Origin of the sequence: Vibrio sp. 1S139, assembly GCF_041439475.1 — a bacterium.
Classification (GTDB): domain Bacteria; phylum Pseudomonadota; class Gammaproteobacteria; order Enterobacterales; family Vibrionaceae; genus Vibrio; species Vibrio crassostreae_C.
Genome location: NZ_JBGOOD010000036.1, coordinates 1 through 49,843, shown reverse-complemented (window position 1 = coordinate 49,843; position 49,843 = coordinate 1). Strand labels below are relative to the sequence as shown.

Sequence of the window (49,843 nt, the reverse complement as noted above, 5' to 3'; positions counted from 1 at the left end):
CGGTATCTGTGTTGAGGCTTGAAAGTCAATGAGTCGATTTAAAGACGCTTACGATATAACTATACTTTATCATTGTTATTCCGTGATGGTGCTCAAGAGATAGTCTCTGTTTACGTTTTTTTACTTGAAAGCTATGCTAATAAGGACATAATGAACGTAAAGTTTACGTAGGTGGTGAAGGTGTTAATGTGAGCGAATCTAAAACAGAGACTGACTTAAAGAAAACAACTATACATGAAGCCGCAAAAATCGCGGGTGTATCAATAGCTTCGGTTAGTCGAGCTTTGAATAATAAACCTGGTATCAGCGAGAAAACACGTAAACGAATTTTAGATATCTGTAAGGATTTGGGTTACGTGCCGAGTACATCTGCGCGAGAGTTAATGGGAAATCATAAAAATACCATTGCTATATCTCTTGGGCCGATAGACTTCTACGCTTCTCGTTATTTGGGAATGCTTTGGCCTTCACTATCAGCTGCAATTCGTAACTCTGGTCGTAACTTGTTACCTGTGAGCTTTGGGGAAGTTGACTTACAGCAAGTTGGTGGTGCGATTTTACTTGGTATGACTACCAATGACCCACGTGTTGAAACCTGTAAAGAACTGGGTTTGCCATTCGTATGTATTGGTATGAGCGAAGGGTCCTTCTGGGTTGCTCCTGATGATTTCAACGGTGGTCGGGAAGCGACGCAACACCTAGTTGATAAAGGGTTAAGCGACATTTGTTTCGTAACACCAACAACTTATGGTGATGGTTATCAGTTTCGTCATCAAGGTTATATGTCGGTCATGGCGAGTAATGCGCTACCTATACGTGAATTGCGCACTGGGCATGATCCACTGGGAGAGATTGCCGCATATCGTTACTTTGTTTCTATGGATAAGCAACAACTCGAGCGCCACCAAGGGTTTGTTTGTGAGAGTGATGAGACGGCTTTGGGGGTCATTGCTGCGTTAAAGGATCGAGGCTACAAGATACCGGAAGACTTTTCTGTCGTTGGTTATGATGGTTTACCGGGAATTTCAAAAATGCTGACTACAATTGTTCAAGATACGGACAAAATAGCAGCCAAGGCAGCTTCTATGCTTGAGCTTGCTATGTTAGGAGAGCAGCCAGTAGGAGCTGTAGTTCCTATAACTCTGAAGCTCGGGCAATCGACGTAAACCAACAATATTAATTTTATTAACATGGGTATATCGAAAGGTATACCCATTTTTTATTCAATAAAGAAAACTTTACGTTATTGCGATGTGTTAAGTTATGAGATTAAGAAAATAGAGGCTTTTTTATAGTTTTTTCTGTTGGAGAAGCCCAATACCTGGCCAAAATAAGAGCAAGATCACTAAAGTGGATTACTGTAACTTAACAAAAACGAAAATGTGACCGGAATAACGTAAGCGTTTACGTTAGGTGTGCATAATACCCTCAGATTTTGAAATTAATGAACTGAGGGCAACATGAAAAAAACAATATTGGCAGCATCCCTACTTGCTGCAAGCCTGTCTGCAACCGCAACTGAAAAAACAGAAATTACTATTGCTGGCTGGGGTGGTAATGATGTCGTTGTATTGAATAACTTGGTCAAAGAAGTATTAGCTGACGATTTTGCAAAATCGGGGCTAAGCGTTAAATACCAAGCGGTAGAAGGTGACTTCTCTCAGTTTATAACCAACTCTTTATCGGCTGGTACTGCACCAGACGCATTCTACGTTGACGTGGTTTTTGCTAATACCCTCGTTAATTCTGGCAAGGTAGCAGCAAACAGTGATTCACTCGCTAATGTGAGCTCTGCAGTCATTCCAAGCCTAAATAGCGCGTTTACGTCAAATGGTAAACAGTATGGAATTGCTAAGGATTTCAATACGATCGCGCTGCAATATAACAAAGATATTTTCGATGATGCAGGCGTTGATTACCCAACAAATAGCGATTCTTGGGAAGATTTACGTAAAAAACTGATCGCGGTGAAAGATGAGCTAGGTGATGAAGTATCAGGTATCTGTGTTATGCCTGATTACGCGCGTTTTGCTCCATTCGCACTTGCGACAGGCTGGAAACCTTTCAATGAAGAAGGCAAAACCGTACTGGATGAGAACTTCGAGCGTGCATTCAATTTTTACACGGGCCTTGTATCAGAAGATGAAGTTGGCATTTTGGCAACAGACTTAGGTCAGGGCTGGGGTGGTGGTTGTTTTGGTACAGAAGAAACGGCTGTAGCGCTTGAAGGTAACTGGATCAGTGGTTACTTACGCGACAAAGCGCCAAACCTTCCTTACGGCACAACACTAATGCCAACAGATCCGAAAACCGGTAAGCGCGGCAATCTTCTATTTACTGTTGCATGGGGCGTAAATGCAGACGGCAAAAACGTAGAAGCAACTCAAAAAGCCGTTCAGATCCTTACTAGTCAAAAAGCGCAAGAGTGGGTATTGGACTCTGGCCTTGCACTACCTAGCCGCAAATCTCTAAGTGACGCTAAATTCTTTGAAGTTGAAGATTCAGAAAGTGAGTTGGCGAAACAAGTATTTAAAGGTGCTCTAGAAGGTAACGTTGAACCATTTGCGTTTGGTGATTACGGCACGGCTTGGATGACTCCGATCAATGAAGCCTTGAACTCTGTACTGCTTGGTCAAATGACGCAAAAAGAAGCGCTCAAAATGGCACAAGCAAAATACGATGTATTGACGGCTAAGTAGTAGGGCGAACGATGAACTCTTTACGTTTACGCCAACAAGTTTACGGATGGCTCTTGGCAGGGCCATTTGTACTGACTTTAGTGGTGTTCTTTCTGTATGCATTGGTTCGTACAGTTTACTTTAGTTTTACTGAGTACGATCTGTTCAGTGACGCTGTTTGGGTTGGCTTAGCTAACTTCAAGGCGTTGCTTTCCGACGACTTGTTCTTACTGTCATTGGCAAATACGATTTGGTTCTCTCTCATCGTAACCTGTGTTCAAACGGTATTAGCACTAGGCTTAGCGATTCTAGTTAACTCAAAGATTCGTGCGAAAAGCTTCTTTAGAACGGCTTTTTACTTACCAAGCATTCTTTCTAGTGCTGCGGTAACGTTAATCTTCATTTGGTTCTACCAAAAAAACGGTTACCTAAACGGCTTTGTTACGGACGTAGTGAATCACTATCCGCACATCAGTTGTTTCGTGCTGATAGCGGTGGCATCTCAATTTGTTTTGGTTACCAAAGACCGTATTAAAGGACTGCCTGTTGGCTGGTTCGACCCGGCATGGGCAATTCTCTCTGTGATTGTGGCGGGCATCGCAACCTTTATTGCAAGTGCAATGGGGTGGATTGAAGTCACGAAAGATGTGGTTGAGGTTAACTGGCTGAACACGCGTGACCATGTTGGTCCAATGCCATTAACACTCTGGGCTATCGTGATTCAGAATATCTATACCACGATTCCAACCTTCATGTTGCTCTTTTTGGCGGGCTTGCAAGGCATATCTGGTGAGCTATATGAAGCCGCGCACATTGATGGGGCTAACAAGTGGCAACAACACTGGAATATTACGATTCCTCAATTGGCTCCTGTGACATTCGTTGTCGTGACCTTCTCGATCATCGGTACGCTACAGATGTTTGACCAAGTTGCTCTGCTGGGTTCAGCTGCACCTCTCGAGTCACGTATTACTATGGCGTACTACGTTTACCACAACGCATTTCCACCGGGTGGCACGCCACAAATCGGTATGGCGAGCGCAGCGGCATTGATATTGGCATTCATTACATTGGCAGTAGTTTATCTGCAGAAAATCTTTGGAATAAAGGAGAAGGCAGATGGCTAGTCACACTATGACTTCAAAAGATGATGCGGTTCCTGTGGCATCTATGGAACAGGTAGCGAAATTTCAAGAACGACGCCGCTGGGCGAAAGTGGCGTGGGTATACAGTGCACTGATTCTGGTCGCAACAGTAATGTTAGGTACTTTCGTTGTCGCCTTTTTAGCGAGTTTAAAAGACGACCCACTTGAGCAACCATTCAAATTTAACTTTGCACAGGTTCAACCTAGTAACTGGGGGGCAGCATACCAACTGGGTCAAGAAGGTAACAACGCACCTATGTTTGGTGGTTTTGCTCCGGGAGCGACGGTCAACTTTACAGTCACTTACGCTGTTGAACAGGGCAAAGAGTTTCAGGTACCGACCATTGAAGTTCCACGTCGCCGTCCAGGTACTGGCATGGCAGCAGCAACGGTGACAGATTTTGCTTCTGATTATGCAGTGGTTAGCGAACCTCGTCTGGTTGCTTCAAGTGATGATGTCACCTATGTCGAAAGGCGTGGTCGTAACGAGATCACAAAGCAAGGCCAAAGCCAAACTTGGGAATTTAACATTCTTTACCAAGGAAACGGTCCTGAAATTGCGACGCTTCCACTAACCGTAGAATCACCTCGTGGACAAGTGTTGATTGATAGCACCCTGGCACCAAGCAAGATGGAGCGTCGTGGTCGAGTCGCTGCATGGGATAACGCAACACCGGGTGTGATCGGCTATGTATTCAAGTCTTACGTTCGTGTTTACACAGAGTCTGTGAGTTTGGATACAGGTAAGAGCTTGTTCATGAGCTGGACCATCAACTCGTTCTTTATCGCGATTGGTAAGGTGATTTTGACTCTGTTCCTCGCGTGCACCGCAGGCTATGCATTAGCACGATTGAAGTTCACTGGTGCACGTGCTGTATTCGCTTTCATGTTGTTCAGTATGATGATTCCAGCACAGGTGACGTTTATTTCTAACTACTTGATTTACAAAGATATTGGGTTGTTAAACACACCTTGGGCGGTCATCACTGCGGTGGTGGCATCCGGTCAAGTACTCATCATGAAGCAGTTCTTTGAAAACATTCCCAAAGAACTGGAAGAAGCGGCAATCGTCGACGGTGCTAGCCCGTTAGTGATTCTTTGGAAAGTATTTATGCCATTGGCTAAACCAGCCATTTTGTCTGTAACCATCCTTGGCTTTCAAGGGGCCTGGAATGACTTCTTCTGGCCACTGGTGGTGATAAACAGCCCTGCGGATGCATTCACGCTTCCTGTTGGTCTATTAAGTTTACGTAACGCCTATGGCGTAGCAGGTGACTGGAACCTGATTCTTGCAGGCGCGTTCCTGTCGACAATTCCAGTACTTATTGTATTTATGGTTTTTCAACGTTACTTCGTTGGTAACGATATTTCTTCCGCTGTTAAAGGTTAATCCTCGGGGATATTTAAGATGTTTATGAACTACACCGCTGGTCAAGGCGAACTAAAAAATTGGATCGTTGAAGAGACGGCATTTGATTCAGCACTTCAAGGTAAATGTGAAGTGGTAATGAGCCAAGGTAACGGCTACATGGGTGCCCGTAGTGCCACGGAAGAAAAGTATGTAGGCCAAGTGCGTAACCTATTCATCGCAGGTACTTATAACAAGTTCGATGAAGAGGAAGTAACCGAGCTTCCAAATGCTGCAGACATGAGTTCAATTGAGATGTTCATTGATGGCCGTCGTTTCCATCTGGAGTCTGGCGAAGTAAGCAACTACTCACGTCGTCTAAACGTTAAGAATGGTGAGCTGACTCGTGAGTTCACTTGGACAAATACAGAAGGCAAAACGTTTGAGATGCGCTTCCGTCGCTTTATCTCGCAAGCAAACCTTCATCTAATGGCGTTCGACGTTCAAGTTAAGGCTGTAAACAGCGATGCGAAAATCGAAATCCGCTCTGGTGTCGATGCTCAGCTATCTAACTCTGGCGCTCAGCACTTCCACGAAGGTGAAAAGCGTATCTACGACAAGCGCTTCATTGAGCTGCTACAACATACGACAGAAAGCAAAGTTGATTTCGTATTCCTAACGTCTCATCGCTACTTCGTAAATGGTACAGAAGTTGAGATCGACCCAGGTCTACAGATGGACCGCCGTAAGGTATGGCTGAACATCCATCAAGAGCTAAAAGCAGGCGAGACATTTGGCACTGAGAAAGTGGGTGTTGTACACACTTCTCGTGACAAGCAGTTCGATGTTGAAGGCTACGAGCTTCAAGCTCTACGTGACCACGCACTAACTAACCTAAAAATGAATGCTGACCGCAGCTTTGACGAGCTATTAGCAGGCAGCGGAGTTGAGTGGGACAAGCGTTGGGACAACATGAACATCACTATCGGTGGCAACGATTTTGACCAACTAGCGACGCGCTTTGCTCAGTACCAACTAAACATCTTCACGCCAATGCACGACTCTCGCTTCGGTATCGGTGCGAAAGGTTTATCTGGTGAAGGTTACAAAGGTCACTCGTTCTGGGATACAGAAGTATTCATGCTTCCGTTCTTCATCTACACGATGCCAGAAGTTGCACGTAGCCTACTTGAGTACCGCTTCAAAACACTGGGCGGCGCACGTAAGAAAGCAGCAGACAACGGCTACATCGGTGCTCAGTTCCCATGGGAGTCTGCACTTACAGGTGAAGAAGTAACGCCAGTATGGGGCGCAGTAGACATCATCACGGGTAAGTCGACCAAGATTTGGTCTGGCTTTATCGAGCAGCACATCACGTGTGACATCACTTATGCGCTATGGCAGTACTACCAGATCACGGGTGACCAGAAGTTCATGGACGACATGGGTTACGAAATCATGTTCGACACAGCAACATTCTGGACAAGTCGCCTAGAGTGGCTAGAAGACCGCAACATGTGGGGTATCTGTAACGTAATCGGTCCTGATGAGTACAAAGAGCACATCGACAATAACGCGTTCACTAACTACATGGCCGTTGAAAACATCAAGCTAGCGATTCGTTACTACGAAGACCTAGAAGCATCTAACACAGAGCTACTGGCGAAGCTGTCTGACAAGTTGAACCTAGTTGAAGCGCGTAAGATGTGGCTAGAGCGTGTTGAAGATATCTACCTACCGCAACCGCGTGAAGAAGATAAGATCATCCCACAAGACGATACTTACCTACAAAAAGAGATCATTGACCTAACTAAGTACAAAGAGCAGCCATTCGTTGGTGGTCTGTTCCAAGACTACAGCCTAGATCAAGTGAACGAGATGCAGGTTTCTAAGCAGGCTGATTTAATGGTTTTATTCCTACAACAGGAAGATAAGTTTGACCTAGAGACTAAGCTAGCGAATTGGAACTACTACGAGCCGAAAACGCTACACGATTCTTCTCTCAGTCTATCAACTCACTCTGTACTGGCGTCAGATGTTGGTAACCCAGAGTTGTCTTACGACCTGTTCCAACAAGCGGCTTCTATCGACATTGGTCAGAACATGAAGAGCTCGGATCACGGTATCCACGCAGCGTCTATTGGTGGTATGTGGCAGTGTGTTGTATACGGTTTCGGTGGTGTACGCATGCTTGGTGGCGAACTGCGCATTAACCCGAACCTACCTAAACAGTGGGATAGCGTTAACTTCCCAATCTACTGGAAAGGTGAGCGTCTGGAAGTAACAGTAGACGGTGCTCAAGTAAGCATTGTTCGTCCAGAGTTTAACGGCCAGCCACTTAACATCGAAGTTGCGGGTGAGCCACGTGTAATTGAATCAACAGAGGCTACTTTCAATGTGTAAGGCATTTATCTTTGACCTGGATGGCGTAATTACTGATACCGCTGAACTGCACTACCAAGCATGGCAGCATATGGCGAACGAAGAAGGTTACTATTTCGATCGTGAAATCAATGAGCAACTGCGTGGTGTGTCTCGTGAGGCCTCTCTAAAAATCATCCTAGATGGGAAAGAGATCAGCGAAGAGAAGTTTGCAGACCTAATGAAACGTAAGAACGACTACTACGTTGATCTGCTAAACACAATTTCTGCAAAAGACGTACTACCGGGCATCGAGCAGTTCCTACTGGAGCTAAATGCACGTGGCATCAAGGTAGCACTGGCGTCAGCAAGTAAAAATGCGCGTCCTATTCTACACCGCCTTGGCCTTACGCCACTGTTTGATGCAATCGGTGATGGATGGTCAGTACAACGCTCTAAGCCAGCACCAGACGTGTTTATTCACGCGGCAGGCCAAGTAGGTGTAAACGCTGACGAGTGTATTGTGGTTGAAGATGCAGAAGCGGGCGTAGATGCAGCCAAAGAAGCAGGTATGCGCGTAGTGGGGATTGGCCCTAATGAGCGCGTTGGTCATGCAACATGGCGCTTCGAGGATACAGCTGAGATGAAACTTGCTGCAATCCTATAAAGCTAAACGCTGATAAAGCAAGCTTTACACATAATAACAAAGGGGCAGCTTGCCTGCCCCTAATACGCCGAACAAGGCGAAAGAATTATAACGTAGGTAGAACAATGGCACGCTTAGAACTGAAGAACATCAATAAAATTTATCCAGATGGTGCGCACATCATCAAAGACGCCAACCTAGTAATCGAAGACGGTGAATTTACGGTTTTCGTTGGGCCATCAGGTTGTGGTAAATCAACCATGCTACGTATGGTAGCTGGCTTAGAAGATATTTCTTCAGGCGAAATGTGCCTAGATGGTGAGGTTGTTAATAACCTGTCTCCTACGGACCGTGGGATTGGTATGGTTTTCCAATCCTATGCACTCTACCCACATATGACGGTAGAAGAGAACATCGCATTTGGTCTGAAATTGGCGAAAAAGCTCAGTGCAGACGAAATCAAAAAAGCCGTTAAAAATGTTGGTGAAATGCTTGAGCTGACAAATTTGATGAAGCAGAAGCCAAGCCAACTTTCTGGTGGTCAGCGTCAGCGTGTTGCTATTGGTCGTGCGATTGTCCGCAACCCTAAGCTTTTTCTTCTTGATGAGCCGCTGTCGAACCTAGACGCATCATTGCGTGTTCGTATGCGACTTCAATTAGCGGAGTATCATCAAAAGCTGAAATCAACCGTGATTTACGTGACACATGATCAGGTTGAAGCGATGACCCTTGCTGACAAGATCGTTGTACTACGTGATGGTGCGATTGAGCAAGTAGGTTCACCGTTAGATCTTTACTATTTCCCGAACACATTGTTCGTCGCAGGCTTTATTGGTTCTCCAAAAATGAACCTGCTACCAGCCACACTAATTTCTGTTTGTGAAGACAAAGCACACGTTGAAGTGGGTGATTACAAGTTTGAAGCGGAAGTGAATGCTCAAGGAGCAACTCAAGGCGCACTAATGACACTTGGCATCCGCCCTGAAGATATCCACCTAGATGAGCAAGGCGTTGGCGTTATTGTTGAAGGTTTTGAGCGCCTTGGCACTGAATCACTGCTTTACACAACACTGGTGCGTGGCGGTCAAGAAGTCTTAGTGCGCGTTCCAGGTACAGTTCATGTTGAAGTGGGCCAGCGTTTGAACATCCGCATCCCTGCTGAAAAATGCCATCTATTCGATAACAAAGGTAAGGCATACGAGCGTGGCCATACGCTCAATGACCTAATCACGCTGCCGCCTCAAGTGCAGCAAGCAAGTTAATAACGATAAGAATAATAAAAAAGCCCGCGGGTGAGCGGGCTTTCAATTACTGCGTTAGCAACGGTTACAGCCGTTGCTAACGTGGACATTAATGCCTGTTGTAGCAGGTACCAATAATTGCTCCTCACCGGAGCGGCAGTAACATAGTGATAATAAGGTAATAATCATGAAAAAAACAGTAGTGGCTTCCTCTGTATTCTTAGCTTTAGCTTTTTCCAGTGCTCTATTCGCTGAAGAGACGCAACAGGATGATAAAAAGGAAGAAAGATTAGCAGCCACAGTTGAGCAGTTAAAGTCTGAATACTCTAATGCAGAACTACTTACTGCGTTAGATGCCCCTCAGCAAGAGGAAAGTAAATTTCATGGAGTTCTAGGTAGTAATATCGAAGTCGAGCGTATTATTCGAGATGATGGCGTTAATGAAGGTAAAGTGAAATACACTATAGCGCAAGGTAGTTTCCGACACGATGACTTACCTGGTTGGGACTTTGGTTTTTATTCTGGCCGTGAAGAGTTGTTTAATGGCAACCTGAAGCATGCCGACTACAACCGAGGCGTAAACTCAATCCAAGAAATCTATGTTAACCGTAGTTACAACCATGAAAAAGGTAACATTGGTTGGGGTTTAAAGTTAGCCGGTGAGAGTATTGATCAGCGCACGACTCCGGGCGGTAAAGTGTTTGGCTCTTACCAACTGACAGACCGTTTGGGTATGCATGGTTACGCGCTTTACCACGTGGAATACAAGCGTGGCACCGGTGAGTTTCCATACTGGGAAGTTGAGCCGGGCTTTGGCTACAAAATCAATGACAATACGGGCGCGTGGTTGAACTTTCGTTACCAAGAAGGTCAGTGGAATGCAAAAGATGGGTACTCAGAAACTGAGACTGAGTGGATTATCAAACCAGGTATTTGGCATAACTTCGGTAAGCTTTCTGCGTCATTGTGGGGTGAATTTGGTTCATTCGAAAAGAGTGTTGATGCAACAGGCGCTCATGCGTGGACGGAAGATTACTCTAAGCTAGGTGTGTCTGCCAACTACCCACTTTCAAAGAACTGGCGCATGTTTGGTGAGGCAAGCTACAAGAAAATTGACTTCGCTAGCGGCCCGCAACGCGATGAGTTCGATGGTTACATTCCACTGTTTATCTTAGGCGCAAACTACAGCTTCTAATTCAAAATTTGTTTCTCTCCTTCAAGCGGAGGAGGGAGCACCACTCTTTTTAGTATTTCTAGTTTCGGGCTGGCTTTGGCGGCAACAGGTCCATTTCGGAGCCTAGGCTTAGGCTCCATTTTTTATTGTCTATTCGAACCTAGACATATTTTTAACAACATCGGTATCGGCTTATGAGCGAACAATATCGCCCTTCACTTCATATGACTCCTGAATCTGGCTGGATGAACGACCCCAACGGATTGGTCTACTTCAGCGGCCAATATCACCAGTTCTATCAATATTATCCCCATGACACAGTATGGGGCCCAATGCACTGGGGACACAAAACCAGTAAAGATCTCATTCACTGGCAAGAGAATAGCCCAGCACTGCTACCTGATGAGTCAGGAATGTGCTTCTCCGGCAGTGCAATTGTCGATTGGCATAATACCTCTGGGTTATTTGAGGACGGCCAGCCGGGTTTACTCACTTTCTATACTTCGTTTATTCAGCCTAAGGTAACACTTGCCGACGGCACGCAGGTTGAAAACCCAATTCAACAACAGTCTTTAGCGTATAGCCAGGATGGCATGACGTGGAAGAAGTATGCTGAAGGTGCACCGATTATCCCAGCTCGTGGCAACCCCGACTTTCGCGATCCGAAAGTAACATGGCATGAAGAGAGCCAAGCTTGGATAATGGTGGTCTCTTGTGGTCAACATATTGAGTTCTATCGCTCAACCGACCTACTAGATTGGCACTTGGTCAGTGAATTTGGTTACCAACATGGCGCGCACAGCAAAGGTCCTTGGGAATGCCCGGATCTGTTTGAGATGCAAATTGAAGGTAACGACGAAACTCGTTGGGTGCTAGTGGTTGGCATAGGTGAAGGCGCACATTGCGGAGGTGCGGGCACGCAGTACTTTATTGGTGATTTTGATGGTAAAACCTTCACCAACCACAATTACCCTGAGACTGTGCTGTGGCTAGATTTTGGTCGAGATTACTACGCGACACAATCGTTCTCTGATGTCCCAAAACAAGATGGTCGTCGCATCGTCAGTACATGGATGAGCAATCATCAATATTCATCAGAACTACCCACAAACGCTTTCCGTAGTTCAATGGCACTACCGCGAGAACTGTTTTTGTTCGAAAGTAAGGCAGGATTGCGAGTAGGCCAGCGTTTTGTAAAAGAGTTAAACACAGCGCTAAGCCTTGATGCGCAAGAGATCTTACCAAATGATGAGCAGGCAGTAAGTATCTACAGCCAACATAAAGCGATGAAGTTCACCGCGGATTGTTCGTTGGATTCAGAGCAAACATTGCACCTGAACGTGTACCAAGATACGCCAGCTTTCTTTGAATTTAAACGCTCGGAAAAGGGCATTGAAGTGCGTTCGGTGCGTCGCGGTCAGTTTGGCAAAGCGCACATTGATAAGCACTTCCCACACGATTACCGAATCGAGTTACCTGTTGATAGCAAATTCCAAGTGGAAGTGTTGATTGATAAAGGCTCGGTCGAGCTTCTGATAAATGGTGGCGAGTTCAGCTTCACTAATCTTGTTTATGCAAAAAATACCGATGCCAACGTAGCACTAAGTGTCGATAGCGGCAGCTTAAATCTAGCCAATGTCCAAGTAGCCAGCCTAATGGGAGAGAAATAATGTTAACCGAACAACAAGCTCACAAGGCTCTACATCAAGTACTTGAATCCGTTGATCTGCCTAAGCTAACTAAGAAAGATGAAAAGGTATTTTTAGAACGCCTTGAGCAATACTTCCCATCACTGACTATAAAGCTACATGCTCTCTATGGTGAACGTTATGACTTCTTCCTTCACTTACAAAAGCTGGTGGTTGTCCTCGCTAAGTCCTTTGCTGGTCGTAAGCGAAAGTGGAAGAACCTAGATGAAAAACGTCTAGTAAACCCTACGTGGTATCGCAGCGAAAAAATGCTTGGTATGGCTGTTTATGTAGACCTGTTTGCGGGCGATCTGAACAAGCTGCAACAAAAGATCCCATACCTAAAATCCCTAGGTATTAACTATCTTCACCTAATGCCATTATACAAAGCACCAGAAGGGGATAGTGATGGTGGATACGCTGTGTCGGACTATCGCAAGGTTGATCCTAAGCTAGGCACAGAGAAAGACTTAGCTCAATTGGCTGAGGCTTTGTCGAGTGAGGGTATTAGTCTAGTACTGGACTTTGTATTCAACCATACGTCATACGAACATCACTGGGCAGAGCAAGCGCGTAAGAGTAACCCAGAGTTTGAAGACTTCTACTACTTTTTTACCGAGCAGCAAGATGTCGACGATTACAACCAAACCTGTCGCGAGATTTTCCCAACGGTACGCCGTGGTAGCTTTACGTATCTTGATGATATCCAAAAGCACGTTTGGACAACATTTAACAGCTTCCAGTGGGATCTGAACTACTCAAACCCAGCAGTATTTAACGCAATTACTGATGAGATGCTATTCCTAGCGAATATTGGTTGTGAGGGTTTGCGCCTTGATGCGCTAGCGTTCATCTGGAAAGAGAAATGGACACAGTGTGAGAGTCTACCAAAAGCGCACGCCCTGATTCAGTGTTTCAATACCTGCCTGCAGATTGCTGCGCCAGCAGTGCTATTTAAATCGGAAGCGATTGTGCACCCTGACGAAGTAGCACAATATATCGACAAGGGTGAATGTCAGCTCTCTTACAACCCGCTAATGATGGCGTTGATGTGGGAAAGTCTAGCAACGCGTAAAACTGAGTTGCTCACGGCATCACTTAAGAAAAGCTTTGAGATCTCTGATGCTTGCTCATGGGTTAACTATATTCGTTGTCACGATGATATCGGTTGGACGTTTGATGATTCGGTTGCCGAACAGTTAGGCATCAATGGTTTCGAACACCGTCGATTCTTGAATCAGTTCTATACTGGTAAATTTGAAGGCTCATTCTCGCAGGGCGTGCCGTTCCAAGAAAACCCAACGACAGGCGATTGCCGTGTGTGTGGTTCATTGGCATCTCTAGCTGGCCTGGAAAAAGCGATTGAAGCCGACGACTCACAAGCAATTGAGTTTGCACTTAAACGTATTCGTTTACTAAATAGTATTAACTTGAGCATTGGTGGTATACCACTTATCTACCAAGGGGATGAGTTAGGAATTTTGAACGACCACTCTTACCTAGAAGACGAGTTCAAACGTGACGACACTCGTTGGGTAAACCGCCCAACAATAACTGCCGAGAGTATTAAGCTTGCTGAGCAAGCTGGCAGTTATCAGCACCGTATTAACCGAGACTTAAAACAAATGGTGGAATTGCGTAAGCAAAATCCAGTGTTTGGTGAAGCGAAAACGGAGATCCTTGAAACTTATCGACCACATTTGTTTGCTTATTACCGTGCTCATGAAAATGGTGAAAAACTGTTGGCTATTTGTAACTTCAGTGAAGTCACCCAACACCTTCCCGCTTCTATTTGTGATGTGTTAGGCGGACGCGATTGTCTTGATGTTTTATCTGACCAACGCTTTAGTGGTCCAACAATTGAAGTACCTGCATACGAGGTGTTGTGGTTAAGCAATATTACTAAGGCTTAGTTTGTTGTGATTTATTACGCTCATTTCGTTTGTAGGCTCTGCTTAGTTATCAACTAGATAGCCAGTTTACGTAATGGTACGGCGAAAACACCTTATAAGAAGCCCCACCAACTCGTGGGGTTTTTTACGTTAATTATCGAGCATAGCGTAAATAAATCTAATAAAAACTCATTTAGAGTAAATATAAATTATTGTAAATTAATGATATTTTCTTTGTCTGTGGCCATTTAATGTACTAAGGTTTTAATGTCGCCTGATATAAGGTCACCTTGAACTTGATTCTTTAGGAGAGCCAAATGAAATATCTCATCGCACTTGCTGTTGCCCTAACTTCTATGTCTGCTGCTGCCGGAGTTCCTAAAAATGCGGAGCCAATTATGGCGTGTTATTTTAATGGAAACCTAATCGGCACCATGACACCGACACAGTGTTTTTCAAAAGGGGGCGCGTTATATCATGTTCAGCGTTCTTCCTCGAGAATATCTTCATAAATTGAGTGTAGTGGAAGACATATCTGAATCCATTTGTACGCCAATTTTAGTTACAGTGTGGACTCTCGGATTAGCCTGTATTCGTCATTACATAATGTGGTGGCGCTGATCTCCTTCCAAGTACCTGCTCCCAGATCTAACAAATTGCGCTGTAACTGTTTGAAAGGTGGTTCACGTTATAATTTTTAGAAAGTGTTGCAAGTATCACCTTTAAAAGTCGTTTTTTATAAGCGGCTTTTTGCTTTCTGGTATTTACCAAAACCTCCTCAAATAATGCCCACTTCTTTGGTTAGAATTGTTTTCTCTCGAGCTGTAGGCTTGGTATTCCCTTATACCTTGAGTAAGATGACCCGAACCCCCTTAGTTTTTATGGAATTATGACTGAGTTATTTGAGCAAAAAAATTTGCAGCCTTTGTACATTCAAGTCGCGGGAGAGTTAAAGCGCGAGATTGATAAAGGCACTTATCCTGCGGGCAGTAAGCTACCGTCTGAAAATCAGCTTGTGGACCTGCTGAAAGTCAGCCGTGTAACGGTGCGTAAAGCATTGCAGCAACTCAATGATGGCGGTTACATCTTCTCAGAGAAAGGAAAGGGCAGCTTTGTTAAATCCAATAAACTGCGTCACGATTTTCTTTCCATGTCTGGTTTGGCTCAAGAAGCGGCGGGCGCAGGGTTAGAGGCAACGAATATTGTTGATGCCTTTGAGGTGTTGCCTGCGGATGAGCTTGTCGCTCAGAAACTCAATATTTCGCTTGGTGAGCCCGTTAACTTTGCTCGTCGTTTACGATTGGTGAACGAACAAGTCGTCTCATTTGAAGAGTTTTATATCCCTCGAGTGCTGTTGCCTAACCTCACAGAAGAAGATCTTAAGGGATCAAAATTCGAATATCTGAGCCGTCATGGTATTGAGATGGTTAAAACGCAACAAAAACTATTGCCGGCTCTGCCCGACGCCACCGTTCAGCAGTTATTGGATGTTGGTGAGCTTGATCCTATCTTGATCAACCAATCACAAAACTACTATGAAGAGCAGAAGATCTACGAGTATTCAACGGTTTACTATAAATCTAGCTTGTATGATTTTGAGATAACCGCGCGAGTTTAGAGAATGTCGAATAGCCCACGTTTGTGGGCTATTTTTTTATCTATAGGTTTTGAATGTAAGCAATCTTATGCATTCCCAATAAATAACAAGTGTGACGAATAACAAAAAAACGACAGTGAAAAGTACAGCCTGTATCTAACCTGTATTACCATAAATACAGGTTAGATACAGGTTGTTATTTCTTTGCACTCTTTGGAGACGAAAATTATGGCGCGAGATGCGAAAGTTGTAGCGAATAGAGTTATGGCCTTACTGGGAGGTGAGGGCAATATCGCACAACTGAATCACTGTGCAACACGACTGCGTGTTGTGGCCAAGGACGATGAACAAGTCGACGCTGAAGGACTCAGCGCAACAGAAGGTGTACACGGGTACTTCTTCCAAAATGGTCAACACCAAGTGATCTTGGGTACCGGATTTGTGGGTAAGGTTTTTGCCATCATGAAAGGCAACGAGGCCATTGAAGAAGCTCCACAAGAAGAAGAGAAAAAAGACAAAGTGAGTACCTTCCAAACGGTAACACGTACTTTCTCTGACATCTTTGTCGCCATTATTCCTGCCTTGGTTGCGACCGGTTTATTGATGGGCTTACGTGGGCTGTTGGTTAACGGCTTCGGTATTGAACTGTCGCCACAGCTAAATACGTTGTCTCAAGTTTTAACCGATACGGCCTTCATCTTTATTCCAGTATTGGTGACATGGTCTGCTATGCGAGTGTTTGGCGGTAATCCAGTGCTCGGTATTGTATTGGGTCTGATGCTGGTGGCACCGCAGCTAGCAAGCAAATGGGATGTTGCCTTTGGTAATGCCGAGGCGATGATGATTCCATTCATGGGCTTCGAAATTGCGGTGACTGGCTTACAAAGCTCGATTCTTCCTGCGGTATTTATGGGCTGGTTTGCTGCCTTAGTTGAGCGCACATCACGCAAACACATCCCTGAAGTTCTGGATTTGATTCTGACACCATTTATTACGTTGTTGGTCTCTTTGATTGCTGGCTTGGTATTCGTTGGTCCAATCCTACTCGGCATTGAAAAACTCATTACCGAAGCCGTTCTCTACTTCTTACAAATCCCATACGGCATTGGTGGCTTGATTTACGGAGGCGCAATTCAATTCATGGCGGTAACAGGTATGCACCACACCATCGTGCCTATCACTATCGCAATGGTGACAGATACAGGCTTTGACTACATCAACCCATTGGGTACTGCTGCAATTGCAGGCCAGTTTGGTGCGGCAATGGCGGTTATGTCGATGCAGACAGATAAAGTAAAGCGTACTGGTATGTTTGGTGCAGCGTTGCCAGCTCTGTTTGGTATCACTGAACCAGCGATGTTTGCGATTACTCTGCCTCGCGTAAAACCTTTCTTGTATGGCTGTATTGGCGGTGCATTAGGTGGCTGTTTGGGCGCGATTGCGGGTATTGGCTCTGCGGGTACGGGCGCAACTATGTTACCGGGTGTTCTGCTTTATCTTGGCGGCGGTCTAGGAATGTATGTGCTTGTTATGTTGGTGGGTGCGGCTTCGGCTTTCGCATTAACAAAGCTGCTTTACAAAGAGCCTAAATAATTTTTCACCACCTATTTGAGTGAATATCTTTTTCTTGGAGTTGTTATGGATTTTTCTAATCGTCAAAACCGCTTTGTCCGAATTCACGAGGTGAGCGAGGAGTATTTGGCGGATATTGAACACAAAACACAAACAGACCCGTTTTACCCGAGCTACCACATTGCACCAAAGCACGGCTTGTTGAATGACCCGAATGGCTTGAGTTACTTCAATGGCGAGCACCACATTTTCTATCAGTGGTTCCCGCTTGGCCCAGTGCACGGTTTGAAGCACTGGTACCACGTATCGACCAACGATTTCGTGAACTTTACTGACCGCGGTATCGCGATGTACCCAGACCAAGATTATGACCATCATGGTTGTTATACCGGTGTTGGTGTACCACACGATGACCAGCTGTACATTTTCTACACGGCGAACTTGAAAAAGGAGAATGATCAACGTCATCCGACTCAAGTTCTCGCGATTATGGACAAGCAAGGTAACGTGGAAAAGAAAGGCGTAGTCGTGGATTTCGATCCAAATGCCTACACTGCAGAGATTCGTGACCCAGTGCTGGTTTGTCGCGGCAACGATTATCACATGTTGATTGGCGCTCAAGATCATAACGAAAAGGGCACGCTGGCTTATTACCACGGTAAAGACATTGATGATTACCACCATATGGGTGACATCGATGTGGGTCTCGAAGACTTTGGCTATATGTGGGAGTGTCCGAACTACTACGAAACCGATGAAAACGGGGTTTACATCTTCTCGCCTCAAGGTGTTAGCTCAGACAATAAGTACGATCTTAAGAACGTCTTCTCTGTGGTTTATATGGTCGGTGAGTGTATTGATTTTGAATCGAAAGTATTCAACAACCAAGGCTACCGTGAGCTGGACAAAGGCTTCGATTTCTACGCGCCACAAACTTATCTGGATGACCAACAACGTCGTATCTTGATTGGCTGGCTAGGTAACTCAAAAAGTGACTACCCAACCGATAAGAATGGCTGGGCACACATGCTGACTCTGCCACGTGAGTTGACGATTGATGGTAGTTACCTAATTCAGACACCATTGAAAGAGCTTGAAGCGCTGCGTCAAAACTCAGTGGATGTTGAAGGCTCTACACCTGTGGCATTGATGTCACGAGCGTTTGAGTTGGAACTGAATGTAGATGAGTCTTTCACTCTGACTCTGGCTAACCAGAAAGGTGAGCAGATGGTGTTCCAAGGTGATCGCGATGAGCTGATTCTGGACCGCTCTCACGTTTCACATCTACACGCGGAAGCATACGGCACGGTTCGTTATGCACAGCGCCTAGAGCAAGCACAAACTATTCGCATCTTTGTCGATAACTCAGCGATGGAAATTTTTGCTGACAACGGCAAGACAGTGTTCACCTCTCGCATCTTCATCGATGAGCTGTCTCTGGTCGCGCTAGATAATGCGACTGGCACACTGCATTACATGTCTGCGATACAGGCTACTCGCTAGCCACCAATAAATTATTCCAAAACAAAAAACAAGGCCCTCGTTGGGGAGGGCCTCTTATTGCCAAAATATAGGGTTTAGCATGAAAAATACACTAAAAATGTCGCTCGCTGCGGCTTCAGTAATGGCTGCAATGACAGCGAACGCTGGAATCAGCATTGTTGATACGGAAGAAGGTAACTTCTCTGTTGGCGGTAACGTGGAGTTGAACTTCAACTACCAAGACCGTGAATCACACGATAATAATGACAGCGAATTTAACCAAGACGGCCGCGTTCTAATTGAATTTGCTGGCGAAAAGTACACGAGCAATGGTCACTATGTGGGTGTGAAAGCACAGCCTTTGTTTGAGAGCACAGGCAATATTGCACTGGATGATGCGTACTTTGAGTTTGGTAAGAAAGACGGTTGGGCTATTAAAGCGGGTCGCTTTGAAGCTTACGACATGTTCCCTGTTGGTCTTGATGTATTCCTAGAGTACTCAGGTGACACAGCGAACGACCTGTATTCAGACGGTGCGGCTTACACGTACCAAGCGAAAGAGGCGCGTGGTCGCGGCTCAGACGGCCAAATTATGTACAACCAAACTTTTGGCAACTTGTATGTTGAAGTCGGCGCAATGCTCGGTGACCGCTCTAACTTGTTCGATGGCGGCATTGAAGGTAAATACCACGGTGAGCAAATCGACACAGTTAAAGATTCATTCCTAGTGCGCCCAGTTGTGGCTTACCAAATGGGTGATTTCAAGGTAGCCGCTTCGGTGGAAACCAACCTAGTTTCAGACGCGATTGTGGCGAATGGTGTTGATATCTCAGATCGTACGGGTTACGGCTTGACTGGTAACTGGACCAACGGCGATTGGAGTGTAAATGCGAATGTTGCTTACATGGATGCTGTAGACGAAAACAACCTAACAGCGGGTGTTAACGCACTTTGGAATAACTTTGGCCTAGGCTACATTCACGCAATCAATGAGTATGAAAACAAAGAGTTTTCTTCTTGGGCTGAAGGCGACGTAAACGTATCAACATGGTATGCATCTTACGCATTCCGTGATGTACTTGAAGTACAAGACTTTTCAATTCTTCTAGGTACATACTACACGATGGTTGATAACAAACTGGACCAACAATCGGACGCATCCGCCTTTGCTGAAGAAGACGATTTCGGTGCTCGTGTACGTCTGTTCTACGAATTCTAATTTAAACGTCGTTACTAGAGGCAAAGTGATATGAACAAGGTTTGGGTAACTGGAGATGCTGTTGTGGACTTGATTCCAGATGGAGAGGCTCGTTATTTAAAATGCCCTGGTGGCGCACCAGCAAACGTTGCTGTGGCCATCTCTCGATTGGGTGGTGATACCGCTTTCTTTGGTCGAGTTGGGCAAGACCCGCTAGGACGCTTTATGAAGCAAACCCTAACGGATGAGAAGGTGAATACCGATGACATGCTGCTGGATGAAGCTCAGCGAACATCTACGGTGATTGTCGACTTAGATGATGATGGTGAACGCAGCTTTACCTTTATGGTTAAGCCAAGCGCCGACCAATTTTTCAGCGTCGAAGACACCCCAACATTTGCATCTTGGCAATGGATGCACAGCTGTTCGATCGCTTTGGCTAACGAGCCATCACGCAGCGCAACGCTTGAAGCGATGAAGCGAATGAAATCAGCAGGCGGCTTCATCAGCTTTGACCCTAATCTAAGAGATGAGGTATGGTCAGACCCATCTCAGATCCAAGAAGTGGTGATGAATGCGGTCAATCTGGCAGACGTAGTGAAGTTTTCTGAAGAAGAACTGACGTTCCTGACAGACACTGATACCCTCGATACGGCTTTAGATGCATTAAATGCGGCGCCTAACAAGCTGATCATCGTGACGCTAGGCGCTCGTGGTGCGTTGGCGGTTTACAATGGTGAACGTCGAGTGATTGAGGGCACTAAAGTTGAACAAGTTATTGATACAACAGGTGCTGGTGATGCATTCGTTGGAGGCTTGCTAGCCAAGCTGTCTCAGAATACGGACTGGTGTTCTTGGAGTCAGGTTGAAGCTGCGGTGCACTGGGGTAACGGCTGTGGCGCACTTGCGACGACGCAAAAAGGTGCTATTACGGCACTGCCAAGTTTGGCTCAACTTACGAAGTTAGTTAGAGAGTTGTGATTATTGTCTTTTCACTTTCTGAAAAAAGTCGCTCAACAAGAGCGACTTTTTGTTATCTAAAGAGTGGGCAATATGCCGCAACATAACTGAAGGTGCTTGTTCTTTACTTGCTCATTATTAATGACTTTCCATACCTGTAGTTATTCATAAATTGCTAATGTTCGATTTTCTGAGGCTGATGTTTGTCCAGAAACGACTTAGACAGTTTTTCCTATAGTTAAATTTGGTTAGAAATATGCCTAGCATTTTAAACAAGAAAAACTACTGTATAAGTCCACCTTTCGTCCACCCAAGCAAAGCTGAGATAAAGTGGGGAAGGGGAAAGTTGATTATTTTCAGTGTATTGAGCGAGATTTACGACGTTTTTGAGGGCTCAAAAACGGTGAAACCCCGATGTTGGTAGCATCGGGGTTTCGAATTTCTAGATTTCTCGACTGGTAAGATCGATTATCTTTTCTATGCAGAAGGCTGGATTAATCCAATCTTATTCCTTGGTAGGGAATTAGATGCGGATGAAGTCCATGTGCTCAACTTTTGGCTTGAACGCGTGACGTTGAACGTCTTGTGGCTTAACCTTAACTTCTGCGCCGTCAATCAGTAGAGTGATTGCTTCGTAGAATTCAGGCTTGTCCATTTGGTTGATCACGTCAGCGTGAACAAGTTCGATAGCTACAGCTTCAGCTTCGCCACCGTAGATTACAGCTGGGAATTTACCAGCGTGACGTAGGCGGCGGCTCGCACCTTTACCTAGTTCAGTACGTACTACTGCTTCAAATTTCATAGTTTTACTCTCAAATTAGTAAAAATTAACTTCACACCTCAATGCGACCTTGAGTGTGTGGTAATGCTTAAACATAAAAGTTCATGCTTAAGCGAGCGCGGATACTAACATCACATTCCAATATGAGCAAGTCAGAAGCCCATCTCAAAGTGAATTTCCTTCGATAATGGGTTCGTTTGGAGATAAAACGTTCGCTAACGCTTGTTTAGCGCATTTTACTCCCTTTTACATCGCAATCCTTATCTATTTATATCACTGCTAAATCATCAAGTTAATGAACGGAAAATGAATGTTTGCCTAAGACTTGGTTAAGTCTTAGTTCGTTAATCTTAGTGTTAATTAAACAGCAGAATGAATAGGTGAAAATATGAAACCGGTAAGCATTGTCGTAATTACGCTAAACGAAGAGAAACGCATTAGCCGCTTAATGGAAGAGTTGAGCGTGCAAACCCACCAAGAGTTTGAAGTGATTGTTGTCGACTCGAACAGTGAAGATAACACCAGAGAAGTGGCGCAAGCTTATGAAAACGCGTTGCCAAAATTAACGGTGCATCACATGGAAAACCGTGGTGTGAGCCTTGGCCGAAACACGGGTGCTTCATTGGCGCAATACAACCGAATCCTTTTCTTAGATGCTGACGTGAGCTTGCCTCGAAACTTCCTTGCGAAAGCGCTTTATGAACTAGAAGAGAAGAAGCTTGAAGTGGCGGGTGTGTACATGAGCTCGAAAGGTTTGCCGCTTGTACACAAGTTTGGTTACGGGCTATTTAACGCAGGCTTGTTTACTACTCAGTTCTTTTTCCCGACGGCGATTGGCGCATGTATTTTCTCGACTAAACGGGCGCATGATGAGATCGGCGGTTTTGATGAAGAGATCGTCCTGTGTGAAGACTGTGACTACGTAAAACGTGCGAGCAAAACATGGCGATTTAGATTCCTAAATATGACTTTTGGTTTTGACCCACGTCGCTTAGACCAAGATGGCGTTGTGAAGACAGGCTCTACTTATCTTAAAGCCAATGTAAGACGCTTCTTTAAAGGAGAAATGCGTAATAACGAGATGAACTACAAGTTTGGTCACTACAAAGAACAGTAAGCGTTGAGGTTGTTATGTTTGATGGACTAGGGTTGTTTCTGGGAGCATTGGGTGATGCTCTCATTGGCCCAAACCTATTTGTACCGGGAGAGCCGTTCTTTATCGCAGCGGGCTTTCAACTGTATTCAGGTGCATGGATGGCGTTGGTTTTGGTGATGCTAGGTGGTTTGCTTGGTGATCAACTCAGTTATTTCATTGGTTATAAATACGGTGTTAAGGTGCAACGAAGGCTCATTAAGTTTCGCCCTAAAACCAAAAGATTAATTGCGCGCTGCCGCTATCTGGTTGCTCGCAAAGGCACATACATCATTCTTTTTGCTCGTTTATTAGGGCCTATCGCTTGGGTTGTGCCATTTATAGCTGGCTCGCATCGTGTACCGTGGCGTAATTTTAGTGTGTTGGCGTTTATCGGTTTGGCCCTTGGTGGAGGGCAGTTCATTGCTTGGGGCATGTTACTGGCGCACGGCGTTGAAAACTTCCCGTGGCTTAATAGCCTTAAGATATTTATCTCGGAGCATAATAGCTTGATCGTTGGTGTGTTCGCGGTATTAGTCTTCACCATTATCGGTTACCGAATGAAGTGGCGATGCTTAGTACTTAAGTCTAGTGCGCTGTTGTTGGCGTGGGTATTGTTTGCGAACTACGCTCACTTTTTCTGGAAAGCGGATGACTTTCAGAATCAACCAGAGACGGCTCAAATAAACAAAGTCGACTGGAACTCGGTTACCTATAAAGCGTTCCCCGGTAAATCTTCGTTCTACTCGGCGCAAGCGATCAACGTAATTTATGTTGGAGCAACCCCAAGAGACTTAATGAAGCAATTAGGCTGGATAGAGAATCAAACCTTCTCTCGAAATGAGATTGAATGGGTTGGTTATCTCGCATTGCTTAGAGAAAAAACGCCGCCAGTGTCTGATTTATATTGGCGAGACAAGCCGCAAGATATGGCTTTTCAATTGCCGGGTAACCTGATGAAGCGCAGCCATATTCGTTGGTGGCGTGCAGGTGTTGATATTAAAACTAACCAGCCTCAGTGGTTAGGCGCAATTAGCTATGATGATGGCCTTAAAGTCACGCCTTACTCAGGCATTGTGACCGTGCTTCATAACATTGACCCTAATGTTGATGAAGAGCGAGATCGGCTTGCTAATCAGATACGAACGTTACTACCAGACATCGAGTTAGACAAGTACCCATTAGCAACGGTGGAAGTGATCAATGACGATCATGACTATTACACTGATGGCCGGGTATTAACGATTGGAGCAACGACCCTTAGTGATAATTCACAAACTTTGGATGTTGCTGTGAACGATATATAGAGTTGTATATAAGGTCGATAGAATTAAGCCCTAGCATTACGTTAGGGCTTATTGTGTTTAACTTTTACTTAGCTTGTTTAGCCTTTACTTACTTTAAGCACCAGAGAAGCTTTTAAGCCGCCCATTGAGCTCTTGCTGAGCGTTAGGCTGCCTCGGTAACTGTGTGCCATTTCATTTACGATATTAAGCCCTAAGCCTGTTCCTGGTGTGGTTTCATCAAGTCGGACGCCACGTTTGGTCACTTGCTCAAGCTTCTCTTCAGGAATGCCTTGGCCATCATCTTCAATCACCAACTCTATGTTGCCATCGTCGAGTTCATTTGCATGGACGCGAATAATGCTGCCCGCCCACTTGTAACTGTTCTCGAGTAGGTTGCCGACCATTTCATCAAGGTCGGTTTTTTCTACTGCCACTTCAATCTCAGAGTCTAGCTCGTTAATCATGGTGACTTCATTGGCAGCGTAGACTTTATCAAACGCCATTGAGATAGCTTCGACACGCTCACAAGGTGAAGACTTCACCGAAAGAATGTTCATTGCACCTGCCATACGAGCGCGGCCAAGGTGATAATCAATTTGGCTTTGAATCTGATGAATGGGCTGTTGCAGCAGTGCCTTGTCATCCTCTGGAAGTCGCTCTATCTCATTTTTTAGAACTGAAAGCGGTGTTTTCAACGCATGAGATAAGTTACCCGCGTGGTTACGAGCTCGTTCTAATAACTCTTGATAGTGAAAGAGCAGGGCATTGAGGTCAGAGACTAATGGAGAAACCTCTTTCGGGTAGTTATCGCTTAACCCTTGTTGCTCGCCGTTTCTTAGCATTACCAGTTCGCGTTGCATCTTGCTGAGCGGTAATAACGACCAACTGACTTGAATACCGATCAACATCAGCACGCCAACAAACAGCAACATTAGGATCAACCAGACTTGACCAGTAAGCTCTGTCAGTGTGGATTCTAATGGATCTTCATCAATACCAATGGTGATCGTGACAGGGTCGCTCAGTTCAGGCAGGTAGATATCTTGCTCGATGTAAATCAGCTTTTCTTTCTCTGGCCCTTTGACTGATGTGTGAATCGGTGAACGCTTGATGGTGAGGTCTTTATCCCATAGCGAGCGAGATCGAATGATCTGCTCTTGGGTAGCGGCGCGCCAATAAATACCACTGTAGGGCTGGTTGAACCTAGGATCAGACAGACGCTCTGCCATGATCAGGTTACCACTGTCATTGGTTTCGATATTGGCGGTTAACTCATCCATGGTTAAGCCAAGCTGCTGCTTCATGTCATCGACGAGGTAGTCGTTAACCAGTTTCGGAATCCCGACACCAGCCGCTAATATCATCGCACCTAGCCAAAAAGCCGCAGCAAGGAGCAAGCGGCTTTTTAAACTGATGTTTTTAAGTGTTCGTTTCTTTAGATTCATGCATTTCCAACCTGCCTTTGCTCATCGTAACTTATCGTATTGCGATGATCAGAACAGGCTGTCCACTTAATTAATGGTTGCTCTTGGCGTGATTGACGACTGAGCTATTCAGCATTCAGTTGGTAGCCAAGGCCACGAACGGTTTTGATGATCTTTGGTGCGATTTTCTTACGAATACGACCGATGAACACTTCAACCGTGTTTGAGTCTCGGTCGAAGTCTTGCTTGTAGATATGCTCAACCAACTCAGTGCGCGAGATAACCTTGTTTTGGTTATGCATGAAGTACGCGACAACTTTATATTCCAGCGCCGTGAGGCTAACTGCTTGACCTTGCCACAACACTTTAGAACTGCGTGTGTCTAGGCTTAGATCACCGATTTGAAGTATCGGAGCAGCACTGCCTGATGCTCGGCGCAGTTGAGCTCGGATACGGGCAATCAGCTCGACCATCTCAAATGGCTTAGTTAGGTAGTCATCAGCACCGGCGTTCAAGCCCTCAACACGTTGAGTTAGCGTGTCACGAGCACTTAAGATAATCACTGGCGTGTTGATGTTTTCGTCTCGAATGCCTTTTAATACCGTTAGGCCGTCAAGCTTAGGTAAACCTAAATCGAGGACAATCGCGTCCCATTCTTCTGACGTTGCACGGTAGAGTGCGTCGATACCATCTTGAGAGAGCTCTGGAACCCAGTCGGCCCCCTCAAGTGTTTCAATAATTTGTTGGCCCAAACGAGGCTCATCTTCAACGACTAAAATTTTCATAATTGTTCTTCTAATTTCTTCTAATGACTGTTCGTCGTGCTTAGCTCTTCGTCGTACGTAACTAGTCGCCGTGTTTAATTGCGTCTTTAAAGTTGCGGCCTTTGATCATAAGCATTTCTAACGTCTCAGCGTTGTATTCGACTTTGATGATGTTGTTTTGGTAATTGATTTTTAGTTCATACACCCAAATGTCGTCATCTTCTTCTAGTTCTACTTTAATGATTCTGCCATGAAGATCGTTTTCAACCGCCGCATACATTTCTGAGAAAGGGCGAATGTAGCCTTCTCGTACGGCTTCATAGACTTCGTCTTGATCTTCTTCAAATTCGATGCTGGTTCCTGCTTTATGAACGTCCTGCACTAATTCATGACCATTATGATGTGAGTCAGCCCATGCGCCAGCAGAAACAAATAAGCCTAAGCTTATAGAAAATAAAGAAATCATAGCTTTACTAAACATAGCGAATCCTAGAGAAGGTTGATAGCGTTCAGTATAAAAAAGTAATTCTGAACAGAAAGTGAACCTGATTAATAATGAGAATTTGATACCGAAAAACTTAACGCTTAAATGGTGCAGGCTTTAATACATAAGATTAATTGCCGAGTGTTAAGAACGTAAGACTTACTTTTATTCTTAACCTTAACGCTGCTGTAGTTCGTCTTCGAATATCTTGTCTCTCATTTTCCAAAAGCGTCCGACTTTACGGGCAATCACGAATTGAGGTGGGCGGAATCTATGTTGGTGAGCAACCACTTTCGTCGGTGAGGCTTCTTCGAAAGGGCGATGTCTGTCTGCAAGGTGAGGGCGAACAAACTGGTCTTTGAAGTTCTGCTTCTGCTTTTTGCTGGTTAATGACCAAAACTCATGCACTTGCGCTTGGTTTTCTCCGCGATAGGTGACCTTAAGTTGTGATTTACCTTTCTCGTCTTTAAGCACGTTGAGGTCCATTTCCAAGCATTCAAATACCAAGGCATCTTTTAGGTTCAGTGCTTCTTTTAGCTTTTTGTCTGGGTCGACTAAGGTTGCATCGCACTCATGACAAATGCGCGCAGCAATGTCATTATCAGCACCACATTCACCGCAATATTTCGCTCGGAAGCGATAATTACAGTGCTCGCGCTCGCCCGTGTCTTCATCGGTAAAGTAGCCTTGGCATTTGCGGCCAAAGTGCTCAAGCAAGAAGCCATTGCTGTCTAGCTTGCCCCAAAAGTTATTATTGAAGCCGCACGCAGGGCAAGGGATGGTGATGATTTCACTGTCTGAATCGGGTTTAGGGTCGCCAACCTCAGGTTGGTAGAGGTCGTAACTGTTGCCCGCATAGTCGAGCACCAAACACTCTTTTTTACCCGGAGATAGGCGTAAGCCACGGCCAACGATTTGTTGATACAAACTGATGGATTCTGTCGGGCGCAAAATCGCGATTAAATCGACGTGTGGCGCATCAAAACCTGTGGTTAATACCGATACGTTAACCAAAAACTTGATTTTACGTTCTTTGAAGTCGCTGATAATTTGGTCACGTTCGAGAGTTGGTGTATCACCAATCACAATTGAAGCTTCACCTTCTGGCAATAAGCCGAGGATCTCTTGCGCGTGTCGAACGGTCGCAGCGAATACCATGATGCCTAGTTTATCTTGGGCTAGGTGAATAATCTGATCGACAATCTGTGGGGTCGCTCGTTTCGATTGCTCGATCACCATGTCGAGTTCTGCTTCTTTGTAGTGACCAGTGCTCGCGGGCTTTAACTGCGAAAAGTCATAGCTCAACACGGGTGCATCAATCATGCGTGCAGGAGTTAAGAAACCTTCATCGAGCAGGTAACGAATCGGCAGCTCAAAGATACAGTCGCGGAAGAAACGTGGCTCATCTGAACGCACTTGACCGCGAGTGTGGTATTGATAAATCCAACCCATCCCAAGACGATATGGGGTCGCTGTTAATCCAAGCACCTTGATGCCCGAATTATTCTCGTGTAAGTGAGTGATGACTTTCTGATAACTACTGGTCTTTTCATCGGGAACACGGTGGCATTCGTCGATAACCAACAGCGAAAATTGGTTAGAGAATGAATCGAGATTTCGCACCACAGATTGCACCGAAGCAAACACGACTTGTTGGTCGGTCTCTTTGCGTCCTAAACCCGCAGAGAAAATCGAGCCTTTCAGCCCGTAACCTTCATACTTTTCATGGTTCTGTTCAACCAACTCTTTTACGTGAGCAAGCACCAACACTCGACCTTTCGCAAGCCTTGCTAACTCTGCAATCACAAGGCTTTTTCCTGCACCTGTCGGAAGCACGAGCACTGCCGGAGTTTGGTGTTTTCTGAAGTAATGAATCACTGATTTTACAGAATCAGCTTGGTACGGGCGGAGTGTATACATATCGCGTCTTGTAAGAAGGAAAACAAATAGTGTGAAATAGCTCAACTAATTGAGCAAAGGTGACTATAATACCCGACTTAGATTAGTTGAGGTATTCATGCGTTTAGATAAATTTCTGTGCGATGCATTAGGCGTCACTCGAAGAGAAGCAACACACTTATTAAAATCCAAGGCAGTGACAGTAAATGATGTCATTCAAAAAAGCGGCTCACTCAAGGTAACTGAAGAGTGCGTTGTGGAATGGCAAGGCAATGAACTGAATGTTCACGGCCCACGTTACATCATGCTTTATAAGCCAGAAGGCTTTGTTTGTTCGCATGAAGATGGCGCAAATCGTATCGCGTTTGAATTACTTGATGAAATCAAAATGGACAAGCTGCACTTTGCTGGTCGTCTAGATATTGATACAACAGGTCTTGTATTGATTACCGACGATGGTAAGTGGTCTCACCGTATCACTTCGCCAAAGCACAAGTGCGAGAAGACGTACCGTGTGTGGTTGGTTGAACCTGTTGAAGACGATTACGTTGAAAAATTCAAAGAGGGCATCCAGCTTAAGAGCGAAGATGGCCTAACACTTCCTGCACACCTAGAAGTTCGTGCAGAGCGTGAAGTGCTGCTAACGATTCACGAAGGCAAATACCACCAAGTTAAACGTATGTTTGCTGCTCTTGGTAACAAGGTAGAAGCACTACACCGTGAACGTATTGGCGAAATTGAGATGGACGAATCTTTAGAGTTAGGTGAATACCGTTACCTAACGCAAGAAGAAGTCGATTCAATCTGGAAGTAGTCCTTAGCTAGAAGTTGCTCTTAACAAGAAATTGTTCTTAACAAGAGACCACTTTTGCTGGAAATAGCCCTTTCGTTGTAAAGCCGACCATGGATAGCGTCGGCTGATGATGTTGACTGGTACTAGGAAAGTCTCAGCCAATCTTTGACTCGCGTACTCACGCTAGTCCCTAGCTCTATCAGTTGAACATTCGGAGAACCATGCAAACATCGACCTCACAGAGCCAAAGCTCCCAACTAGAAACACCTCAATTAGGCTTAGTGCTGTTTTTGATTCTAGGTGCGATTGGTGCACTTACTCCGCTAGCCATTGATATGTATCTGCCAGCGATGCCGACCATTGCTAAAGATCTTGGTGTGACGGCGGGTGAGGTACAAATCACGCTAACAGCCTATACCGCAGGTTTCGCGCTGGGGCAGTTGCTGCATGGCCCGTTGGCGGATAGCTATGGTCGCAAGCCTGTACTGCTTATTGGTGTGTTCTTGTTTGCTATCGCTTCTATGGTGAGTGCGACAACTCATGGCATTGAAGCGCTGACTTACATCCGTACCGCTCAAGGTTTTGCTGGTGCTGCGGCGGCCGTTATCATCCAAGCAGTGGTAAGAGATATGTTCGATCGTGAAGATTTCGCAAGAACCATGTCTTTCGTTACTTTGGTGATGACAGTTGCGCCATTGGTTGCTCCGATGATTGGCGGTTACTTAGCGTTGTGGTTCGGTTGGCGTTCAATTTTCTGGGTTCTGGCTATTTTTGCGGTGATCGTGATTCTGGCGGTATCGATGAAGATCCCAGAAACGCTTCCTGCAGAAAACCGACAACCATTGCGCTTTAAAACAACGATTCGTAACTATGCTCGACTGTGTAAGAACCCAACGGCGATGGGCCTGATTTTCTCTGGTGCATTCTCATTTTCAGGGATGTTTGCGTTCTTAACGGCAGGTTCATTCGTTTACATCGATATCTATGGCGTTCGCCCTGATCTGTTTGGCTACCTGTTCGGCTTGAATATTGTTGCTATGATCTTGATGACGAGCATCAACGGTCGAATCGTTAAGAAAGTGGGCTCTCACGCTATGCTCAGAGTCGGTTTAACCATTCAACTGTTTGCGGGCTTAGGTCTGTTAGTCGGTTGGATGTTAGATATCGGTTTGTGGGGTATTGTGCCATTCGTGATGCTGTTTATCGGCACACTGTCTACCATTGGTAGTAACTCAATGGCACTGCTTTTAAGCGGATACCCGAATATGGCCGGCACAGCTTCTTCGCTTGCAGGCACATTAAGATTTGGTACTGGTTCTGTAGTGGGGGCAATTGTTGCTATGCTACCAAGTGACACTGCAGGGCCAATGGCTATGATGATGGCAGCATGTGCAATACTGTCAGCATTACTATATTGGACATTAGGAAAGAAGGCATAATGTCAAAATACTATATTGAAATTCAGAAGTTAGTGAACGATGCGCTGGGCGAGCTGTATGCTCTGCATAAGTCTGGTAAAGCGATCGACGCACCTATCGCGAACAACCTTTATCTTGTTCGTTGGGTAACAAAAGCGATTAAATCTCAAGCTTATGATCGCGTGATTGTGCCTGACTTAGTTCGCTGGCAGAAACAGGGTCGCTCAAAAGGCAACAACTCTGATTTAACTTTTACCTTTAAACGTATTTCTGCGTTTTACGGACGTTTTTTCCCTGAAGGCGAAGAGCCTAAAACGCTAAAAGACAGTGATGTTGAAGCGTTCATGGACAAAATGTACGAGATGGGTTGGAGCGTATCGAGTGAAGACGAGCTAACGACTGGCGGCAAGATTCAATTCTTCACCGATGGCGAGCACTCTTTTGCTTTATGCGGTAAACAGTGTGACGACTCTTTCGACGGGGAGTTGATGGTTAAGCCAATGAACTGGTTTGTTCGTGGCAACCATGCTGAGTTCATCCAAGCGGCGATGGAAGCGGGCTTCATGCTTCACAAAGTAACGGACTATAAGTCTGCGGTGAAGTATCACGGTGAATACATCGTTTACCCTGCTAACCAAGGCAACCAACTGGCTGAGATCCCAATTAGCGTTATCGGCTAATAGCGGATTCGAGATGAGAGATACGAAGAGCGGAATTATCCGCTCTTTTTTGTCTCTCATAGCGCGTGTCGCTAATTTGCTTTTAGTCTTTTCGCATCTCGTTACCCGAATCTCGCATCTGCTTTTAATCCTGTTCTTTAGCCTGCTTCTCAATTGCCTTCACCATACCTTTAAAAATAAACAGGTGGGCTGGCATCATAGCAAACCAATACAGTAACCCTAGAAAGCCTTTAGGGTGCCACCACGCTGAAATGTTCAGCTCGCGAGAGTCACCGTGGTCAGAGACGGTAATCTCGAGTCGCCCTAAACCGGGGCCTTTCATACCGAAAAGCAGGGATAAAAACTGATTCTCTTCACAGCGAATGACCTTCCATGAATCGATTTTGTCACCGACTTTTAGGTTGGGCCCTTCTGGCATTTGTCGAACCGGTACACCGCCACCGAAAAGAACATCCAACCATTCGCGTGTGCGCCATAAAGTGTTAGCAAAGAAGTAACCTTGCTTCGGGCTTCCGATTTGCTGAGCAACATGCCAAAGCGATTCCAATGAAGCGCTTGAGGTGATACTTGCGCCTGTTTTCTTCGGGTAATAGCCATACCCAGCTTGCCAGCGTTTGAATGCGGTTTTATCAAAGCCCCATACATTGCTTTTGACAAAGTTTCCTTCAGCGTGAATGGCTTGTTCAACCATATTTTCGAACGAGATAAGCTTCTGAGGGTACTTTTCTCTAATGATGGTCGAACTGGCGATGAAGTCGTGCTTTAAGCCTGCAAGTAGTGCTCTACCTATGTTAGACGGTACAGAAGTCACCACACCTAACCAATATGAAGCAATCTTTGGTGTCAGTAGCGATGTCGCCCATAGTTTGAGTGGACGATCGGCGGTTTTAGCAATATGAGCAAATTGGTTTCGGTAAGAGACAATATCCGGCCCGCCAACCTCAAAGGTTTGGCTTTCGCTAGGCGTGTCTTGTGCGAGTTTTAGTAAATAGTGGTTCAGGCTCTGCAAAGCAATCGGGTTGGCTTTAGAGTCAACCCATTTTGGCGCAATCATAATCGGCAAGTTGTACACGAAATCTCGCATGATCTCGAATGCCGCAGATCCTGGGCCAATGATCACGCCAGCTTGAAGTTCGGTAACGGGTACAGGCCCTTTACGAAGCAATTCGCCGGTTTTCTTTCTCGCTTGAAGGTGCTCTGAATCACCAGTCTGAGGCTGTAAAGAACTCAGGTAGATGACGTGTTGATTCTTTGGCCCAAGAGCAGAAACAAAGTTACGGGCTAAGTTCAGCTCATAATCGATAAAGTCGTGGCCTTCCGCCATGCCATGGACGAGAAAGAAGATAAGATCAAAGTCGGGGACTAAGGCTTGTGTCGCAGCTTGATCGGCCAGATCAAGATACTCAAGCGATAAGCTTTCGTGAGGCTCAGTCCGTGCCTTTAAATAGTCGATATGCCTTGCTGCTGCCGTGACTTGATAGCCTTGCTCAAGCAGGAGAGGGAGGAGTTGCGAACCAACATATCCAGAAGCGCCTAAAACCAGTACTTTCTTCATTGTTACTCCATTTATATCTGTGGTTAAAAACCGAACATTGATATAATAGCGCGATATTTATCTTTATTCATCAATACGTTCCGTTTAGGTATCTCTCAATGTTGCTCTCTTCAATTATTCATCACACACGAGGTGATTTTGTTCGCAGGCTTATTGCGATTGCACTGCCCATCACCTTGCAGAGCATTATGTTTTCAAGCCGAGGCTTGGTGGATGTATTGATGTTGGGCCAACTTGGCGAAGCAGACATCGCAGCTGTGGGGGTGGCGAGCCGAGCGATGTTCGTGACGACCATTATGCTGGTGGGTGTTACCACGGGCGGTGCTCTTCTTACTGCTCAATATTGGGGCGCGGGTAACAGACAAGGTGTGAGAGAAAGCACTGCGCTGACGTGGCTGGTGTCGACACTGTTTGCTTTACTGACTATCGCGTTTTTCGTTTCATTTCCTGCACAAACCCGGGCTAAGTACATTTTTCAGCGGTATCGGCATCCTGTCTAACGTGTTCTTAAACTGGGTGCTGATCTTCGGTAACTTAGGCTTTCCTGCGCTTGGAATCAAAGGTGCGGCGATTGCGACGGTACTGAGTGGCGCGATTGAAGTCGCGACTTTGTTTGGTTATCTCTATTTCTCTAAGCATTTATTAGCATTTAAGTTTTGCGATATTAAAGCGGCAGCTTCGATTGATAAGGTGGTTCGCTTCTTGAAGCTGTCTCTGCGACCACGTTTAACTTCTTAGCATGGGCGGGTGGTTTGTTTGCTTACCACGCGATCATGGGGCAATCGGGCGTTCAAGGTCTGGCTGCGCTATCGGTCATGACGCCGGTTGAATCTATCTCATTGAGTTTATTGATTGGCCTTTCGAATGCGGCAGCTGTTTTGGTGGGTAATCAACTTGGTGCGAAAAACAATGAAGCGGTTTACTATCAAGCGCTTGGCTTAACAATTTTGTGTTTCTTAACTAGTATTGTTGTAGCCGTTTTTCTCTATTTCGTTCAAACGCCAATACTTAATGCCTTTAGCGCACTGACGGAAGAAACCAGAGCCCTCTCAGAGAAGTTCATTCTGATCCTCTGTGTGGGTATTGTCATTCGCTCGGTGCCATTGACTGTGATCGTTGGGGTGTTGAGAGCGGGTGGTGATGTGAAGTTCTGCCTCTATCAAGATTTGATTGCTCAGTGGGTGATTGGCATTCCATTGGCCGCGATCGCTGCTATTTATTTCAAGTTCCCGCCTGAATGGGTGTATTTACTGTTTCTTACCGAAGAAGTCATAAAGTGGGGCGGTTCGCTCTATCGAATGAAAACAAGAAAATGGATTAAGAACTTAATAGGAAGTTGAAGTGAGGCGCATCAATCTAATGACTTTCTCGTTGACGTGTGATCTATCTTTCAAAATACTTCCTCCTAACAGGGAATTAGTGTAGATTCTCCTTCCAAATTCTAACTAATGTGAGCTGTTTAATGTTAAAGCTGTCAGACCTATGTAAAGGCTATGTCGACGGGGGGGAGTTCCACCCTGTTTTGCAAGGTGCTGAGTTAACATTAAACCAAGGCGATCAACTCGCATTAATGGGAGAAAGCGGTTCAGGGAAAAGTACATTATTGAATCTTATCGCGGGTTTAGACCTAGCAGACTCAGGTGAAATTGCTTTTCCTCATTTCAACATGCACGCCTCCACTGAACGTGATCGTACTGCTTATCGCCGAAATAATATTGGCCATATCTTCCAGCAATTCAACTTACTGCCAACGCTTAATATTGCCGATAACATTCGCTTTTGCCGTCAATTAAAGGGTTTACCAGAAGATAAAGGACTCTGGAGACAAATTCTTTCTGCTTTAGACCTTATGCCTTTACTGGGGCGTTATCCTGAAGAGGCGTCTGGTGGCCAACAACAACGTGCGGCAATTGCTCGTGCTTTGTATATGGAACCTAAAATTTTGTTGGCCGATGAACCAACAGGAAGCTTAGATGAACGTAATGCGGAAGCGGTAATGCGTTTGCTTACTTCTTTGGCTCGTCAGTTAGAGTGTACCTTGTTATTGGTGACGCACAGTGAAAAAGTAGCGCTCCATATGGATGGTCGTATCCGTCTACAAGGAGGGCAACTGCATGTCATGGCCCGTAGTTAAGGCACTACTCGGTCACTATCGACGTTACCCACTTCAGATTATTTTGGTATGGCTTGGTTTAACCCTTGGCGTATCACTTTTGGTTGGTGTTACTGCCATCAACCAACACGCCAAGCAAAGCTATGCGCATGGCGAAAAACTCTTTTCGAATCCTCTTCCTTACCGTATTCGACCAAAACACAACGCCAATAAAATCCCGCAAGGCTTTTATATCCAACTTCGCCGTGAAGGTTTTCAACAGTGTTCTCCTCTTGATCACCATCGTATCACTGATGAAAATGGCGCAAACTTCATGGTTGTCGGTATAGATCCTGTTTCTATGCTTCAGCTACAACCTGGTATAGCGTTAAAAGATCTCACCACTTTGAACCTCATGAAGCCACCATATCCAATCCTTGTCAGTGATGATCTTGCTGAACACATGGAATGGCACAACGGTGATTACATCCCTTTGATGGATGGTTCTGAACTTGGTCCTGTGGTTGTTGATCAAAATAATATGATTAATGGTACAAGGTTGATTGCGGATATCTCCTTGCTCCGAATGCTTAAACGCAGTGCTGGGCTTTCAGTGATTGCTTGTTCAGACATGCCCACTGAGAAGTTTGAACGTCTTAAAAATATGTTACCTAATGGTTTGACGATCTCTCGTAGCTCTAAGGCAGAGCTTGAGTCGCTGACCAGTGCGTTCCACTTAAACCTAAAAGCGATGGGTATGCTGTCGTTTGTGGTTGGCTTGTTCATTTTTTATCAAGCAATGTCGCTTTCTTTTATTCAGCGTCAACCGTTAGTCGGGATTTTAAGACAAACGGGTGTGTCTGGTTGGCAACTGACTAAAGCGCTCTGTTTAGAGTTACTGCTATTGGTTTTACTGAGCTGGATCTGCGGCAATGTATTTGGCGTGATGCTAGCAAACCAATTGTTACCTGCCGTATCTTCAAGCTTGGGCGATTTATACGACGCTAACGTCGGCTTAACGATCGACTGGAATTGGCGTTGGAGTTGGAGTGGTTACAGCTTACTGATGGCATTGATTGGTGCTTTCTTAGCGTGTGCGTGGCCACTGGTTCGTTTACTTAAGTCTCAACCGATTCGTCTGTCTTCTCGTTTGTCTTTGATGCGTTTTGCGGGTACCGAGTTCACTTGGCAAGCGTTGATTGGCTGTGGCTTCTTGGTTGCTGCTGTTGCTGTGTATCAAGCCCCTCAGACTCAAGAAACGGGTTTTGCGATTATCGCGCTAATGCTGATCAGTGTGGCGCTATTTACCCCGTTTTTGATGTGGAAGTTATTTAACAGCCTCTCTTATTCGTTGCGCTGGGTTCGTGCTCGCTGGTTCTTTGCTGATGCAGCTTCCAGTATGAGCTACCGTGGCGTGGCGACGATGGCGTTTATGTTAGCCTTAACAGCCAATATTGGTGTAGAAACCATGGTCGGTAGCTTTAGAGATACCACTGATAAATGGCTAACACAGCGTTTGGCTGCCGATCTGTATATCTACCCAACCAACAATGCCGCTGCTCGTATGAGTAATTGGTTATCCGACCAACCTGAAGTGGATTCGGTTTGGTGGCGTTGGGAGAAAGATGTGGCGTCTCCAGTTGGTAGCATTCAGGTGATCAGTACGGGTCCTTCTGAAGGTGAGCTAGAAGCGCTGACGATCAAATTAGGTATTCCGAATTACTGGTATCACTTACATCACTCTAAAGGTGTGTTGATCAGTGAATCGATGTCTCTCAAGCTGGGGATTCGCCCTGGCGACTACATTGACCTCTATGACAGTCTCGGCTCTGGTTGGCAGGTTGTCGGTGTTTATTACGATTACGGTAATCCTTACCATCAAGTCATGATGTCGCATCGAAACTGGCTGTATGGCTTTGCAGGGCGGGGTAATGTCGGACTTGGCGTAATACTCAAAGACGATGTGAATTCATTAGGGCTTCGCAGTCGATTGGAAAGCGTATTTAGACTTGGTTCTGAGCGTGTTTTCGATAACAACAATATTCACAGTCAAGCAATGCGGGTGTTCGATAGGACGTTCGCGATTGCAGATACACTAGGTAACATCACCTTGGTTATCGCCGTCTTCGGTATCTTCTTCGCGACGGTTGCGGGAGAAGTGTCTCGCCAAAGGCATATTTCCTTGCAGCGCTGTTTGGGTGTCTCGGCGAAAGAACTGATCCTGACAGGTAGTTTGCAGTTGTTTGTGTTTGGGCTTATTTCCTCCTTAATTGCGATTCCGCTCGGATTAGCGCTAGCGAGCCTAATTGTTGATATCGTGATAAAGCAGTCTTTTGGGTGGTCACTTGAGTTACAAGTGATTCCTTGGGACTATTTGCAGACATTTGCATGGGCCATGGCAGCATTGATGCTAGCTGGTGCTTTACCAGTGATGAGAATGATTCGGAACACTCCGATGAAGTCACTGAGGGATGCGCTTTAGTATGTTTTTACGGAATACCTCAAATAAGTTAAGACAACGAATCCTGTCTTCTCTGCTATTAATCAGTTTCTTCGGCATCTTTTTAAGTGTTTGGGGTTATTACTCCTATTTCATCGATCCTGGTGAAAAGGGCGTGAATGAAGTTAACTCAATATTGGTTAATGAACACTTCAATGTGTTCGAACCTGTTTTGCCAGACCGTAATGTTTCGCTACCACAAGATTTTAAGTTCCACCCAGAGTTTCAGCACGAGTGGTGGCATTACTTCGCGTCTTTGAAAGGTGATGATGGTAAAGACTATTCGGTTCAGTGGAGTTTTTTTCGTATCGCAACGGACGAACGTGAAACACCGGGGTGGCAAAGCCCTCAAGTCTATATCTCAAATGTGGTGGTCTCTTCTAAGTCCAAAGTATGGAAAGAACAGCGCATGGCTCGTGGCGGTATTGGCCAAGCGGGAATGACTAATCGTCCATTCAGACTTTGGATTGATAACTGGAACTGGCGTGCACTCGGCAACACCCCATTCCCCGGGCGCCTTCAAGTGCAAACTGATACGTTTGGACTAGAACTCGACACCATTGCAAAAGGGCCCTATGTGCTCAACGGCGATAACGGTTATCAGAAAAAGCACGACTTATTACCTGTCGCGTCTTATAACTTCAGCGCTCCATTTTTATCGTTGAGCGGTGTGTTGAACCTAGACGGCGTTACCAAGGAAGTGGAAGGAACTGCGTGGGTACATAAAGAGTGGGGCAGTGGCTTACTTGGAGTGGGCCAACAAGGTTGGGATTGGTTTGTATTTAACCTCGATGACGGCACAGCGCTGAGCATTAACCGCTATCGTCATAACCAACAGTTGCCTTACATATTCGGGACATTAGCAACGCGCTCAGGCAAAGTTTACCAATTAACGGAATCCGACATTTCCATTCAACCATTGCAAAATACAACGTTGATGAATGGAAGACGGATGCCTTTGCAGTGGATCATTAACGTCCCTAAGCATGATATCAACCTCACAACGCGTATTATACGCAGGGATATGTGGCTTCCATTTGTCATACCATATTGGGAAGGGCCGATTAAGGCGAGCGGGAGCCATGAAGCGACAGGCTTTATGCAGTTAACTGGCTACTAAAAAACACCTAAGGCTATAATTTGATAGCCTTTTTTTATGCCTGCGCCTTTTAGCGTCCCCCAATGAATTGTGCATACAGGTTCGATGATCTCATCTATACTTAATTCATGGTGCATAACAACATTATGGAATATACGACGTATTGTTTAGTATTTGTAGGAAAAACCGAAGTTAAACATCCGAAGAAGTGATTATCTATCAATTAAACTTGGATATAAACTCGTGGTTATTCTTTGTTATTCGTTTATTTAAATAATAAATATAAGGGCGAAATCATGACCGACGTCATCCGTGACTTCTTTAAAATGGAATCTGCTGGCGGCATCATACTAGTCATCGCTGCGGCGATCGCAATGTTTGTAGCAAACTCACCACTGAACGAAATGTACCAAGGTGTACTACATAGTTACGTTCTTGGTATGTCTGTGTCTCACTGGATTAACGATGGCTTAATGGCTGTCTTCTTCCTTCTAATCGGCTTAGAAGTTAAGCGCGAACTTTTAGAAGGCGCATTAAAGTCTAAAGAGACAGCAATCTTCCCAGCTATCGCAGCTGTGGGTGGTATGTTAGCTCCTGCACTTATTTACGTGCTATTTAACTCAAGTAACCCTGAAGCGCTTCAAGGTTGGGCTATCCCAGCAGCGACTGATATCGCATTCGCATTGGGTATCATGGCTCTTCTTGGTAACCGTGTACCGGTAAGCTTGAAGGTATTCCTGCTAGCACTGGCAATTATCGATGACCTAGGTGTTGTTGTTATCATTGCTCTGTTCTACTCAGGCGACCTATCAACACTTGCACTTACAGTTGGCTTCATCGCGACTGGTGTGTTGTTCATGCTAAACAACAAGCATGTGACTAAGCTGAGTGTTTATCTCATTGTTGGTGCAATTCTGTGGTTCGCAGTATTGAAGTCTGGTGTTCACGCAACGCTGGCTGGTGTAGTGATTGGTTTTGCTATCCCACTGAAAGGCAATAAAGGTGAACATTCTCCGCTGAAGCATCTAGAACATGCTCTGCACCCATACGTCGCTTTTGCAATCTTGCCAGTCTTTGCTTTTGCAAACGCAGGTATTTCATTGGAAGGTATCTCAATCTCAAGCCTAACAGGTATGCTACCGCTTGGTATCGCTATGGGTCTATTGATTGGTAAGCCTCTTGGTATCTTTGCATTCAGCTGGGGTGCGGTGAAATTGGGTGTTGCTAAGCTCCCTGAAGGTGTGAACTTCATGAACATCTTCGCGGTATCTGTGTTGTGTGGTATTGGCTTTACGATGTCTATTTTTATCTCGTCACTGGCATTTGGTCCAACGAACGCAGATTTTGATACGCTTGCTCGATTAGGTATCCTGATGGGCTCAACGACTGCAGCTATCTTAGGTTACTTCCTGCTAAGTATTTCTCTACCGAAAACTAAGCCTCAAGAAGTAAAACTATAATCGGTAGTCGGCTCGCTTAATAGGGAGCCTACTCACTGAGTAACAAGTCAACTTCTGAGTAGCAAGAAGAGTCACAGAGTCTCCCTCGACTCATGTGACGACAAAGAACAAAAAAGCCGTGATGGGCAACCCTATCACGGCTTTATTGATCTTATAACTAAGCTGCTGTTGTTCGACACTCGCTCTATGTCACATCTAGATCCACAGTGACAATGTCACGCTACTTTTCAAGCGTGGTAAATATGGTCCACTCTTCGACGATCTGTTCGCTTAGTCCGACAACTGTGGCTGTTACTCGGCGGTTCAGTGCATGAGACGTAGCATCGTTGCCATCGCTCTCTAAGCGGTTTTCACCGTAACCAACAACTCTTACTCGGCTCGGGTCGATACCATTCGACAACAGTTCATCTTCAACGTGGTGAGCGCGTTTCTTTGATAGCTCTAAGTTGTATTGACTCGCGCCGACTTTACTGGCGTAACCTTGAATCTCTATCGATGCACTTTGGTAGGTTTCTAAGAACTCAGCCATAGTGGTGATTTGATCTGAGAAGATAGGGTTAACTTCATAGGAGTCATTGGCGAAAAGGATGTTCAGCCGTCTGACTTCTTGCGAGCTAACCGTCTCTCCACAGCCTTCGTTGTCTACCAGAGACGACTCTGGTGTGCCAGGACAGGTGTCTCGTGCATTGACCACACCATCGTTATCATCGTCTTGCAGGTCAGAAATTTGCTCCGCTTCTGGCGTTTCTATGTAGGGCTCTTCATTTTGGCTAGAGCATGCACATAGCGTTATCGTTAATGCGGAAAGTAATAAATAAGGTCTCTTCATCATTAATACTCCACTGCCGTTGTCCACTCGTCTGGAATGTCGACCAGTAGAGCGTTCAATAGAGAGCCTGTCGCGTTCATTACACGGTATTTAGCGTACTGTTCAGAGTAATGCGCATCTAAGTAATCTTTGCGGGCTTCAAACAATTCGTTTTCAGTGTTAAGCAGATCAAGTAGCGTACGTTTGCCGATTCGATATTGTTTCTCATAAGCGATAACGGTTTCTGACGCCGAATCCACGTGATCAGACAAGAAGTTCTTTTGTTGTAACGTCAGATCCAATGCACTCCAAGAGAGGCGAAGGCCTTCTTCAACTTGTCGATAAGCACGATCTCTTAGATCTTTTGCTTTATTGAGTTGGTAAGCTGCAGCTTCTGAATTAGCACTATCGGTACCACCGTTGTAGAGGTTGTATCGCATTCTCAACATTGCCAAAGTCTCTTGGCTCGAACCTTCATCGCCTCCAGCATCATCTCGCCATGATTGAGATGCCTCGATAGAGAACGTCGGGTAGTTAACCCCTTTTGATTGTTTGTACTGGAAGTGCGCTGAATCGACATCTGCAGTCGCGACTTTGATGACTGGGTGTTGGTCCAGAGCATCAACAAGCGCGTCTGATAATGACAGAGGAATCATAGAAATATCGGCTCTTGGGTAGACTAAGCCAAGCGGTTCTTGACCCACTATTCTTCTAAATTGGGTGTGGGTATCAATTAGGTTGTTCTGTGCGGCTAATAAGTTGCCGTGAGCTTTTGCAATCCTTGCTTCTACCTGAGATACATCTGCGGTTGAGCCTATGCCTGAGACTGCACGCTTTTTGATGTCTTTATAGATTTTCTTGTGGATAGCGAGGTTACTTTCCGAAAGGGCTAAAACTTCAGTTGCTTTGACTGCGTCTAAGTAGATCTGTGTGACCTCTAGCGCTTTGTCTTCGGCATCCGCGAGCAATTGCAAACGAACCGATTCTGCTTCTGCGGCAGTACGATCAATATCATTGAGAGTCGATGAACCATCCCACAGCAACTGAGTGAGGGAAATCGTCGCTTCCTTTCTTGTGAGATCGGTATCGGGGCCGTTATTTGGTGCAGGGTTTATGCCTTCGTAACCAATACCAGCATCAAGGTCGATACTCGGCCTATAAGCACCACCTGCGGCATCGTTTCGTTTTTGTACACTCACAAACTCATTAAAAATACTTTTTATCTCAGGATTGGTAGCCAAGGTAATGGCAACAGCCTGTTCTAAAGTCTGAGCAGAGAGTGGGGTTGCAATAGCTAAGCAACAGATGATGGGTAATTTAAACAGTCTCAAAGTAGGTCTCCTTCTACTTTTAAAAGCTCCCGCCGCTTCCCAACAAGCGTTTAACTACTTAATTGAAAAGGGTATTAAACGAAGCTTAGGACATCTGCAAGAAATTGCTAAGTTTGTTGGCTTTATTTCGAATGTAAGTCTCTATCCTTATTGATTAATTTACCAATAGTAGCAAGTGGCAAGCTTCGAATGGATGCACCGTAAATAGAGGAAACGTAGTATTAGGTTTGGACTCAGATAGGTAAACGTTGGCTAGTAGGTTGTTTGAAATACGAGTTCCAGTGATAACAATGTGCCAAGCATGGTAGTTCGACTCTTAGGAAGAAATGACAGCATATAAATAGGCGGTCGCGCTGTTCAGGTTGTAGTTAGTAGCTGTGAAGAGGGGTAAGTAAGGCTCACTCTCGTCCCAAACAACAAACAAAAAAAAAGCCCAAACCAACGTGGTTTGGGCGGATACAAGTATAGGAGTTAATAAGGAAAATGCAGTAATTAAGAAAGCAGTGAGAAGAACAAGTTTGACGGCCTGTTAAACTTCTAAATACGCTGTTTTCTACCTAATTTAGGACTCTCCATTTCCATTTCAGTTCCAAGAAAATTCATTATTTTTTTCTTTTTTTATAAACACACAGCGATTCAATCGTTTAGTGCTGAGTTTTATTAACTGGTACGACCAATTTGTGAAAGTGTGATGTTGCTTGCTTGTTAAGTAAATGTACAAAGCGTATATTTCAAACAGTTGTTTAATACGAGTGATTGAAATGGCACCAAGAAGTACAACCAAAGACAAAATCTTAGATGTGGCTGAAGGCTTATTTGCTGAGCACGGTTTTAATGACACCTCTTTACGTACGATTACGAGTAAAGCGAATGTCAACTTAGCTTCAGTGAACTATCACTTTGGCGATAAGAAGACTCTGGTTCGTGCGGTACTCAATCGTTACTTAGAAGCATTTATGCCAGCACTGCAAGATGCATTAGTGAACTTAAACTTGAACGAAACGTATTCTATGAGTGACGTGTTTGAGTCGTTGAGACAGCCACTAAGAGCACTTAATGACGTTAGGCCAAATGGTACAAGCCGATTCATGTTACTTATCGGCAGAGGCTATACGGATGTGCAAGGACACTTGCGTTGGTTCATTACTACTCGCTACAGCGAAGTACTTTCTTTGTTTACGACATCTGTAATGAAGGCGAATCCGAACCTCACTCAAGAACAGTTATTTTGGCGATTACACTTCACCCTAGGGACTTGTGTATTCACCATGGCATCAAGTCAGGCTCTGGTAGAAATTGCAGAGAATGACTATGACAGAAAGATAGATGCTAAGGCAGTGGTCGATATTCTTATTCCATATTTAGCCGCTGGCATGTCAGCAGAAGAATAAAACAATAAAAAGCGAAACATTCACAACCAATATAGTGAACAAAAGGATCTGAACTATGAGCTCTCTAAGACAAAAATGGGTAAGTGACCCAGCTTTTAAACTCTTTAAAAAAGTACTACCACCACTATCTAGCACCGAGAAAGAAGCGATGGAAGCGGGTAGCGTGTGGTGGGACGGAGAGCTGTTTTCTGGTAAACCAGATTTCACTAAGCTGCACCAATACCCAAAACCTCAGCTGACAGCAGAAGAGCAATCGTTCATGGATAATGAGCTTGAAACCTTGCTCGCTATGCTTGATGACCACCAAATTGTAAAAGAAGATCGAGACCTTCCTGAAGAGGTGTGGAACTTCTTACGCAAAGAGCGTTTCTTTTCGCTAATTATTGCGAAAGAGTATGGCGGTCGTGAATTCTCAGCACACGCTAACTCAACTATCGTAACTAAGATTGCGACTCGCAGTATCAGTACTGCGGTTTCAGTAATGGTTCCAAACTCTCTTGGTCCTGGTGAGCTGCTGTCTCACTACGGCACTCAAGACCAAAAAGACTACTGGCTACCTCGTCTTGCTGACGGTACAGATATCCCATGTTTCGCACTAACAGGCCCAGAAGCGGGTTCTGATGCGGGTGGTATCCCTGATGTCGGTACTGTGTGCATGGGCATGCACGAAGGTAAAGAGACGCTAGGTATCAAGCTTAACTGGAACAAACGCTACATTACACTAGCACCAGTGGCGACGGTACTTGGTCTGGCTTTCAAACTTCACGATCCAGAAAAGCTACTGGGTGACAAAGAAGACATTGGCATCACTTGTGCGCTAATCCCGGCTGACCACGAAGGTGTTGTGATTGGTGAGCGTCATGACCCACTTGGTCTTGCGTTTATGAATGGTCCAACACGCGGTCACGATGTATTTATTCCTATGGAATGGTTAATCGGTGGTGCCGATTACGCAGGTAAAGGCTGGCGTATGCTGGTGGAATGTCTGTCTGCAGGTCGTGGTATCTCATTACCCGCACTTGGCACGGCGATGGGCCACCTAACGGCGAAAACGACCGGCGCATACGCTTATGTTCGTAAGCAGTTCGGTATGTCGATTGGTAAGTTTGAAGGAGTTGCAGAGAGTTTAGGTCGTATTGGTGGCTTAACGTATCTACTAGAAGCGACTCGTACACTAACAACTACTTCACTCGATATGAAAGAGAAGCCGGGTATCGTTACGGCTATCGCGAAATATCACATGACAGAAATGGCGCGTACTATCCTGAATGATTCAATGGATATCCACTCTGGTCGTGCAATTCAAGATGGTCCAATGAACTACTTAGCTGCGCCTTACCTAGGTATTCCAGTTGCTATCACAGTAGAAGGTGCGAACATCTTAACTCGCAACCTGATGATCTTCGGTCAAGGTGCGACACGTTGTCACCCATACGTGCTAAGCGAAATGGAAGCGGCAGCAAACCCAGATGAGAAGCAAGGTGCGAAGGATTTCGATAACTTGTTGTTCAAGCATATCTCTCACGCAACTAAGAACACGTTTGGTGCGTTCGGTGCGGCATTGACAGGCTCTAAGTTCATTAAAGCGGATATGAGCGGTCCAACGAAGCCTTACTACCAAGACTTAACTCGCTTGAGCCGTGCGCTTGCAGTGAGTGCGGATTTCGCAATGCTTACACTAGGTGGCGAACTGAAACGTAAAGAGCTTATCTCTGCACGTCTAGGTGATGGTCTAAGTTACCTATACATGGCGTCTGCAGCGCTTAAGAAGTATGAAGATGAAGGTCGTCAACAAGCTGACCTAGACTACGTACACTACGCGGTTCAACACTGTTTCCATAACGCGGCTAAATCGCTACAAGAAGCGTACAGAAACTTCCCGAACAAGATGGTAGGTAAAGTACTTAAAGGTCTAGTTTTCCCTGTCGGTAACCACTTTGAAAAACCAAGTGATAATCTAACGGTACAACTGGCAGAAAGCTTGATGACTCCGGGTGCACACCGTGAACGTCTAACTCACCTTTGCTACATAGGCAAAGAAGAAGAGGATAGTGTTGGCCTAATGGAGAATGCGTTCAATGCGATGTATAGCATCAAGCCTCTCGAACGTAAGATCTTCAAAGCAGTGAAAGAGGGCAAAGTGGCTCGTAAAGGTCTATTGCAAGATAAACTTGCTCAAGCACTGGCGGCAGATGTTCTTACTCAAGACGAAGTTGACCAAATCATTGCAGCAGACAAACTTCGCTACGCAGCGATTCAAGTTGACCACTTCAGTCATGATTACAGTGAAACTTTGACGCGAAAAGAGTTAAAACCTAAGCTAAATAGCGTTGCTTAGATAAAGAAATGACAAAAGGCACCTTATTAGGCACCTTATTAGGTGCCTTTTTTTGTTTTTGTCGTAGAAGTTGCAATAGAGGCGTTAACAAATGGTGACTTAGTCAGCAAATATTCACTGAGTGCTCCAACCACTTGCATTTTCGCCACATTTTTACAGAAATTAGATGCCATTTGCGTACGAAACTTTTATCCTTAACCTGATTTTTTAAGGAAGTTGAATATGATCATCAAACCTCGAATTCGCGGATTCATCTGTACTACAACACATCCAGTCGGTTGTGAAGCTAATGTAAAAGAACAAATTGCTTACACAAAAGCTCAAGGCCCAATCGCAAACGCACCTAAACGTGTACTAGTTGTTGGCTCTTCAAGTGGCTACGGCTTGTCTTCACGTATTGCGGCTGCATTTGGTGGCGGCGCTTCAACTATCGGTGTTTTCTTTGAGAAAGCCGGTACTGAGAAAAAGCCTGGCACAGCTGGTTTCTACAACTCAGCAGCGTTTGACAAGTTTGCTAAAGAAGAAGGCCTATATTCAAAAAGCCTGAACGGCGATGCTTTCTCTAACGAGGCGAAACAGAAAACAATTGACCTGATCAAAGAAGATCTAGGCCAAATCGATATGGTTGTATACTCACTGGCGTCTCCAGTGCGTAAAATGCCAGAGACTGGCGAAGTAATTCGTTCATCTCTAAAGCCTATCGGCGAAACGTACACGTCAACTGCGGTTGATACGAACAAAGACACAATCATCGAAGCAAGCGTAGAGCCTGCAACTGAAGAAGAGATCAAAGACACTGTTACTGTAATGGGCGGTGAAGATTGGGAACTTTGGATCAATGCTCTTTCTGAAGCTGGTGTTCTAGCGGACGGTTGTAAGACGGTTGCTTACAGCTACATCGGTACTGAACTAACGTGGCCAATCTACTGGGATGGCGCACTAGGTAAAGCCAAGATGGATCTAGACCGTGCAGCGACAGCGCTGAACGAGAAGCTAGGCCAAACTGGCGGTACTGCAAACGTTGCTGTTCTTAAGTCTGTAGTGACTCAAGCAAGTTCTGCAATCCCTGTAATGCCTCTTTACATCGCTATGGTGTTCAAGAAGATGCGTGAAGAAGGTATTCACGAAGGTTGTATGGAACAGATCTTCCGTATGTTCAGCCAACGTCTATACAAAGAAGACGGCAGCGCGCCAGAAGTGGATGAAGTGAACCGTCTACGTCTAGATGACCTTGAGCTTCGCGAAGACATTCAAGATCACTGTCGTAACCTATGGCCTCAAATCACAACTGAGAACCTAAAAGAACTGACTGACTACGTAGAGTACAAAGAAGAGTTCTTGAAGCTATTTGGTTTCGGTGTTGAAGGTGTTGATTACGAAGCTGACGTTAACCCAGCTGTTGAATTTGATGTAGCTGACATCTAATTCAAGTTATCGAATCTAAACGAAATAGGCGCTCATTGAGCGCCTATTTTTTTGTCTGCTATTTGGTTCAAGAGATTAAGAGCAGATATGGGATTCGAGTGGCGGGATGCGAAGAGATTTAAGAGCGGATACGGCTACCGCGATTCGAAGGGGGACAAGAGTAGAAATAAGGGATGAAGAGAGTTAAGAGCAGGAGTGGGGAAGAAGGCTTGAACCGCTTAAAACAGGTTATAAAAAATGCACTAACCCAAAGTGAATTAGTGCATTCGAAATATCTAAGCTTGGCTGCTTTTAATGCAGCAGGTGCTAGCTAATTATGATGATGAAAGTACCTGCTAAGGTCATCAATATATTGGCTATCGCATAAGTACCCGCATAACCCAGAGCCGGAATCGTTGAGCGAGCGTGGTCATTTACGATGTCCATCGCTGGAGCGCAAGTTCGCGCGCCAATGATTGCACCGAACAACAAAGCTCGGTTCATCTTCAATACGTAAGCGCCAACCAAGTAAGCGAAGAATACTGGCAGCACACTCACTACTAGGGCAATACCTATTACCTGTGGGCCAACTTGGGTTAAGTGCTCAAATATCTTACCACCGGCGCTCAAGCCGATACCGACCATAAAGAACATCAAACCGAGGTCTTTGACCATGTTCAGAGCACCTTGAGGCACATAACCGAAAGTAGGGTGGTTCGCTCGTAGGAAACCAAGCATGATGCCCGATAGAAGCAGGCCAACCGCGTTACCTAGCCCAAACGATACCTGACCGAATGTCATGGTGATCAAACCAAACAAAATACCCAAAATGAAGAAGCTACAGAAGGCCATCAAATCCGCCATTTGGCTGTGGATTGAGATGAAACCAATTTTCTCAGCTAGGCCGTGCACTCGACTCTTTTCACCACTCACCTGTAGGACGTCACCTTTAGAAAGCACGATGTTTAAGTCCATCGGCATTTCAATCTGAGCACGTACTACGCGGTTAAGGAAACAGCCGTATTCAGACAGGTTTAAGTCTGATAGGCGCTTACCTGCGATACTGTCACTCTTAACGACGATCTCTTCTTCCACGATACGCAGATCGAGAAGGTTACGGTCGAAAACTTCTTTACCGTTACGGAAGCTTGGGTCTAGACGAGCGTGGCTATCTGGGAAACCAACCAATGCGATCTCATCGCCTTCTTGCAGAATTGCATCACCATCTGGATGGGCAAGAATACCATTACGTCGAATACGCTCGATGTAACAGCCTGTTTGGCGATAGATGCCCAGTTCACGCAGATTCTTACCGTCAGTCCAAGAGATGAGCTCTGGTCCCACTCGATAAGCACGAATAATGGGCAAGTAAACCTTACGCTGACCTGAAGCGCCTAACCCACGTTCTTGGGCGATTTGCTCTGCCGAGTCGTGTAGGTTCACTTTTTGAAGTTTTGGAATCAAGCGAGCAAACATAATCATACTGATTAAGCCAACCAAGTAAGCCATCGCGTAACCGACTGAAAGGTTTTCGATAATCAGGCTCAAGTCCATGTTTCTTGGTAATTCTGCAAGCCCAGAATTCAGAGCATCTTGAGCACCTACCAATATCGGCGTTGCTGTTAAGGCACCTGCCATCATGCCTGCAGATAAACCAAAGCCTAGGCCAAGGTAATGACTACTGAAATAGGTTAGGGCAATTGCGGTAGAAAGTACCACAAGGCTCAGAATGAGGTAGTGCTTACCGTCTCTGAAGAAGATACCGAAGAAGTTTGGTCCAGCTTCAATGCCAACACAGTAGATGAACAGCATGAAACCAATGGTGAGCGCATCTGCGTTAAAAGAAAAGCCAAGATGTCCCATGATAAGGGAAGTAATCAAAACACCGATTGAATTACCAAGTTGGAGGCTACCGAAACGAATTTTACCAATGGCTAATCCAATCGATAAAACAACAAAGATGAGGAGAATGGGGTTTTGTTCTAACAGAAAAACAACGTCGATATTCACGGTGGTCGCTCAATAATTGGCGTGGAACACAGGGTAAGTTTGAGAGGTGAATTGTATCTAAATATAAATAAATTATAAGCAATATTTTGTTAATTTACTTGATTTTGACCTTATTCTTATTCCGTATGAAAACTGGTCATAAAAAAGCCCGCTACAGTGAGCTAATGCCGATCGTTTAAGAAGACTTGAACGATCCTGCAGTTAGCAGATAA

Annotated in this window: 37 protein-coding genes and 1 pseudogene; 29 read left to right on the top strand and 9 right to left on the bottom strand. The window is 45.2% G+C overall.

Annotated elements, in window-relative coordinates; translation table 11 throughout:
- The first annotated feature begins 188 nt into the window (after positions 1-188).
- The 16 genes from ACED46_RS13455 (at position 189) to ACED46_RS13380 (ending at position 21,003) form a co-directional block, all read left to right on the top strand.
- Positions 189-1,166, top strand: a complete 978-nt coding sequence (locus ACED46_RS13455; RefSeq protein WP_017060356.1) for a LacI family DNA-binding transcriptional regulator — start codon at positions 189-191, stop codon at positions 1,164-1,166.
- 294 nt (positions 1,167-1,460) lie between these two features.
- Entirely contained in the window at positions 1,461-2,699 is a 1,239-nt protein-coding gene (locus ACED46_RS13450; protein ID WP_136982396.1) for an extracellular solute-binding protein, read from the top strand.
- 11 nt (positions 2,700-2,710) lie between these two features.
- A complete protein-coding gene (locus tag ACED46_RS13445) occupies positions 2,711-3,805 on the top strand; it encodes a carbohydrate ABC transporter permease (RefSeq protein ID WP_017060358.1) in 1,095 nt (364 codons plus the stop codon).
- Positions 3,798-5,213 (top strand): carbohydrate ABC transporter permease, encoded by a 1,416-nt coding sequence (locus ACED46_RS13440; RefSeq protein WP_017060359.1) that lies wholly within the window; start codon positions 3,798-3,800, stop codon positions 5,211-5,213. The genes ACED46_RS13445 and ACED46_RS13440 overlap by 8 nt, the downstream gene beginning before the upstream one ends.
- Before the next feature lie 24 nt (positions 5,214-5,237).
- Positions 5,238-7,574, top strand: a complete 2,337-nt coding sequence (locus ACED46_RS13435; protein ID WP_017060360.1) for a glycosyl hydrolase family 65 protein — start codon at positions 5,238-5,240, stop codon at positions 7,572-7,574.
- Entirely contained in the window at positions 7,567-8,199 is a 633-nt protein-coding gene (gene pgmB / locus ACED46_RS13430) for a beta-phosphoglucomutase (RefSeq protein WP_017060361.1), read from the top strand. Before ACED46_RS13435 ends, pgmB begins: the two co-directional genes overlap by 8 nt.
- A gap of 104 nt (positions 8,200-8,303) precedes the next feature.
- Positions 8,304-9,440 (top strand): ABC transporter ATP-binding protein, encoded by a 1,137-nt coding sequence (locus ACED46_RS13425; protein ID WP_371721681.1) that lies wholly within the window; start codon positions 8,304-8,306, stop codon positions 9,438-9,440.
- Between the two features lie 166 nt (positions 9,441-9,606).
- Positions 9,607-10,614, top strand: a complete 1,008-nt coding sequence (locus tag ACED46_RS13420) for an OmpG porin family protein (RefSeq protein WP_136982394.1) — start codon at positions 9,607-9,609, stop codon at positions 10,612-10,614.
- 173 nt (positions 10,615-10,787) lie between these two features.
- A complete protein-coding gene (locus ACED46_RS13415) occupies positions 10,788-12,263 on the top strand; it encodes a glycoside hydrolase family 32 protein (RefSeq protein WP_136982393.1) in 1,476 nt (491 codons plus the stop codon).
- Complete coding sequence (locus ACED46_RS13410; RefSeq protein ID WP_017060366.1) at positions 12,263-14,194, top strand: alpha-amylase family protein; 1,932 nt, start codon at positions 12,263-12,265, stop codon at positions 14,192-14,194. Before ACED46_RS13415 ends, ACED46_RS13410 begins: the two co-directional genes overlap by 1 nt.
- 296 nt (positions 14,195-14,490) lie before the next feature.
- A complete protein-coding gene (locus ACED46_RS13405) occupies positions 14,491-14,685 on the top strand; it encodes a hypothetical protein (RefSeq protein WP_048617545.1) in 195 nt (64 codons plus the stop codon).
- A gap of 377 nt (positions 14,686-15,062) precedes the next feature.
- On the top strand, positions 15,063-15,791 hold the full coding sequence (locus tag ACED46_RS13400; protein ID WP_371721679.1) for a GntR family transcriptional regulator: 729 nt from the start codon (positions 15,063-15,065) through the stop codon (positions 15,789-15,791).
- A 207-nt stretch (positions 15,792-15,998) separates the two neighbouring features.
- On the top strand, positions 15,999-17,363 hold the full coding sequence (locus tag ACED46_RS13395; protein ID WP_017065229.1) for a PTS transporter subunit EIIC: 1,365 nt from the start codon (positions 15,999-16,001) through the stop codon (positions 17,361-17,363).
- A gap of 45 nt (positions 17,364-17,408) precedes the next feature.
- Positions 17,409-18,845: a sucrose-6-phosphate hydrolase gene (locus ACED46_RS13390; protein WP_371721678.1), complete on the top strand. Its 1,437-nt coding sequence runs from the start codon at positions 17,409-17,411 to the stop codon at positions 18,843-18,845.
- A gap of 79 nt (positions 18,846-18,924) precedes the next feature.
- Complete coding sequence (locus ACED46_RS13385) at positions 18,925-20,043, top strand: carbohydrate porin (RefSeq protein WP_371721677.1); 1,119 nt, start codon at positions 18,925-18,927, stop codon at positions 20,041-20,043.
- A gap of 30 nt (positions 20,044-20,073) precedes the next feature.
- A complete protein-coding gene (locus ACED46_RS13380) occupies positions 20,074-21,003 on the top strand; it encodes an aminoimidazole riboside kinase (protein WP_371721676.1) in 930 nt (309 codons plus the stop codon).
- A gap of 502 nt (positions 21,004-21,505) precedes the next feature.
- Here the strand turns inward: ACED46_RS13380 and rplY are convergent.
- A complete protein-coding gene (gene rplY, locus ACED46_RS13375) occupies positions 21,506-21,784 on the bottom strand; it encodes a 50S ribosomal protein L25 (protein ID WP_017060373.1) in 279 nt (92 codons plus the stop codon).
- A gap of 367 nt (positions 21,785-22,151) precedes the next feature.
- Here rplY and ACED46_RS13370 point away from each other — a divergent pair, with 367 nt between their 5' ends.
- Together ACED46_RS13370 and ACED46_RS13365 are read left to right on the top strand one after the other, a co-directional pair.
- The gene (locus tag ACED46_RS13370) at positions 22,152-22,880 is read left to right on the top strand and encodes a glycosyltransferase (protein WP_017070601.1); all 729 of its coding nucleotides are present in this window, start codon (positions 22,152-22,154) and stop codon (positions 22,878-22,880) included.
- Between the two features lie 14 nt (positions 22,881-22,894).
- A complete protein-coding gene (locus tag ACED46_RS13365) occupies positions 22,895-24,202 on the top strand; it encodes an LssY C-terminal domain-containing protein (protein WP_017070602.1) in 1,308 nt (435 codons plus the stop codon).
- 77 nt (positions 24,203-24,279) lie between these two features.
- Here ACED46_RS13365 and ACED46_RS13360 read toward each other — a convergent pair whose 3' ends face one another.
- The 4 genes from ACED46_RS13360 to ACED46_RS13345 form a co-directional block, all read right to left on the bottom strand.
- The gene (locus ACED46_RS13360; protein ID WP_017068035.1) at positions 24,280-25,626 is read right to left on the bottom strand and encodes an ATP-binding protein; all 1,347 of its coding nucleotides are present in this window, start codon (positions 25,624-25,626) and stop codon (positions 24,280-24,282) included.
- A gap of 104 nt (positions 25,627-25,730) precedes the next feature.
- Complete coding sequence (locus ACED46_RS13355; protein WP_017060377.1) at positions 25,731-26,390, bottom strand: response regulator transcription factor; 660 nt, start codon at positions 26,388-26,390, stop codon at positions 25,731-25,733.
- A gap of 61 nt (positions 26,391-26,451) precedes the next feature.
- On the bottom strand, positions 26,452-26,850 hold the full coding sequence (locus ACED46_RS13350) for a PepSY domain-containing protein (RefSeq protein WP_017066076.1): 399 nt from the start codon (positions 26,848-26,850) through the stop codon (positions 26,452-26,454).
- Between the two features lie 180 nt (positions 26,851-27,030).
- Positions 27,031-28,773 carry a DEAD/DEAH box helicase gene (locus ACED46_RS13345; protein WP_371721674.1) on the bottom strand — a complete coding sequence of 581 codons (1,743 nt, stop codon included), beginning with the start codon at positions 28,771-28,773 and terminating at the stop codon, positions 27,031-27,033.
- Between the two features lie 97 nt (positions 28,774-28,870).
- On the opposite strand from ACED46_RS13345, the gene rsuA reads away from it, so the two are divergent.
- From rsuA to ACED46_RS13330, 3 genes are all read left to right on the top strand, one after another.
- Positions 28,871-29,566, top strand: a complete 696-nt coding sequence (gene rsuA, locus ACED46_RS13340) for a 16S rRNA pseudouridine(516) synthase RsuA (RefSeq protein WP_017060380.1) — start codon at positions 28,871-28,873, stop codon at positions 29,564-29,566.
- 200 nt (positions 29,567-29,766) lie between these two features.
- Positions 29,767-30,984 (top strand): Bcr/CflA family multidrug efflux MFS transporter, encoded by a 1,218-nt coding sequence (locus ACED46_RS13335; protein WP_017060381.1) that lies wholly within the window; start codon positions 29,767-29,769, stop codon positions 30,982-30,984.
- Positions 30,984-31,643 (top strand): DUF2913 family protein, encoded by a 660-nt coding sequence (locus ACED46_RS13330; protein WP_017060382.1) that lies wholly within the window; start codon positions 30,984-30,986, stop codon positions 31,641-31,643. Before ACED46_RS13335 ends, ACED46_RS13330 begins: the two co-directional genes overlap by 1 nt.
- A 124-nt stretch (positions 31,644-31,767) precedes the next feature.
- Here ACED46_RS13330 and ACED46_RS13325 read toward each other — a convergent pair whose 3' ends face one another.
- On the bottom strand, positions 31,768-33,198 hold the full coding sequence (locus ACED46_RS13325; RefSeq protein ID WP_371721673.1) for a DUF2867 domain-containing protein: 1,431 nt from the start codon (positions 33,196-33,198) through the stop codon (positions 31,768-31,770).
- A 98-nt stretch (positions 33,199-33,296) separates the two neighbouring features.
- On the opposite strand from ACED46_RS13325, the pseudogene ACED46_RS13320 reads away from it, so the two are divergent.
- From ACED46_RS13320 to nhaA, 5 genes and pseudogenes are all read left to right on the top strand, one after another.
- Positions 33,297-34,538 (top strand): annotated as a pseudogene (locus ACED46_RS13320) (MATE family efflux transporter).
- Positions 34,539-34,660: 122 nt separating this feature from the next.
- A complete protein-coding gene (locus tag ACED46_RS13315; protein ID WP_010441489.1) occupies positions 34,661-35,332 on the top strand; it encodes an ABC transporter ATP-binding protein in 672 nt (223 codons plus the stop codon).
- Positions 35,313-37,772, top strand: coding sequence for an FtsX-like permease family protein (locus ACED46_RS13310; protein WP_371721672.1), 2,460 nt, complete (start codon positions 35,313-35,315; stop codon positions 37,770-37,772). Before ACED46_RS13315 ends, ACED46_RS13310 begins: the two co-directional genes overlap by 20 nt.
- Positions 37,762-38,910: a lipocalin-like domain-containing protein gene (locus ACED46_RS13305; protein ID WP_017070605.1), complete on the top strand. Its 1,149-nt coding sequence runs from the start codon at positions 37,762-37,764 to the stop codon at positions 38,908-38,910. Before ACED46_RS13310 ends, ACED46_RS13305 begins: the two co-directional genes overlap by 11 nt.
- Before the next feature lie 275 nt (positions 38,911-39,185).
- Positions 39,186-40,349, top strand: coding sequence for a Na+/H+ antiporter NhaA (nhaA, locus tag ACED46_RS13300; RefSeq protein WP_371721671.1), 1,164 nt, complete (start codon positions 39,186-39,188; stop codon positions 40,347-40,349).
- 220 nt (positions 40,350-40,569) lie between these two features.
- Here the strand turns inward: nhaA and ACED46_RS13295 are convergent, their stop codons facing one another.
- The gene (locus ACED46_RS13295; RefSeq protein WP_017060388.1) at positions 40,570-41,181 is read right to left on the bottom strand and encodes an OmpA family protein; all 612 of its coding nucleotides are present in this window, start codon (positions 41,179-41,181) and stop codon (positions 40,570-40,572) included.
- The gene (locus tag ACED46_RS13290; RefSeq protein WP_102333196.1) at positions 41,181-42,488 is read right to left on the bottom strand and encodes a TolC family outer membrane protein; all 1,308 of its coding nucleotides are present in this window, start codon (positions 42,486-42,488) and stop codon (positions 41,181-41,183) included. Before ACED46_RS13290 ends, ACED46_RS13295 begins: the two co-directional genes overlap by 1 nt.
- Before the next feature lie 761 nt (positions 42,489-43,249).
- On the opposite strand from ACED46_RS13290, the gene ACED46_RS13285 reads away from it, so the two are divergent.
- The 3 genes from ACED46_RS13285 to fabV all read left to right on the top strand — a co-directional run bounded on the left by ACED46_RS13285 (position 43,250) and on the right by fabV (position 47,642).
- Positions 43,250-43,879: a TetR/AcrR family transcriptional regulator gene (locus tag ACED46_RS13285; RefSeq protein ID WP_017065403.1), complete on the top strand. Its 630-nt coding sequence runs from the start codon at positions 43,250-43,252 to the stop codon at positions 43,877-43,879.
- 55 nt (positions 43,880-43,934) lie between these two features.
- Complete coding sequence (locus ACED46_RS13280) at positions 43,935-46,217, top strand: acyl-CoA dehydrogenase (protein WP_017071963.1); 2,283 nt, start codon at positions 43,935-43,937, stop codon at positions 46,215-46,217.
- Between the two features lie 222 nt (positions 46,218-46,439).
- Positions 46,440-47,642, top strand: a complete 1,203-nt coding sequence (gene fabV / locus ACED46_RS13275) for an enoyl-ACP reductase FabV (RefSeq protein WP_017065406.1) — start codon at positions 46,440-46,442, stop codon at positions 47,640-47,642.
- A gap of 306 nt (positions 47,643-47,948) precedes the next feature.
- Here the strand turns inward: fabV and ACED46_RS13270 are convergent, their stop codons facing one another.
- Positions 47,949-49,631, bottom strand: a complete 1,683-nt coding sequence (locus ACED46_RS13270; RefSeq protein WP_017060395.1) for an aspartate:alanine antiporter — start codon at positions 49,629-49,631, stop codon at positions 47,949-47,951.
- Between the last annotated feature and the right edge of the window lie 212 nt (positions 49,632-49,843).

What these genes read in the sequence shown, in the direction of transcription:
- ACED46_RS13355 (WP_017060377.1), bottom strand. Translation starts at nt 26,390, where the DNA reads ATGAAAATTTTAGTCGTTGAAGATGAGCCTCGTTTGGGCCAACAAATT.
- ACED46_RS13285 (WP_017065403.1), top strand. Translation starts at nt 43,250, where the DNA reads ATGGCACCAAGAAGTACAACCAAAGACAAAATCTTAGATGTGGCTGAA.
- ACED46_RS13370 (WP_017070601.1), top strand. Translation starts at nt 22,152, where the DNA reads ATGAAACCGGTAAGCATTGTCGTAATTACGCTAAACGAAGAGAAACGC.
- ACED46_RS13405 (WP_048617545.1), top strand. Translation starts at nt 14,491, where the DNA reads ATGAAATATCTCATCGCACTTGCTGTTGCCCTAACTTCTATGTCTGCT.
- ACED46_RS13450 (WP_136982396.1), top strand. Translation starts at nt 1,461, where the DNA reads ATGAAAAAAACAATATTGGCAGCATCCCTACTTGCTGCAAGCCTGTCT.
- ACED46_RS13345 (WP_371721674.1), bottom strand. Translation starts at nt 28,773, where the DNA reads ATGTATACACTCCGCCCGTACCAAGCTGATTCTGTAAAATCAGTGATT.
- ACED46_RS13380 (WP_371721676.1), top strand. Translation starts at nt 20,074, where the DNA reads ATGAACAAGGTTTGGGTAACTGGAGATGCTGTTGTGGACTTGATTCCA.
- ACED46_RS13280 (WP_017071963.1), top strand. Translation starts at nt 43,935, where the DNA reads ATGAGCTCTCTAAGACAAAAATGGGTAAGTGACCCAGCTTTTAAACTC.
- ACED46_RS13425 (WP_371721681.1), top strand. Translation starts at nt 8,304, where the DNA reads ATGGCACGCTTAGAACTGAAGAACATCAATAAAATTTATCCAGATGGT.
- ACED46_RS13395 (WP_017065229.1), top strand. Translation starts at nt 15,999, where the DNA reads ATGGCGCGAGATGCGAAAGTTGTAGCGAATAGAGTTATGGCCTTACTG.
- nhaA (WP_371721671.1), top strand. Translation starts at nt 39,186, where the DNA reads ATGACCGACGTCATCCGTGACTTCTTTAAAATGGAATCTGCTGGCGGC.
- ACED46_RS13330 (WP_017060382.1), top strand. Translation starts at nt 30,984, where the DNA reads ATGTCAAAATACTATATTGAAATTCAGAAGTTAGTGAACGATGCGCTG.
- ACED46_RS13385 (WP_371721677.1), top strand. Translation starts at nt 18,925, where the DNA reads ATGAAAAATACACTAAAAATGTCGCTCGCTGCGGCTTCAGTAATGGCT.
- ACED46_RS13335 (WP_017060381.1), top strand. Translation starts at nt 29,767, where the DNA reads ATGCAAACATCGACCTCACAGAGCCAAAGCTCCCAACTAGAAACACCT.
- ACED46_RS13440 (WP_017060359.1), top strand. Translation starts at nt 3,798, where the DNA reads ATGGCTAGTCACACTATGACTTCAAAAGATGATGCGGTTCCTGTGGCA.
- fabV (WP_017065406.1), top strand. Translation starts at nt 46,440, where the DNA reads ATGATCATCAAACCTCGAATTCGCGGATTCATCTGTACTACAACACAT.
- rsuA (WP_017060380.1), top strand. Translation starts at nt 28,871, where the DNA reads ATGCGTTTAGATAAATTTCTGTGCGATGCATTAGGCGTCACTCGAAGA.
- ACED46_RS13390 (WP_371721678.1), top strand. Translation starts at nt 17,409, where the DNA reads ATGGATTTTTCTAATCGTCAAAACCGCTTTGTCCGAATTCACGAGGTG.
- rplY (WP_017060373.1), bottom strand. Translation starts at nt 21,784, where the DNA reads ATGAAATTTGAAGCAGTAGTACGTACTGAACTAGGTAAAGGTGCGAGC.
- ACED46_RS13315 (WP_010441489.1), top strand. Translation starts at nt 34,661, where the DNA reads ATGTTAAAGCTGTCAGACCTATGTAAAGGCTATGTCGACGGGGGGGAG.
- ACED46_RS13310 (WP_371721672.1), top strand. Translation starts at nt 35,313, where the DNA reads ATGTCATGGCCCGTAGTTAAGGCACTACTCGGTCACTATCGACGTTAC.
- ACED46_RS13325 (WP_371721673.1), bottom strand. Translation starts at nt 33,198, where the DNA reads ATGAAGAAAGTACTGGTTTTAGGCGCTTCTGGATATGTTGGTTCGCAA.
- ACED46_RS13435 (WP_017060360.1), top strand. Translation starts at nt 5,238, where the DNA reads ATGAACTACACCGCTGGTCAAGGCGAACTAAAAAATTGGATCGTTGAA.
- ACED46_RS13415 (WP_136982393.1), top strand. Translation starts at nt 10,788, where the DNA reads ATGAGCGAACAATATCGCCCTTCACTTCATATGACTCCTGAATCTGGC.
- ACED46_RS13305 (WP_017070605.1), top strand. Translation starts at nt 37,762, where the DNA reads ATGCGCTTTAGTATGTTTTTACGGAATACCTCAAATAAGTTAAGACAA.
- ACED46_RS13350 (WP_017066076.1), bottom strand. Translation starts at nt 26,850, where the DNA reads ATGTTTAGTAAAGCTATGATTTCTTTATTTTCTATAAGCTTAGGCTTA.
- ACED46_RS13360 (WP_017068035.1), bottom strand. Translation starts at nt 25,626, where the DNA reads ATGAATCTAAAGAAACGAACACTTAAAAACATCAGTTTAAAAAGCCGC.
- ACED46_RS13400 (WP_371721679.1), top strand. Translation starts at nt 15,063, where the DNA reads ATGACTGAGTTATTTGAGCAAAAAAATTTGCAGCCTTTGTACATTCAA.
- ACED46_RS13445 (WP_017060358.1), top strand. Translation starts at nt 2,711, where the DNA reads ATGAACTCTTTACGTTTACGCCAACAAGTTTACGGATGGCTCTTGGCA.
- pgmB (WP_017060361.1), top strand. Translation starts at nt 7,567, where the DNA reads ATGTGTAAGGCATTTATCTTTGACCTGGATGGCGTAATTACTGATACC.
- ACED46_RS13420 (WP_136982394.1), top strand. Translation starts at nt 9,607, where the DNA reads ATGAAAAAAACAGTAGTGGCTTCCTCTGTATTCTTAGCTTTAGCTTTT.
- ACED46_RS13410 (WP_017060366.1), top strand. Translation starts at nt 12,263, where the DNA reads ATGTTAACCGAACAACAAGCTCACAAGGCTCTACATCAAGTACTTGAA.
- ACED46_RS13295 (WP_017060388.1), bottom strand. Translation starts at nt 41,181, where the DNA reads ATGATGAAGAGACCTTATTTATTACTTTCCGCATTAACGATAACGCTA.
- ACED46_RS13365 (WP_017070602.1), top strand. Translation starts at nt 22,895, where the DNA reads ATGTTTGATGGACTAGGGTTGTTTCTGGGAGCATTGGGTGATGCTCTC.